Source organism: Arthrobacter sp. EpRS71, assembly GCF_001512285.1.
Classification (GTDB): domain Bacteria; phylum Actinomycetota; class Actinomycetes; order Actinomycetales; family Micrococcaceae; genus Arthrobacter.
Genome location: NZ_LNUV01000006.1, coordinates 1,434,410 through 1,476,260, shown reverse-complemented (window position 1 = coordinate 1,476,260; position 41,851 = coordinate 1,434,410). Strand labels below are relative to the sequence as shown.

General features: G+C 59.0%; 34 protein-coding genes and 1 pseudogene. 15 read left to right on the top strand and 20 right to left on the bottom strand.

Annotated features, from left to right (window positions below):
- The 11 genes and pseudogenes from manB to AR689_RS17060 all read right to left on the bottom strand — a co-directional run.
- Positions 1-442: pseudogene (gene manB / locus AR689_RS23410) on the bottom strand (phosphomannomutase/phosphoglucomutase); the annotation flags it as partial.
- A 215-nt stretch (positions 443-657) separates the two neighbouring features.
- Positions 658-1,683, bottom strand: a complete 1,026-nt coding sequence (locus AR689_RS17105) for a polysaccharide pyruvyl transferase family protein (protein WP_062072053.1) — start codon at positions 1,681-1,683, stop codon at positions 658-660.
- A gap of 147 nt (positions 1,684-1,830) precedes the next feature.
- A complete protein-coding gene (locus tag AR689_RS17100) occupies positions 1,831-3,057 on the bottom strand; it encodes a glycosyltransferase (protein ID WP_156424628.1) in 1,227 nt (408 codons plus the stop codon).
- A complete protein-coding gene (locus tag AR689_RS17095; protein ID WP_062072050.1) occupies positions 3,054-5,000 on the bottom strand; it encodes a glycosyltransferase family 4 protein in 1,947 nt (648 codons plus the stop codon). Before AR689_RS17095 ends, AR689_RS17100 begins: the two co-directional genes overlap by 4 nt.
- A 60-nt stretch (positions 5,001-5,060) precedes the next feature.
- Positions 5,061-6,311 (bottom strand): UDP-N-acetyl-D-mannosamine dehydrogenase, encoded by a 1,251-nt coding sequence (wecC, locus tag AR689_RS17090; RefSeq protein WP_062072048.1) that lies wholly within the window; start codon positions 6,309-6,311, stop codon positions 5,061-5,063.
- A 27-nt stretch (positions 6,312-6,338) separates the two neighbouring features.
- Positions 6,339-8,252 (bottom strand): glycosyltransferase family protein, encoded by a 1,914-nt coding sequence (locus AR689_RS17085; RefSeq protein WP_062072045.1) that lies wholly within the window; start codon positions 8,250-8,252, stop codon positions 6,339-6,341.
- The gene (locus tag AR689_RS17080) at positions 8,249-9,139 is read right to left on the bottom strand and encodes an ABC transporter ATP-binding protein (RefSeq protein ID WP_062072043.1); all 891 of its coding nucleotides are present in this window, start codon (positions 9,137-9,139) and stop codon (positions 8,249-8,251) included. Before AR689_RS17080 ends, AR689_RS17085 begins: the two co-directional genes overlap by 4 nt.
- On the bottom strand, positions 9,126-10,013 hold the full coding sequence (locus AR689_RS17075; protein ID WP_062072041.1) for an ABC transporter permease: 888 nt from the start codon (positions 10,011-10,013) through the stop codon (positions 9,126-9,128). The genes AR689_RS17080 and AR689_RS17075 overlap by 14 nt, the downstream gene beginning before the upstream one ends.
- Positions 10,013-11,737, bottom strand: coding sequence for a glycosyltransferase family 4 protein (locus AR689_RS17070; protein ID WP_231745567.1), 1,725 nt, complete (start codon positions 11,735-11,737; stop codon positions 10,013-10,015). Before AR689_RS17070 ends, AR689_RS17075 begins: the two co-directional genes overlap by 1 nt.
- Positions 11,738-11,747: 10 nt before the next feature.
- The gene (locus tag AR689_RS17065) at positions 11,748-12,977 is read right to left on the bottom strand and encodes a glycosyltransferase family 4 protein (protein ID WP_231745566.1); all 1,230 of its coding nucleotides are present in this window, start codon (positions 12,975-12,977) and stop codon (positions 11,748-11,750) included.
- Positions 12,978-13,040: 63 nt separating this feature from the next.
- A complete protein-coding gene (locus AR689_RS17060; protein ID WP_062072038.1) occupies positions 13,041-13,700 on the bottom strand; it encodes a hypothetical protein in 660 nt (219 codons plus the stop codon).
- A gap of 204 nt (positions 13,701-13,904) precedes the next feature.
- Between AR689_RS17060 and AR689_RS17055 the strand changes: the two genes are divergently transcribed.
- From AR689_RS17055 to AR689_RS17045, 3 genes are all read left to right on the top strand, one after another.
- Positions 13,905-15,602 carry a hypothetical protein gene (locus tag AR689_RS17055; protein ID WP_062072036.1) on the top strand — a complete coding sequence of 566 codons (1,698 nt, stop codon included), beginning with the start codon at positions 13,905-13,907 and terminating at the stop codon, positions 15,600-15,602.
- Positions 15,603-15,639: 37 nt separating this feature from the next.
- Positions 15,640-16,716, top strand: coding sequence for an LCP family protein (locus tag AR689_RS17050; RefSeq protein WP_062072034.1), 1,077 nt, complete (start codon positions 15,640-15,642; stop codon positions 16,714-16,716).
- A gap of 464 nt (positions 16,717-17,180) precedes the next feature.
- Positions 17,181-18,644 carry a sugar transferase gene (locus AR689_RS17045; protein WP_231745565.1) on the top strand — a complete coding sequence of 488 codons (1,464 nt, stop codon included), beginning with the start codon at positions 17,181-17,183 and terminating at the stop codon, positions 18,642-18,644.
- On the opposite strand, the gene AR689_RS17040 is transcribed toward AR689_RS17045, so the two are convergent.
- Together AR689_RS17040 and AR689_RS17035 are read right to left on the bottom strand one after the other, a co-directional pair.
- On the bottom strand, positions 18,641-20,182 hold the full coding sequence (locus AR689_RS17040) for an O-antigen ligase family protein (protein WP_082698023.1): 1,542 nt from the start codon (positions 20,180-20,182) through the stop codon (positions 18,641-18,643). The two genes, AR689_RS17045 and AR689_RS17040, sit on opposite strands and share 4 nt — an antisense overlap.
- Positions 20,106-21,215 carry a nucleotidyltransferase family protein gene (locus tag AR689_RS17035; protein ID WP_062072030.1) on the bottom strand — a complete coding sequence of 370 codons (1,110 nt, stop codon included), beginning with the start codon at positions 21,213-21,215 and terminating at the stop codon, positions 20,106-20,108. The genes AR689_RS17040 and AR689_RS17035 overlap by 77 nt, the downstream gene beginning before the upstream one ends.
- Positions 21,216-21,508: 293 nt before the next feature.
- Between AR689_RS17035 and AR689_RS17030 the strand changes: the two genes are divergently transcribed.
- From AR689_RS17030 to AR689_RS17015, 4 genes are all read left to right on the top strand, one after another.
- On the top strand, positions 21,509-22,570 hold the full coding sequence (locus AR689_RS17030; RefSeq protein ID WP_062072028.1) for a glycosyltransferase family 4 protein: 1,062 nt from the start codon (positions 21,509-21,511) through the stop codon (positions 22,568-22,570).
- 104 nt (positions 22,571-22,674) lie between these two features.
- A complete protein-coding gene (locus AR689_RS17025; protein WP_197412912.1) occupies positions 22,675-23,610 on the top strand; it encodes a glycosyltransferase family 4 protein in 936 nt (311 codons plus the stop codon).
- Positions 23,607-24,665: a polysaccharide pyruvyl transferase family protein gene (locus AR689_RS17020; protein WP_062072024.1), complete on the top strand. Its 1,059-nt coding sequence runs from the start codon at positions 23,607-23,609 to the stop codon at positions 24,663-24,665. The genes AR689_RS17025 and AR689_RS17020 overlap by 4 nt, the downstream gene beginning before the upstream one ends.
- Complete coding sequence (locus tag AR689_RS17015) at positions 24,662-25,813, top strand: hypothetical protein (protein ID WP_062072023.1); 1,152 nt, start codon at positions 24,662-24,664, stop codon at positions 25,811-25,813. Before AR689_RS17020 ends, AR689_RS17015 begins: the two co-directional genes overlap by 4 nt.
- On the opposite strand, the gene lepB is transcribed toward AR689_RS17015, so the two are convergent.
- From lepB to AR689_RS16995, 4 genes are all read right to left on the bottom strand, one after another.
- Positions 25,810-26,520: a signal peptidase I gene (gene lepB, locus AR689_RS17010; protein WP_062072021.1), complete on the bottom strand. Its 711-nt coding sequence runs from the start codon at positions 26,518-26,520 to the stop codon at positions 25,810-25,812. The two genes, AR689_RS17015 and lepB, sit on opposite strands and share 4 nt — an antisense overlap.
- Positions 26,521-26,525: 5 nt before the next feature.
- Complete coding sequence (locus AR689_RS17005; protein ID WP_062072019.1) at positions 26,526-27,653, bottom strand: ATP-binding cassette domain-containing protein; 1,128 nt, start codon at positions 27,651-27,653, stop codon at positions 26,526-26,528.
- 147 nt (positions 27,654-27,800) lie between these two features.
- On the bottom strand, positions 27,801-28,445 hold the full coding sequence (locus AR689_RS17000) for a hypothetical protein (RefSeq protein WP_231745564.1): 645 nt from the start codon (positions 28,443-28,445) through the stop codon (positions 27,801-27,803).
- 192 nt (positions 28,446-28,637) lie between these two features.
- Positions 28,638-29,348 (bottom strand): helix-turn-helix domain-containing protein, encoded by a 711-nt coding sequence (locus tag AR689_RS16995; RefSeq protein WP_197412911.1) that lies wholly within the window; start codon positions 29,346-29,348, stop codon positions 28,638-28,640.
- 286 nt (positions 29,349-29,634) lie between these two features.
- Here AR689_RS16995 and AR689_RS16990 point away from each other — a divergent pair, with 286 nt between their 5' ends.
- The 8 genes from AR689_RS16990 (at position 29,635) to AR689_RS16960 (ending at position 40,154) form a co-directional block, all read left to right on the top strand.
- Entirely contained in the window at positions 29,635-31,167 is a 1,533-nt protein-coding gene (locus tag AR689_RS16990; RefSeq protein ID WP_062072015.1) for a tyrosine-protein kinase domain-containing protein, read from the top strand.
- Positions 31,164-31,799, top strand: a complete 636-nt coding sequence (locus tag AR689_RS16985) for an arsenate reductase/protein-tyrosine-phosphatase family protein (RefSeq protein WP_197412910.1) — start codon at positions 31,164-31,166, stop codon at positions 31,797-31,799. Before AR689_RS16990 ends, AR689_RS16985 begins: the two co-directional genes overlap by 4 nt.
- Before the next feature lie 510 nt (positions 31,800-32,309).
- Positions 32,310-32,408 carry a potassium-transporting ATPase subunit F gene (locus tag AR689_RS22815; RefSeq protein WP_082698017.1) on the top strand — a complete coding sequence of 33 codons (99 nt, stop codon included), beginning with the start codon at positions 32,310-32,312 and terminating at the stop codon, positions 32,406-32,408.
- A gap of 6 nt (positions 32,409-32,414) precedes the next feature.
- A complete protein-coding gene (gene kdpA, locus AR689_RS16980) occupies positions 32,415-34,082 on the top strand; it encodes a potassium-transporting ATPase subunit KdpA (RefSeq protein ID WP_062072012.1) in 1,668 nt (555 codons plus the stop codon).
- Positions 34,079-36,211 (top strand): potassium-transporting ATPase subunit KdpB, encoded by a 2,133-nt coding sequence (kdpB, locus tag AR689_RS16975; RefSeq protein ID WP_062072010.1) that lies wholly within the window; start codon positions 34,079-34,081, stop codon positions 36,209-36,211. The genes kdpA and kdpB overlap by 4 nt, the downstream gene beginning before the upstream one ends.
- A 9-nt stretch (positions 36,212-36,220) precedes the next feature.
- Positions 36,221-36,835: a K(+)-transporting ATPase subunit C gene (gene kdpC / locus AR689_RS16970; protein WP_062072009.1), complete on the top strand. Its 615-nt coding sequence runs from the start codon at positions 36,221-36,223 to the stop codon at positions 36,833-36,835.
- A gap of 29 nt (positions 36,836-36,864) precedes the next feature.
- Positions 36,865-39,480, top strand: coding sequence for a DUF4118 domain-containing protein (locus AR689_RS16965; RefSeq protein ID WP_062072007.1), 2,616 nt, complete (start codon positions 36,865-36,867; stop codon positions 39,478-39,480).
- Positions 39,477-40,154 carry a response regulator gene (locus tag AR689_RS16960; protein ID WP_062072005.1) on the top strand — a complete coding sequence of 226 codons (678 nt, stop codon included), beginning with the start codon at positions 39,477-39,479 and terminating at the stop codon, positions 40,152-40,154. The genes AR689_RS16965 and AR689_RS16960 overlap by 4 nt, the downstream gene beginning before the upstream one ends.
- A 59-nt stretch (positions 40,155-40,213) precedes the next feature.
- On the opposite strand, the gene AR689_RS16955 is transcribed toward AR689_RS16960, so the two are convergent.
- The 3 genes from AR689_RS16955 to AR689_RS16945 all read right to left on the bottom strand — a co-directional run bounded on the left by AR689_RS16955 (position 40,214) and on the right by AR689_RS16945 (position 41,667).
- Positions 40,214-40,831: a hypothetical protein gene (locus AR689_RS16955; protein ID WP_062072003.1), complete on the bottom strand. Its 618-nt coding sequence runs from the start codon at positions 40,829-40,831 to the stop codon at positions 40,214-40,216.
- A 152-nt stretch (positions 40,832-40,983) separates the two neighbouring features.
- Positions 40,984-41,340: a hypothetical protein gene (locus AR689_RS16950; RefSeq protein ID WP_062072001.1), complete on the bottom strand. Its 357-nt coding sequence runs from the start codon at positions 41,338-41,340 to the stop codon at positions 40,984-40,986.
- A gap of 3 nt (positions 41,341-41,343) precedes the next feature.
- On the bottom strand, positions 41,344-41,667 hold the full coding sequence (locus AR689_RS16945) for a prevent-host-death protein (RefSeq protein WP_353611612.1): 324 nt from the start codon (positions 41,665-41,667) through the stop codon (positions 41,344-41,346).
- Positions 41,668-41,851: the final 184 nt, after the last annotated feature.

Here is a 41,851-nt window from a genome sequence, read left to right as displayed (position 1 = left end):
TCATGCCCGTGTTCAGGTACTCCTCGGCGAGGGCCTGGATTTCCTTCAAGCCGCTCTCGGAGGAGATGGGCTGGGCGCCGGCCTTGGACATCTTGATCCCGTTGTAGGCGGCGGGGTTGTGACTGGCGGTGAACGTTGCGCCGGCAGCGTTCAGGGCCCCGCAGGCGTAGTAGAGCTCATCGGTTGAGATAAGGTCCAGCAACTGAACGTTCGCGCCACGTGTGGCTGCGCCGTTGGCAAACGCCTGGCTGAACTCAGGCGAGGAGGGACGCATATCGCCGCCAACCAGTACCGTTTCGCCCTCCAAGCCAAGGACGTCAATGAAGGCAGCACCTACGGCCTCGACGATTTCGGCCGTAATGGTTTCGCCCACGATGCCCCGGACGTCGTACGCCTTGAAGGAAGCCGAGAGGTCGAATGTCTTGTTATGTTCGATAGTCACGGGCTCAATCCTATCGAACTGCGGTTCGTTCGTTTAAGGATTACGAGGCATAGCACAAGAGTGATCCTCCCCGCATTTTCTTCAACACCCCCAGCTTTCCTAGGGTGGAACACGGTCATGTCAAAAAGTCACCCCAGCCCTCTCCTCTAAGAGCTGTCGCTAAACAAACCGGGGCCGCCTTCACTAGAATGAAGACAGCCCCGTTAACTATCAGACTACACTCCCTGCAACTGGTGGTCCGCAGAATTTACTACAGGAAACTCAGCATTTATCTCGCTAACCACGTTATGCACTCCCTCAAAAGCCTCGAGCCGAAGCGCCTTCACCGCATCAGCTGATAGAGGCATCTTGGCCAGACGGATCTTATCCATAAGTGACTCGTCCGTGGCACTTGATAGCAATGGAGTACGACCTAGCCGCTTGTAGATATTCTTTGACTTAGAAGTGGAAGAGAGGACCACCGAAGAGACACCATAAGTTGTGGCTACTACAGTGCCGTGGAATTTATTTGAGATTAGGAGATCCAGTCCACCGATTGTTGAACTGATCGCATCGATGTCTTCACTTTCGAAGATGATTTGGTCTTTTAGGGGGAATGCCTCAGCAACTGCCAAGTCTGCAACACGCGTCTTTCCTGTACCCATAACGACGTTGAGAATATCGTAGCCTTGGTTTTGCAGCTGTTTGCAGGCATCGAGCAATATCGTAGGATCTGAGTCCGCACGGTGGGTTCTAAGTGAAATACCCACCGTTGGGTTCTCAAACTTACGAGCAGGAGGATAGAAGCTCCCGAATGCAAGATCTGCATGATGATAAACAGGTACGGTCGGTCGCAACTTGTGCCTGATCCATTCTGCGCTTTCTATATCCCTAGCCGAGATGTACTTCACATTCGGATGTTGAAAAAAGGACCTCATTCTATCCATGACGTCAGGTGCTTCGAGCTTGACCCAAGTAGGAACGCCGACACCCGATATGTAAACGGGAACATCAAGCCACGCACGATTCCAATATAATGGAGAGATTTTATTAGGAATAACCAAGTCACCACCACCTATTACGATGGCATCGACTTCCTTGACTAGTTCTGCCGCGGGTCTTGAAAAGTATGGCTGCTGGAGGAGATCATGCATCACCTGGGTCTCATGAAAACGACCTATCGACGTTTCCCAAATGCGATGAAAAAGCTCGTCACCATAATTTCCCCAGCCAAAAAAACCGACGAGGCCAACTCGCGCCATTGTTATACATCCTTAACTTTATTTATACTAATTTCGGACTCCGGTGTGCGCAATATAAAACTCAGCATCCGCTAGAGAAGTGCACGCTCAAGGTTTCATTCAGGCGGCCAGAAGTGTTGGCTTAAGCCAGAGTTATGTGTGGAGTTTTCATCGGGCGGCCCTCACTAAACTGCCCTCCTCCCCCAATCTCGAATCAGAAGCGCTTGACAGCCCTAGGCGATTCCTAATCTGCGACGCAAACCTGCTGCTTACAGGCCCAGGTCGTAGTTCTTCGGCAAACCGTACAGCGGCTTTCCTAGCCTCAGAAGACAGGAGCCTGTCTGCATTCCGAATGGCTTCCGCCACGTGTGCTACCTCAGTCCCATCTATAAATTCAGTGAAGCTATTGTCCAAGACCTCAGGAAGAGAGCCAGCTGTGCTTGAGATGACGGGAAGTCCGAACGACGGCCCGAGTAGCGCAGACCCACTGTTGAGTGCTCGGTGATAGGGCACAGCCAAAATGTCGGCTGATCGCATGTACAGTTGCACAAGGTTATAAGGTATCTTCCGCGCATCGATCAGTATGTTCGGGTGCAAGTTACTGCGAGATACTAGCGCAGATATAATATCTGAGCCATCTGGCTCGCCTGCGATTATTAGACGCCTACGAAGGGTAGAGCCAGCACATGCCGCGTCGAAGCCATCAATGAACTCGCCGATGCCTTTATAGGCTTTCAGGGCACCCAATATCACGTAGACGACTTCATCGGGATCCAGGCCAAGGGTAATTCTAGCCTCGTCCCGATTTGTGTAATCTTCGTATGCCCCCAAGTAGCTTGGATGAGGAGATACAAGTAGCTTGGACTCGTCCAGAGTCAGGACATCTTCCACGGCCTTTGAAGTGTGTTCAGACATGGTGTGGATAAGGTCCGAATTATCAGCAATGAACTGCTGGAGATCGATTTCTAGATCAAGGTACTTAGCATCATGCGGCAAAATATTGTGCACAGTCCACATGACCCTGCCCCCTTCGCGCTTAAACGAAAGCAGGCGTTTCTTAAACGAATTCAGGCGCTTCACGGCATCGGCGCGATCGACGGCAGCACTAAGGATGAAAGAATTCCAATGAAGGTGCAGTAGAACACCTTCAACCTGTGAATTGAGTTGAGTCAGCTGATCAAAAAAGAGTGGCTTGATCAACGGAACAGTAGTTATATTATTCGCAGCGAAAGACTTGTATATCAATGCTTGATAAGGGTTCATCCTGGCAACTGGCGTATATGCCATAAGCAATGGCTTTTCACCATTTTTAGCTTCGAGATATCGAACATATCCCAAAGCCTCCCGCAACGGCGAAGCATCCGTGTGGTTATAACCGCTTAGATTGATTTTCAATTACTTTTCACCTTCCAAGCCTGTTGAACGCTATCAAAAATTTCCCGATAGACGAGACCGTTATTTTCCCACTGGCGATCCTTCTCGATCCATTCACGCCCAGCCTTACCGAGGGCTTTCATGCGTTCCGGGTTCCTAGCAAGGACTTGAATTTTGTCTGCCAAGTCCTTTGCGTCTCCAGCGGCGAAGATCTCACCTCGGAGCGGAGGGGCAAGTATCTCACGCAGAGCAGGCAGGTCGCTGCCGATGATGGGTCTTTCTAACGCCATAGCTTCAAAGGGTTTTAGCGGGGTGACGTATTTAGATGCGCGCTCTGTAATTCGAGGAACAACGAATATGTCTATGAGAGAATAGTGGCCGGCGACACTGTTGTGGTCAACGGAGCCAGTGAATACCACGGCCTTTTCAGCGTCATATTTCTTGGCAAAAGCCTTCATCTCTTCGAATCTTAGGCCAGAACCGACCAGCACACAGGTAAAGTCCAAGCCGCGTCCCCTAAGAATGGCTGCAGCGCGAATCAAAGTTTCCTGTGATTCCCGATGATGATCCATATTGGACACATAACCGAAGGTAGGACCCTCGATCCCATATTTCGAAGCAAGCTCTGCTGAGCGTGATTGGGGCTGAAAGTTGCCCAGGTCTACGCCGTTTGGAACGATAGCAATCTTGGCCGCCGGAATTCCACGACCTATGATTTCGTCGCGCATTGCTTCGCCGATAGTCAAGACGAAATCCGCGCGCTCCATGCACATCTGCTCGACGGCCATACGCCGTGCGAAAATCTCGCTCTTATCTTCTTGAGCAGTCTCTCCGGTCCACGTTCCCTCAAAAAATGACCTAACTTCGTATACCAGCGGCAGGTCCGTTTTTTCCTTCAGAGCAAGGCCAACCAATGCTGTTTCATAACCGCGACGACCCGAGCTGACGTGGATGACCGCTGGACGAATCTCGCATAGCTTTTTGTAAGCGGCCCAAGCAAAATCGGTAAGCCATTCATCGAAGGCAGGTATCTTGTACCCCGGCCCTATGTCCAGACGGTGATGCTCGATGCCTTCTACTAGCTCGATCGCGTTGAAGTCGTCGCCAACCACGGAACGCGGGAATCCGAGCTCCGTTACGACAACCGGCTTGAGACCTGCAGCGAGTTCGGACTCGAAGTTCCGTTGACTACGTGAGGTGAATCCGTTCGAGTGAAATGGTCGGCTCTCCTTCACTAGGTGCATGATCGTTATCTGATCCCGAGGCTTTATCGGGGTCTTCGGTCCGGGAATCCTCGGCAGCCATCCGGAAGCTTCGCGAACTCGGCCTTCAACTTGGCGTAAGGCGCCGGGTGATTTTTGCTTTTTGAGTCCCTCAATTTTGTGAGTGAGCTCAAGGACCTCTGAAACATTACCGCGTTTCACGGCCAACTGCCTCGTCAATTCAAGAAAACCGGGGGATCCTCCATGCTTGATGCCAAGCGCCTTAGCCCACACCGAGGCCTTCAGATACTCACTCCCTTTCGTAGCATAACGAACGGGCTTATCCCCCAGATAATTTGAGGTAACTTTGGCCAGTGGAAGGGTCGCTCGTGCCGCCTCCAGGCGCGCCTCTTCTGCATCCAGACGCCCGCCCTTGAGATAGATCCAAGTAAGGACTCGGATAAGAGCCAGAGGCCCGATCTGCCGCTCCCGGAACCTGCGACGTACTTTATCGACTCTCGCTTTTCGAGCGGCTTTGACTTCCCCATCCGAGGGCCTGATGGATGCCAAAACTTCTGTAATCGAAGCAGTCAGGCCGTCGTGCAGTCTTGTGATCCTGGCCAACTCATCATGAACTTTTTGTAGTTCCCTACAGGCTGCGTCGGCCATCTCGGTTGCAGAATAGTCTTCCCAATCAAGTGGGAAAACAAAGCCATTGGCGCCGTACTCCTGTGGCGGGGGTGTGCTGTGGTTGCCCGTCATTAGAAATTTTCCTTAAATTGCAAGGCGGTTGTCCATAAGGGTTCCGCGTGTGGTTGCCAGTTAGTTCAGAGCACCGCGGGTGTCTATAACTGTTTTTCCCGCCAAGAATTCTGGGCCAATTTCCTTGACTGCGTCGTGGTCCACGAGCACTACCACGACGCCAGAACGCTCAATAGACTCCTCCACGCTCATGAGTTCGACGTTTCCGCGGCCGCGAAGCTGCTTGGGCAATTGGTCAACGTGAGGTTCGGCCACGTTGATACGGCGATCCTCCAATTCCTCCGCCAGGTGTGTTGCAATCTCAATAGCCGGGGATTCGCGGAGGTCATCGATGTTCGCTTTGAAAGCCAGGCCCAAAACGGAAATCTCGGTGTCTGCGGGAAGATCCTGGAGGGACGACACAACCTGTTGGAAGACCCACTCAGGCTTCGCGTCGTTGACTTCACGTGCCGTCCTGATCAGTCGGGCTTCCTCCGGCGCAGCGGCAACAATGAACCACGGGTCAACTGCAATGCAGTGCCCACCTACTCCGGGACCTGGCTGAAGGATGTTAACTCGCGGGTGGTGGTTGGCCAGCCGGATGAGTTCCCACACATCAATGCCAAGCCTTTCGCTAATGACGGACAGCTCATTGGCGAATGCGATGTTCACGTCGCGGTAGGAGTTTTCCACGAGCTTTGCCATCTCAGCAGTCACAGCATCTGTTGTGAGGATCTCACCTTGGCAGAACACCGAATAAAGATTCTTGGCGGCTTCAGCGGCCTCAGGCGTAATGCCCCCAACGATTCTGTCGTTAGTGACGAGCTCAATCATGACGCGCCCGGGAAGGACCCGCTCCGGGCAGTGTGCAACCATGATGGCAGGACGCGAATCTGACCCATCGAGGCTAAGGTCCGGCCGCAGGTTGAGAATGTAGTTTGCCATGTGGGCGGTGGCACCAGGGGGGGAGGTCGACTCGAGGATCAGAAGCTCACCGCCCTGCAATTGTGGGGCGATACCGCGGGCGGCTGCTTCAATGTAGCTGAGATCAGCAGAGCGATCTTCTTGGAAGGGCGTAGGCACAGCTACGATGTACGCCTCAGCCTGAGGTGTCGTTGTGCTTGCCTTCAGGTGACCCTGGCTGACTGCGCCTGACACGTGAACGCCCAAGTCCGGCTCCACAAACGGAACCTGCCCGGCGTTTACAGCATCAACGGTACGTTCGCTGACGTCGACGCCGATGACCTCTATGCCGTTGGTGGCAAGGATGGCAGCGGTCGGAAGGCCAATGTACCCGAGGCCGATGACGGCAACGCGATTAATGGTATTCAATGTATTTCCCCGTTTTGTTTGGTTGATCTAGACAGTGATGTGTTCAGTAGGATTGCCCCAGAGCTTAATGTCCCCGGACGCGAGCAATTGATCGTCAGTGGCGGTCCACGTATGCCCAGTGGCTGAACGTTGAACGTAGTAGTTGTATCGGTCGGATGCGTAAATCTTGCCCCCGGCATCGCTGACCGCACGCATGAACGCGGTATCTTCGCCACGTCGCAACTCCTCGAAGGGAAAGCGCTCGAACGTTGACTTCCTTGCCATGATCGTCGCACCGATTACCATGTGGCTGAAGCGATGTTCCATGTGATTGAACCTCAGCAATGTGGCGTTTCGGCTCTCGATATACATGTAATGAGCCAGCTTCCCAACAACGTCGGCCCCAGAGAACATCATGGCGTTCACCTGATCCCGAAGGTAATTGGGACCGTAATAGTCGTCGTCATCCATCTTCGTAAGAATGTCGTTGTTGGCGGCCGTGACACACAAATTCAGGCACGTACCAAGGCTGACGGTCCTGGGCTCATGAAGAAGAGTCACTTTGCGCACACCATATTTCCTCCGCAACCGCCAGATCTTCCACCAGTTGGCTTTGAACCCATGAGTCAGCAAAACCAACTCGACATCCACGCCTTGCTGGGAGCCGACAGTCCTGAAGACATGCTCCAGTTGATGGGGCCGAATAGTAGAGACCAAGGCACTCACCGATTCGGGTTGAACGGGGCGGACCTGCTGAGGAAGGGCCAGTCCTACGACCTTTTCGGCTCTGTGGGCGTAGGTGTGATCAGCCCATATCCGGCGTTGGGCGAGGTGTACTGAACGATCATTAAGTTCAGGACTCCTCATCAACGCCCTCATGATGAAGGCAGCGTCCTCCTTGGTTTCCACACTGTGGATCTCCCCATTGGGGAAAAACCTTGGCAGAGAAGGGCTGGGCGTGGTCACCACTGGTGTCCCGGAAGCAGTAATCTCAAAAATTCGTCGCGCACACATGCTGGGCGAATCGACCACGGAATTGACGTTCAGAAAAACTTTGTAAGCCTTATAAGCCGTGAGCATTTGATCGTACGTCAATGAGCCAACGACGTGGGAGGCGTAGGGTTCAGGGAACTGGTAGTCCGGATTGCCTCCGAGTTGCCGTGAGAAAATTTCCAGGCCATGTTTGACTCGATCCGAGCCAGCAATTGCTCCATCGAGCAGAAGACGCATCTGCTCACGGCGCTCGGGGTATTTGTGTGCGAAGTACATACCCGCAAAGGCCACGTCACGGGAATGCCGGCCTTCTCTGGGTCGGATCGGATTGTGGATAGCCGGCTGCGCTGCGAAAGGCAGTACATCTATGCGGTTGTGCCCTAACTCCTGCCTGTAGTCAGGCAGCTTGTTCTCGTCTGACGTAAACACGACGTCGAACTCGCGTGCCGCGGGCAAGAAATCAAGGAAGTGGGGCGGGTCCTCTTTATTCCAGAAGACCGTGGGCAAATTCTTCTCCCGGCACCAGCGCATCAGGTTCAGGAACTCTTGCTTCGGGCCGCTGGTCCCGGTCAGTTGGTATCTCCACGAGCCTCCGTTCCCTTCCCACGCCGACTCAACGAAAAGGAAGTCGATGCGCTGCTCTTGCAGCTGCTGCAACCAACCGTCCTTGGTCAGAAAAACGAGATTCCACTCAAAGGCAAAAGCTTTGGCGGAGAAATCGTCCAGGATGACAGCAACGGTCAGGTCGTCCCGGCGTGAAGGTACCGCCGGGTAGTCAAAGGCCGGAAAAGTGATATGACGTTTCTCGTTGCTCGCCTTCGGAGTTGTCAGGCGTGCCTGAACGTCTTTATTGGACGTCTTATTGACAGCCAGCGCCCGTTGGCGCTTGTGAAATGCTTGCAGCTGCGCAACCCCGCCAGCCCGAAAGTGCCATGCGGCCTTCCGCAGATTCTCTACGGTATAAATCATGCCCGGCTCCTACGCATCTTACTTCTGCCCAACACTTCTGTCATATGTAAATTGGCTCGTGCTTCATCAAGAATTCTGGCCGCAGTTATGCCATTGCCCTTGGCAAGGTTGCTGGTGAAGTCTTGGTAGGCCTTGACGGTCTCAGACGGTTCACCATCCATAATCATGTGGCCCTTATCCAGCCAAACCACTCGACTGCACATGCTGGTAATGGTGTCCAGCGAGTGACTGACGATGAATACACAACCAGCCTGCTCACGCAGTTGGTCCATGCGGCGCTTACTTCTCTCGTTGAACTGGGCGTCACCGGTATTTAGTGCTTCATCAACCAAAAGGATCTCAGGATCGATACTCGCCGCAATGGCAAAGCGGAGCCTTGAGGCCATACCTGAGGAATAGGACTTCATCGGTAGGTAGATGGAGTCCCTCAGCCCGGATAACTCCACAATGCCGGTGAACTTTGCGGCGACCTCACGACGGCTCATCCCCATGGCAAGACATCCCAGGACGACGTTCTGCTGTCCGGAGAGATCACCGACGAGTGCGGCATTCACTCCCAACATGATCGGTGTACTCGAGGCGAAAATGGCTCCGGAGGACGGTCTTACCTGCCCACAGATGAGTTTCATCAGAGTGCTCTTACCGGAACCGTTGCGTCCGATGATGCCAACAGATTCGCCGCGCTCAACAACCAGGGACAGCTCATGCAGCGCCTGAACGGTGACCGTATTGGGACGCCGAGTAAGGCGGCTCAGCAGGCTGATCTCCTTTCGCTCCTCAGCGACGGCTGTGGCGTCAGACGTCACCACTCGATATTCCATGGCGGCGCGGTCAACCACCACACAGGGGTGCCCCTCGACATCTAACACCTGTTCAGCCGCGACCATAGGACTCCTCCCCCTGCCAGAAAAAGACCATGCCCACTAGAAGTGCCCCAAGCGCCCATACGGCCAGCGTTGCCCACGACTGCCAGGTCGGCGGCTGCGCGTAGAGCACGCAGTTTCGGATGATATCGATGACGTTGAACAGAGGATTGAGCTTCATGGCAGCCACAATTTCTGGGTGAGAAACGAAGCGTTCATACGAGTAAAATATTGCGGAACCGTACATCCAAGCCCGCATTGCAAATGGCAAGAGATGTTTGGCATCGTGTACTCGGGCGATTATACGTGCCAAAATTAGTCCGAGACCCAAGTTGAAGATCCCTTGCAGAACCAAGGCTGGAACTATCAAAAGCCAAAGCCAAGTAATCTTCTCCACCGGTGGAACAATCGTGACTATTAGCAGCATCGCGAGGATCAATGGAACATTTGCAAGCATCTCCCGAATATTCACTCCTATTAGGAGTGTCGCACGAGGGAAATTGAAAGCCTGAACAACGGCCTTATTTCCTTCGATTGATTTTGCCCCGCTTGTGATCGCTCCAGCGGAAGCTTGAAATATGAAGATGCCAATGACCAGATAACCCACATAGTTCTCGATACCACGCCCGGTCTGCAGCAAGAGTCCGAACATGAAGTAGTATGTTAGGCCACTGAAGATGGGGTTAAGCAAGAGCCAAGCGCTACCCAAGCGGTCACGCCGGGTTCCGCTCTGCACTCGTGCGCGGGCATCGTAGAAAATGAACTCCCTGAAGTCCCACAACTGCACGAGGTATTCCAGAAATCCTGGCCTGGCGCCGACACGGGTCAGTCGTCGCATGTCCACAGCCAGCGGCTGCACCAGCGCCGGCTCTGGCAAGACTGCTTTCTCTGCCGGCATCAGCTGGCCTTCCTTACATTGTTGGAAATCAAAGTCTCATAAGCCCGTCCGTACGCGAGTGCGTTGGCTTCCCATGTCCTGGTTGCCAGTACTCCTTGTCTTCCGGCTGCACCGAGTCGCAGGCGCATGCCTTCGTCCTCCAGCAATTCGTGCAACACGTTAGCCAAGTCCTCAGGGTCTCCGGGCGAAGCCAGCCGGCCGTTGATACCGTCGTGCACTATCTCGCTCAAGGCATCCAATCTGCTGGCTACAACAGGCCGCGCGCAGGCCAGTGCTTCGACTGGTTTCAGCGGAGTGACCTGCTGGGTCACGGAGAGATCCTTACGCGGCACTACAAAGACATCCAAAGCTTGATGGTAGAGACGGGCTTTCTCGGCTGATACGCGCCCAGTGAAGATCACTTTATCGCTGACGCACAGCAGCTTCGCCTGGTGCCGAAGCGCCGGCGCGGCAGTGCCGTCGCCCACCACAACCAACCTTAACTTTGACAGTCGCGGGGCAAGCAGGGCAAATGATGTGACGAGGTCGTCAAGGCCCTCGTAATCAACCAAACTACTCACTGTGCCGATGTACAGTGCGTTCACGTCGAGCCCCAGAGCCCGCCGGGCATCGTGATGTTGGATGGGCTCGTCAAGATAGCTTCCACCCACTGCGTTAGGGCTAATAAGTATCCGGTCCTCCGGCACCCCCGCGGCCAGGATGCTCTGCTTCATCGATTCACCGAGCGTAACCACCAGGTCAGCACTGCACATGACCTCCGCTTCCCGTTCCTTGAAGAGGCGGTAGCGTTCGCTGTTCCGTGCGTCCTCCCCGCGAGTGGAAGCCCATGTGTCGGCGAGCTGTCCACGGACCTCGTAAACCCAAGGGACACCAAGGGCGTGAGCAACCTCATGTGCCACCACGCCATTAACAAAGTGTGTCGTCGTGTGAATCACACTGGGCCGAAACTGCTGGGAGACATCCAAGAGTGCCTCCGCCTGCTGTTGCAGACGTCCACCCATGGACTTCGCCATGCTTTTTGGCAGAAGCCGACGGTAAGGAATGCCGTCCACAACGTCTTCGTCCTTAGCGCTGAGAACCCCAATCTGGACTGGGTAACCTAAGCGAGTAACGGCGAGAGGGTCCCAACCCGCTGCCTTTTGGGCAGACAAGATTGAGTGCGATCTCCTGGCGTACCCGCTCCCGGTGTGGGGGACGGAATTGGTCAGAAGGTGCAAGACCCGGGCTTGCCGTACCTCTGCTTTGTTCTCGTTCAGTTCCGGGCGCCAACCCCGGAAAATTTGCAGTTCCGATCTCAGGCGCTCCCGCTGCTTGCGGACGTGGCCGTCCGGTCCCTCCAGAACATCCACGGCCCCGCTCATATCTCCGGAGAACCACTTGCGCCGGGCAATCGTCCCGAGCGCCTTCTTGTCGCTGGCCACACGATCCAGAAACTTGTCAGCCCAAGCGGGCTGCCCGGCAGCGAGCGCAACTTCAGCTGCCCGGATGGACCGAACAGGAGCAACGGGGTTTGTCAGCAGTTTTTCAAAACGCGCCAGAAGGCCGGACTCATCGCCAGCAGCATGGCTCGCCAGCATAAAAACGGGATGCGCTGATTTTGGAGCCACCGCGGCAAGGGATCGTGCCAAAGGCCGGACGATTGACGATGGCAGCCGTCTGAGGACTTGGAGAGCCAAGACGAACGGGGCTTCCGTCAGATGGTCTGCGACCGTATTTGCCGCCAAGTTTAGGTTTCTAGCGCTGGGTATCAACACGGGGCCCCTCCGCACTATCTGATGAGTCCCCGCCGACCAAGCGCGAAATACCAGCGACATACCGCCATCCCAACTGTGCATAATCGGCATGGTTTTTGACCCACTCACGGCCACTCCGCCCGGCGGCCAAACGCTCGCGGTTCCCTGCCAAGTCACGCCACAGCTGGGCCACCGCCTCCGGGGTGGCGGCAACCACGTCTCCGCCCTTGGCCTCCTTAATGATGCGTTCAGCCTCGCCGCGGACTATCGCCGTCACGTGCCGTCCGATGGCGAGCACCTCGTAGGTTTTGGATGGGACTGTCGCCTCAAAAGACTTCCAGTCATCGCGAAGCGACACAACGCAAGTATCGGCCTCGCGGTACTTGTTGAGCACTGCCTGTCCTTGCAGTGAAGGATAGAAGCTGACGGGTGCATCAAGGTCCCTGGCGAGCTTGACCAGCTGCGGGCGGCTGGTTCCGTGTCCCACCAGCGTCAGGTGAAATCCGTCGCCGAGCAGTGCAGCGGCTCTGATCAGGACGTCCAGTCGTTGGCTCTTGCCGTGGTTGCCCAAATAGAGGGCATGGAAGACGTCCCGCTGCAGTGTGGGCGGCTCCAAAAAAGGGACGGCTTTCAGGTCCAGACCGTTGCTGACTGTCATGACATTCTTCAGGCCGCGAGCCCTTAGGATCTCCGCAAAACCTTCAGTGACGGTCACAACCATGTCAGCGCGAAGCTGCAAGAACTCAACCGCGCGTTCCACCAGGCTCTTGACGCTTCCGCGCACCAGCCGCGCATCTCTGGCCAAATCCGGCCAAGCATCTCGCATCTCTACAACAAACGGAACCCGGCGGAACTTGGACAGTACATACCCCGCTGCAAGTGTGGGAAGGCTGGGCGCGGTGGCCACGATCGCATCCGGCCTCTGCACCATCAGCCCGGCCGGAACCGAGAGCACCGCAGAGTACAACTGGTCCACCAAGCGGGCTACAGGAGACTTTCCCAAATGCCGTAGGTAGGGCACCCGCCTGATCTTTTCGCCGTGCGGACCAGTCTGGCTCTTGAACGCATACCCTGCCTGGTGCCGCGGAAGGTCCCTCCTGCCATTCGGATAATGGGCCACGGGGGCAACCACGTCCACATCCCATCCGGCCTTCTGGAATTCGCGGGTCAACGAGGACCACCGCCGTTGTGGAGGACTGTGCTCCGGCCAATAGGAGTGGGTCAGGAGCATGAGACGCCTTGGCGATGCAGGATTTTTGGCAGTCTTACCCCTAAGAAGCGGGTGATTCATGGGCTACTTGCCGCTGAGCCGCGGCTTGGCGGCTCCCTTTGGACGCAGGACCCGGAAGTACGCCACACCCAACAGGACCAGAACCAGCACGGTGATGCCTTGGACCAGCGGACTGTTTTCGGCCACCGGCGCAATGGCTGTCTTCAATGGGCCGGCAATGTCTGCACTGGCAACCGGAGCTGCAGCTTTGCTTGGAATGGGCGTTGGCGTCGATTCCGGCGTGGGCACGGCCGCTGCGCTGGCCTCAGCCTCTGCAGGCACCTCGGCTTCCGGGACATAGACATCGGCTTCCGGCTGGAGGGGAATTGTTTCCACCGGCGCTTCGGGCGCAGGAGCTGCAGGCAACTCAGGCACTACAGCAGGCGGCGCCACTGGCTCCTGAACCACGGGCGGGGCGGGTGCAGGCGCTACGGGCTGTTCCGTGGAGGGCGGCGTCTCGGGTTGCGCTGGCGCTTCCGTGGGCACCGGAGATTGGGTGGGTACCACAACAACCGGAGGCCCAACTGGGATGATCGGCGTCTGGGTTTCACCAGGCTGGGGCGATTCCATGCCGGGACCAGGCTCGGTCTGGGTGGCAAAAGCGGGTTGAGTTCCAACGAATCCGAGTACAGCGAACGTCAAAACCACCAGCACGGTTTGAACACGTTTGATGACGGTGCCCAACTTTCCCCCCGTTGTGTAGATTGCAGAACCTGAGCGTCCTGTAAAGCGCAGCCGCCTGAGACGTGGCGGAGCAGGGCAGCCCACTCTCAGAGGACAACCTGGGTTAGTTTATCGCACGTATCAAACCAGGCTGGGAAGAACCTCGACGCTGCCAACTTGCCGGGCTTGGTAGAGTCGGTTCCGTTGCCCGATCCAGAGGAAGACATGTCACCCGCGAGGCTCTCCCGAACGTCAGGCTCGTCCCGCTCCCGCCGTCGCCCCCTGGTTCTCTGGATCGGCGCCCTTGTAGCAGCCGCTATCCTCGCCGCGACAGGCGTGTCATTGCTGCCTTCGTCCCAGCAGGCCCCGCCCCCTGTTGCGCCCGCTGCACTCCCCCAGTACCCGCTCTCCGGATACTTCATTTACGCCAGTACTTCGGCTACCGCCAACCGGGAGAAGTTGGCTGACATCCGAAGATTGGGCGGCGATACCCTGATCACCTTCGGAACACTGCTGCGGCCGGCCTCAAGGTCGAGCTTGCCCCAAGACTGCCTCATTGACGGAAATAACTGCGCCGACGTGGTGACCGGTTCCTTGAAGGTAAACCGCTACTTCACCTATTCAGACGGTGCACAATGGAGCGGCTCGGCCCTCGGGTGCCCCCGGGACCGCAGCCTTACTTCCAATGGCAAGACCTTTGCGGTGTTGGTGTTTCCCACAGACAGTCAAGGCTGCAACTCCCCCAGCGGCACTTACGACGTCGTGGTGACCGGTGGAACCAAATCAACGGACTCCGACCCGACGCAAACCTTGGCCGCAGCAGCCACGGAGTTGAAGATGGAGTTCTATGCCGGGCTTCCGGCACCGGTGAAGCGCACGGACCTGGAGTACCTGCCGGACCTCTCCTACACGCAGACCTTGAGTCTTTTCACGGAGCGTTTCCTGCGGTTTCAGGCCGAAAAGAATGATGTGCCCGGGTTGGCCGGTTTCTACCACCACGTGGAGATGCCGCTCAGTTCGAGCCCCATCTTCGATCCGATCCTGTCCCTCTATACGTTGCAGAACCAGTCCATTCACAAGCTCCTCCCCTCGCGATCAGCGGTCATCAGCCCGTACATCGAGTCGCGGAAGAGCACCTCGTTCGTTACCCCGGCCGATGCCAGGGTGGCAATCCGCAACATCGCGGAAACGTCCACGGGCCTGAAGTTGAACATCGCCATCCAGGACGGCATGGGCACCGGAAAGGGCGCCGCCTATGTGGACAGTGAAGCCAAGACTCCCGTGGACCCCTACGCGGCCACGATCGTAGGGAACGGGTCTTGGCAGGAGAAGTATGCCGCGCCCAATCAGGACTATTTCCGCGCAGCAGCAGCCGGGATCAAGGGAACCAACGCGGTGCTCTGGGCCAACCTGGAGGGTATGGCGCCGGCAACGGACAAAAACTTCTGCAGCAACAGCCTTCGTGGCCAAACCACCTTGGAACGCATCGAGCGTCAGCTGCAGCAGATGGAACCCGCCTCCAAGGTCATTTCATTCATGTGGGATCCCTACTTCACCTGCAAAGGCACGGGAACACCCCTCATGGAGCAAATGGCCTCCGGATTCAAGACCCCGGTGGTGACCAGTGCCGCCGTCGACCGCTCCTCTGACCGCCTGACAGTAACCGGATTCAACATTGCCGGCGGCCAAACAACGCTGAAATGGACCTCCAAGGATGGACGCCCCCGTGAGTGGACCACCCAGTCGCCGGGCGCTGCACGCAATGACGGTAAAGATCCCGGCGCCAATTCCCCGTTGGAGTCCTTGGAAGTGGATCTGAAGGAAGCAAATTTCGACGCCGGAACCCACCTTAAAGTGGACGTCACGAATCAATGGGGAGCCAGCCTAAAACAAGAGTTCGCCGAAGGGCTAATTGCGCCTTGATAGAATAGTCACTGCTGACGCCGACACCAAGGAACACATGACGCTCCCGACAGATACCGAAACTCCCTCTGCAGAGTCCCGTCCCCGACGTCAAAAAAGCGGAAAAAAAACCACAAGGAACGTACTTCTTGGCTTTGCCGCTGTAGTGCTGATTGCGGGCATCATCGGAGGCGCCTACATCTTCAACCTGGCCCAGACGTTCAACTCCGGCACCACTAAGATCGATGCCGCTTTCCCGGAAGAGTCCACGCGTCCCCAGAAGAGCGAGCCGGTCAACGGCACCGCCCCTATGAACATCCTGGTGATGGGCAGCGACACCCGAGGAACCGCTGAGCTGGACATCGACAACCAGGCCTCGACTGACCAGCGGGCAGACACCCTGATGCTGGTTCACATACCGGCCGACCGTAAGAACGTTTACGCGGTGTCCCTCATGCGCGACCTCTGGGTGGATATCCCGGGCAGGGGTGAATCGAAGATCAACGCGGCCCTGGCCTATGGCGGTGTTCCGTTGATGGTGCAGACCGTGGAGTCGTTGTTTCAGCAGCGAATTGACCATGTGGCCATGGTTGACTTCGAGGGCTTCAAGGGCCTGACCGACGCCCTGGGTGGCGTGGAGGTTGACGTGAAGATCCCGTTTGCCCCCAACTCCGGGCCCATGAAGGGTCACTACTACGCTGCAGGAAAACAAACCTTCAATGGCGATGAAGCGTTGGCGTTTGTGCGCGAACGCAAATCGTTCAGCGATGGTGACTACCAGCGTGTACGCAACCAACAGGCCTACCTGAAATCGATCATCAGCAAGACGATCGCCAAGGAAACCCTGACAAACCCGGTCACCGTGAGCAACATGGTTTCCGCGGTCTCCCCCTTCATCAGCGTGGACAAGGGTTTTGACGCTGGCGCAATCGGCAGCTTGGCCGTGGGAATGAAGGACCTCCGAGCCAACGATACCGTGATGTTCACCCTGCCTACCCTGGGCACAGGGACCTCCGCGGATGGGCAGTCCATTGTGGTCAAGGACCCCACCGCAATCAATGACATCGCCGCTGCACTGTCCAAAGACCAGTTGGGCGCGTACGTCACCGCCCACGCGTTGGAAAAGGGCAACTAGGAAAATCAGTTCTGCCTGGTGAACAGGTAGAAGCACAGAGGGCCCCCGACGCCACGGCTTACGCCGAGGACACCGGGGGCCTTTCTGATTCACCTGAGACCCGCGTACTTGCGCGGAAAGGTTCAATATTTGCACAAATTGGCGTAAATAAGAATACTTTCATTGCGCGGAAATTAGCATTTTCTGCACAAAATGATTCATGGAAGGCTCCTTTATTATTGGGTGCCGATTCCCTTCCCGCTGAGCATTCACCCGTAATTTGAGATGCAGCTCGATCGCACTTAGCATGGAAATTACCGACGTAAAGTCAAGTGCCCAGCGCTGACTTCTGCCGGTAATTTACGTTCGCCCTTTTGGGCGATTGGGGGCTATGGGGGCTGAAATCGTGAGTACACATATCTATGTGCTGGGGCATCCCAGCGAACCTGGGCACAGCGCCTTTTCTACGAGCATTTCGGGTTAGCATGAGCGCCGCTGTATCAGCCGCCCCCACTGCTGTCACGAGCACCGATTCAGCGTGGCTCCGTGCCCAAAGCATCAAGATGCGGTTCCTGGATCTGGCCTGCGTGGTTGTCGCCGTAGCTGGAGCTCATCTGCTGAGGTTCGGAACTGACGACGTCACTGTTGCCGGTGGAGACACGGAGTTGTCCTACACAACCCTCTCCGTGGTTTTGATCATTGCCTGGACGGGCATTCTGGAGTTCGGCGGCACGAGGGACCGGAAGGTCCTGGGAACCGGAACCGACGAGTACAAACGCGTAGCCGTTTCATCACTATGGCTGTTTGGTGGCCTGGCGGTGGTTTCATACGTTTTCCAATTGCAAACAGCCCGCGGATACGTGTCCGTGGCACTCCCGCTGGGTGTGGTCCTCCTTCTGGTAGTCCGCCTTCTCCAGAGAAGGTATCTCCACCTGAGCCGCCTCCAGGGCGAAAACCTTCACCGGGTGCTGTTGATCGGCGCCTCCAACAACGTAGACCATCTCTACGGGCGCCTCACACAGCACATCGTTTCCGGCTACAAGCCGGTGGCAGCCCTGCTGACCGACTCGAGCAAGACGCCCCGCGAGGATCTCCGCGTCCTGGGCACCACGCCAGACGTTGATATGGTTCTGGACTCAATCGCCGAATCGGGTGCCGACACCGTGGCAGTGTGTGGGGGCGCCCAGCTGGACCCTGCCTTCCTTCGAAGGCTCGGCTGGGAGCTGGCAGCGCGCGACGTCGGAATGATCGTAGCCCCCGCCCTCACCGATGTTTCCGGACCCAGAATCCACATGCAGCCGGTGGCGGGGCTGCCGCTGATTCACGTGACCACTCCCAAACTCAGCGGCGTAAAAGCCTTCGCGAAACGTGCCCTGGATATTGGCTTGTCTCTGATTCTGCTGGCGATGCTGGCCATCCCCATGGCGATCGTGGCCATCATGGTCAAGCTGGACAGTCCTGGCTCGGCGTTCTACTTTCAGGAGCGGATTGGTAAGGGCGGCAAGTCCTTCAAAATGATCAAGTTCCGCTCCATGAGAAATGATGCCGAAACGCTCCTGGAGGCCTTTCAGGCTCAAAGCCAGGACAGCGTCATCTTCTTCAAAATGAAGGACGACCCGCGCGTCACCCGCTTGGGCGCCTGGATCCGCCGTTACTCAATCGACGAACTCCCCCAGCTCCTCAATGTTCTCAACGGCACCATGAGCTTGGTTGGTCCCCGCCCCCAGGTTGCACGCGAAGTGGAGATGTATGACTTCGCATCCGTCCGTCGACTGCTGGTCAAGCCGGGCATGACGGGCTTGTGGCAAGTGAGTGGCCGGAATGACCTTTCGCTGGAAGAGTCCATCCGGCTGGACCTCTACTACGTGGAGAACTGGTCACTCGCCCAAGACATTGTCATCTTGTTCAGGACTGCCAAAGCCGTTGTTGCCAAAGACGGGGCCTACTAGCCAAGGGCGGGGGCCGCTGGAGAACCTGGTTCAGGTTCCTTCTCCCTGTCATCTGCGGCGAGCAGGCCAAACACCGACCAGATGGGCAGAAACGTCCATGACGATTGGGTGGCCACACCAAGAGCCACAAAAATGGCGACCATCACCAAGACGGGCGAGGTCCTCCGGTTGCGCCAGATCAAACAGAGAATCAGCAAGCAGAAGGCGATCAAGGCACAGTAGCCCAACTCGGCTGCAACATGCGCATAGGCATTCTCGGCAATCGGCCGGGTTTGATCCGTTGAGTAGATCCAGGGCAGTTGGCGACCATTAACGTACTGGTCGAAAAAGGCACCATACCGCCCTGGACCAACCCCAAAAAGAGGGTTGTCCCTACTCATGTCGAAAGATATTTCCGTCTTGACGCCGCGCTGGTTGAGGGACGATGTTGCAAACTGATAGTCGGGCGCGAATTCCGTGAAGCCTATCTTGGCCAGTTGCCTGCCGAGTGTATTTCTGAGTGAGTCGGAGAAAAGAAGCACCAGTACCCCGACCAATGCAGCAACAATCAGAGGTACAACCACCTTGGAGAACTTCAGAACCACAATGAGTGCAACACCTGCAGCAATACCGGCATAAGCAGTGGTTGACTGTGAAAAGAGGATGCAGAGGGCGGCTATCACAGCAGCGGGATAGCTCCGGTTGTACAAAGCAACAAGGATTGCCGCACCTGCAAAGAACCCCAAGTGCTGGCCTTCCAGAAAAGGACCGGAACGCAATGTCTCAACGGTCCCATCCACTCCCAAAGTGCGGAACCCCAAAAGGCCGATAATGAACGTATTTCCGGTGATGGAAGAGGCCCATTGAAGGAGAACAGCGACGCCGCAAAGCCATATGGAAAGCACAGTTGCGCGCACAATCTTGTGGCGTTCAACCCTACGCAAAACGGCCCAGAAAGACAGGGCGAGGAAGGCGTAACCGCTATACAGGAGCAGGTCAGTCTGGAAGCCGCGCTCATATCCAACCGCCCTCAGCCCGGATTCGGTTGGAGTGAGATTGACGATTGCCGACAGAACGGTAGCCACCGCCAGGAAGAGGGCGGCGCCCGCGGCAACATCCATTCGACGGGGTTTGGACCGCCGCCCAAGCACATAAGTTCCGATGCCCAGGACCGCCAATATCTCGCTGATCTTGAGAGGGAAACCCACTGAGAGGGTCAGCGCGTACTGGAAGGGCATGAACACGACGCTTAACAACATGAAGCGCTGAAACCAAGGACCCGTGAAAACCAGTTGCCGGACGGAGGCCTTGGCCGCCCGGCCGTCGATTGATGGCCAGGTTTCCTCAGCAACTTTTTCTGTGACGTCCGGTACTGAATCGAGCACTCCGGTGCTGCTGATCCCCATATTCAAGTTCCTCACTTGCGTGCCCCCATTACCAAGCTTCTTTTGTCCTGCGGCCGTGCATGATTCCAGGAATCCATTACCACCGCAGGAGTTTGCGCAATCTTCGCAGCCGCGCCCCGGCGAGCCCCACGGCGGATCTCCCGGCCCGGGCATCCGACGCTGCCAGAACTTCCCGCTGCGGCCAGATCGCCCGCTGCACAAAGAGCCGGCGATCGCTGGGCGTAAGTGAGGTAAAGATCATCCAGTAGGCACGCCACCACCCCTTGCTTTCGCGCCATTTCCAGTTCAAAGGAATCTTGTGATCAACCACGAACGAACGGTGCGGATAGGCCAGACGGAGGGAGGGTTCCAACACGGCCAATGCCTTGATCTCCCGGGCGAAGTTGAAAGAGTCCGGGCCACCAACCTTGAGCTTCTCAGCAACCTCCTCCGGCTGGGCGGGCGGCTTCCCATGCCGGGCTTCCGGCCGCAATTCGTGCAGTGCAAGCAGGACTGCATGGGCCGGTACGTCCGGTGTCAGTACGGTGACGCCCGCAAATGACGTGCTGGTAGTGCTCCGCATGAGTGAGGCGAACACAGCGTCGTCGCTCTCGGAGCAGCCAGGAATGTGGCGGTGGACGTCAATCTCGCAACCCCACTCTCCAGGTTCCAAAGCCGTGGAGTGGTTGAAGGAAAGCCCAGACCACTGATCAGCCTGGCCGTTCCAGCCCCACTGCTCAAGGGCCTTGCAGATAACCTCCACATGGTCCGGGTGCACCCAGATATCCACATCCCCGGAATGCTCCCTGTCCCGCAGGCCTTGGCGGTGGAGGGTTGGCCCTTTGATGGCCACCACCCCAACGTGGATGTCCCGGGCAACACTGGCCACCAGGGCATAGACCATTTCGTGCAGGGGCGAACTGAGCCAAGGCTTCTCCAGACGCCTGACCCGGGCCGGATGTCCTTCGTCATCTGAGGCAATCCCCGCCGATGCAAACTCCCGAACCAGCACCCGCTCTTCGGAAGTCAGCACAGTATCTGTCACCGGACCTGCCATCAATCGCCGCCAGAGAGAAGCCGGAGCACCGATCAGCCCTATTGGTTCCGAAGGCACTGCGCCCAACAGCATTACCTCAACGCCGGCGTGGTTTTCATGCCATCCCTGGAGGTCCAAAGCCCCGTAGGCAATGGCTACCCACCTCGTCATTCGCGGTCCTCCCCTTGGACGCCTGGGCAACGGGCGCGGATCAACTGATGATTCCCACGCACGCGGGCCGGCAATTACCAGTTAAATCTACCGCAATTCGAAACTCAGAATTGAACAGCAGGCTGACCGTAGGCTCTTCGCAGTAATCTGAAATATAGCGCGGATCCGGTACCCTTGAACCTGGACTTGAATCGCAACGCTCCCCCAACCAAAACTTCCGTGTATTCGCATGCAGCGGGGGCCGCAGTTGGCACGGGACTGCGTCTCACTTGCTAATTATTTGGGGGAGCACGATGGTCATTCGAGGTGCGTCTGGGAAGATACTTCACGTAGTTGACCGCATCGACGGCGGGGTGCCGAAAGCGGTTCGCGGCTATATCGAGAACAGCCCTCCGGAATTTCACCACGCTGTTCTCTCACCGTTCATAAATGGCAGTCCTGCACCGGTCTGGAACGGCTTGGGTATTACCCACCATGATCTTGGCCAAGGGCTGCTGGGGCGAATTGCTGCAGTGAAAACCACGGTGGGCATTGTTTCCCCCAGCGTGGTTCACGCCCATTCGAGTTTTTCGGGGGTCTACACGCGCGCCAAGCGCTTGGGTTCACCGGTTGTCTACGAGCCGCACTGCTTTAAGCATGACGATCCCCACACGCCTGCATTACAGCGGTTGTTGTACCAGCGGGTGGAAAAGTTCCTGGCCCGCCGGACGTGGAAGTTTGGAACGCTGACATCGCACGAGACGCGACTTGTCCGTGAACTCAAACCTGAGGCCACTTGCGTTCGAATTCCCAATCTGCCAAGCATTCCCCGGACGGACACCCCCGGAACAAGCACCGCGGACGTTGAATCCCCTGTCATCACCATGGTGGGACGCATCAGCCGGCAGAAGGACCCTGCGTTCTTCCAGCTTGTCTCCTCCGCCGTACGCCGTGAAATACCCGGAGCGCGCTTTCAATGGATTGGTGATGGAGACCCCACACTGCGCGGGCAATTGGAAAAAGGCGGCATAGAGGTCACCGGGTGGCTTCCGCCCGCCGAGGTGGCGACGGCGCTGGCTGCGTGTTCGGTTTACGTCCACAGCGCAGCCTATGAAGGTTTTCCCCTGAGCGTCCTGGACGCCGCAGCACAAGGCATCCCGGTGGCAGCAAGGGCCATTCCGGCTTTCGAAGGGTCCGGGTTGATGCAGGCCCCGGATCCCGACGGAGTGGCTGAACTTGTCCGCACGATTCTTCGCGACCCTCAAGCACATGCCCGGGCGCAGGCAGCCAATCAGGAACTCCTTGACCGGATGAACAGCCAAACCCTGCAGACCGCGCTTCGTGACCTCTATGCCCTGAAAGGCAGCGACCTGTGAACCAGCTTCAGCGAGTAGCATTCCCCTCCAGGATCCTTTCTCGGCACGTAGGCGGCAACACCACTTACGCGAGGGAAATTGCCAAAGGGCTTAAAGTGCGCGGTGTGGAAATCACTGAGCTCGCCTCCACGCGACGTGCCGCGCTGACGGCCTTGGGTGAAACGTGGCAGGGACTAACGTTGCCGCCATCGCCGGGTTTCGTGATTCACTACAGCGCGGACACAGGTCCGTTGTTACCCACCCGTGCACCCTCCGTGGTGACCGTCCATGGCGTGGCCAGCCGCTGGATCACCACCGCCCGCTCACCGCGTCAGGAGAAAATCTGGCGCACAAGGGTGCAACGCGCCATCCAGTCCACTGATGCGGTCATCACCGTTTCAGATTCCAGCGCTGACGATGTGTCTCACGTGTTTGGAGTGGACCCCGCACGCATCACCACCATTCCCCACGGTATTGATACTGAGCACTTCGCCAAGCAGCGTCCCCTGAGCAACCGGCTTCAGCACTTGCTGTCCACTCCCTTTGTGCTTTACCTGGGCAATATTGAGCCGAGGAAGAACATCATTGAACTGGTCCGTGCTTTCTCCATGCCTCCTCTGAAGGAACTCGGTGTCAAGCTGGTGATAGCCGGCAAGCCTGCTTGGAACGCCGACGAGTCAATGGCGGCAATCAACGCCTCGGATGTCCTGAACCTTGGGTTTGTGGATGACGACGAAAGGGTGGCCCTGATGCAGCACGCTGAACTTTTCGCCTTCCCCAGCCTGTATGAAGGATTTGGTTTCCCGGTCCTCGAGGCTCTGGCTGCCGGCACGCCGGTTATTTGTTCAGACAGGGGTTCCCTCAAGGAGGTTGCGGGACCCTCCTTGATTTTCGAAGGGACCGACGCCGGCTCACTGGCACAGGGCATTGCCGGCGCACTTACCGATCCGGTGGCATTGGAGAGCGTCCGGGCAGCGGGGCCGGCCTGGGCACAACGTTTTAGTTGGAACAGCAGCGTGGAGGCGCACACCGCTGTGTATGAAAGGGTTCTTCAGCGATGAGAGTACTAATCCTGCACGCGTACAGTGCCAACAATATTGGCGATGGCATGCTGGTGACTGAGGCGATCGAACTCATCACGGAGGCGTTTCCTGCAGAGGATGTCCAACTCACCGTCTTGGCCTCGGATCCCGACAGCTTCAACCTTCCGGGAGTAACGCTGCGCGGCAGCAAGCCCACGCTGCGTGGCTACAATCGCGAATACCTCCGCACCCTGAAGGACCTGAAAACCTTTGACTTGGTTGTTGGGGTTGGCGGAGGCTACCTGCGCGGAGGCAATTGCGTGGAGCTCGCCAAAGCATTGCTTGTCCACGGCGTTCAGCTGCGGGCCGCCAGCCGTCACGGGTCAAAGGTGGTCTACCTGCCGCAAAGCATTGGCCCTTTGCGGCTTCGAAGCGCCCCGTGGTTCCGGAAACATCTGGGCAAGCTGAGCAAGGTCTGGGCGAGGGATGACCGCACCGTTGATGAACTCGGGTTGCCCTCTGTTGTGGAGAGATCTCCGGACATGGCCGTACTGCGCGTGCAATCGCGTACCACCCACCCCGTAGAGGCCACACCGGTGTACTCCGTACGCAATCTCCGTGGTGGCCTGCCTGAACCCATCACTGAGCTGGCGTCACTGATTGGTTCCTTTGACGGCTACGTGCAAAGCCAGACGGGTGGAAACCAAGACCTGTCCCCCATGCAAAGCCTGCACCCTCAGAAAATCCTTAGGCGTCACGATTTCCTCAACAACGCCACGGCCAAACGCGTTGTGGTTGCCGTGCGGCTCCACGCAGCCCTCATGGCTCTCCAGGCAGGCCACTACGTGATTCATCTGTCCTACGAGCGCAAAGGCTTTGCGGCCTTTGAGGATCTGGGGCTACGGGAGTTCGTTCACAACGCATTTTCCTTCGACCCGCACGCCGTGAGCAGCCAGCTCACACGGCTTCTGCAGGATGAGAATGCCCGCGCTGACTACGACGCTGCGATCAACCGGGCCGTAGCAAACAGTCACGCTACCCTCGAGTCCCTGAGCGACAGCCTCAAGTCCGCAGCCCGGACTGTGAGCGTATGACCACTGATACCGCCACCGGCCGTGGTGCTTTTCAGTCACTCGTCATGGTTGCCTCTGGAGCTGTGACAGCCATTGTGCCGGCCGCCGTCCAGGGCGTTGCTGCCCGCCTCTTCGCTCTCGACGACCAAGCCCACATAGCACTGTTCCTCAGCATCGGTTCCTTCATTGCCGGAGTCCTGGCAGCTGGTCTGCTGGAACCACGCATGGCCGATACGTCGTTGATGGAGAAGACCTATATCCCCGTATGGGCAACGGCTTTGGGCGTGGCAGGCACTCTGGGGATGGTCATCTTCCCCGGCTCTGTCGCGGCCATGGCCGTGGGATTGCCCTGCGCAATGCTGGCGCTGCAAATAGGCCGGATGCACGCAGCCTTCACGGCTGGATGGAAGATGGAGGCGCTCACTGCTTCCGCGCTGGTACTGGGTGCAGGCGGTGCACTGGTGCTGGCTGGCCAGAAGTCACCCTGGGCGGTCTCTGTCCTGGGGCTGGCCATGATCGCGGCCATCCTGGTCCGTGCCGTCAAGGCTCCCTACAAGGCTTCCGGCCGTCCGCGACTGGCCCCTACTGCCTGGATCACCCTCGAGACAACCATGGTGGCGTTGGTCCCGCTGGGGATTGTGGCCACGGTTTACCTGCTTCAGCGCAATGACGAGGCTGTGGCCCTCAAGGCGACCATCACAGTCCTGGGAGCCCTCCAACCCATTCTTGGGTACATGCGGACCAGGCTCTTGGGTGCCCATTCCAAGAATCTGGTTCTGGGAATGTCCGGCCTGAGCGTCCTGGCCATCGCCGCGATTCTGCTCCTTCAAACCTTGGGCGTGTTCACCGCGCTCTTCGGACCTGCCTGGAACGTGGTCACCCTGGGCGCGCTGTCCCTGGCATGCCTCTGGAAACTCATCACCATCCCCAGCACGCTGCCCTTCACCTACCTGCGCCGGGCCGGGTTGGTTGGACAGGTCTTCTGGATCCGGGTTGCTTCATCCCTGCTGTACCTGGCCGTCAGCGTGGCGCTCCTGACCCTCAGCGACTCACTTGCTGTACTTTTCCTGGGCCTCGCTGTGGTGGAAACACTGACGGGGCTGCTGCTCTACGCAAAATACCGTTCCGTGTCCAAAGCCCAACAGGTCCTGGAACCAAACCCGGCCTAGGACACACCGGACAGGTTTGCGTTGCTCCCCCACTTGTTGAATGGATAGATAAACCAGTCAACCTTCCCCACTAAGTCCGACGCCGAAACCGTTCTAAGGCAATCCGCTGTGGCCGCAGGGACCCGGCACCCTGCCACGGAGTCCTCTGAATTGGATCTGTGATCACCCATGAACAGGTACTCGTCTGCGCCAAGGTGCATCGGGAGGAAGCAGCGAGGTGACTTGACCGCCGTCGTGCAATCAAGTGAGCCGGCCGTAAACGGCAGATCCTGAAAGATGTAAGGCTCGTCCAAGGCCGCACCGTTAACCGAAACCTTCCCGTTCATGCCACAACATTCCACGGTGTCTCCGGGCAGCCCGATGACCCGTTTGACCAGATATTCGGTATTGCCGGGTCCAATTCCGGTCACCTCGCCAAACCATCCGACGGCGGTCCTGAAAAAGCCGCGTTCCGGCGCCTTCCCCCACGTGGCTGGTTTGCGGAACACGACCACGTCCCCGTGTTGGGGTGTTCCCAGAGCGTATCCAACGCGATTGACCAGCACACGGTCCCCAACGTTCAGCGTCTGCTCCATGGAACCGGAGGGAACCTGATAGACCTTCACCAGAAAACCCTGGATCAAGGCAACAAGAACCAAGGCCATGAGTGCGTGGACCCATGGCGATCGCAGGAGGCGCCGGCGCCGTACGGACTCATTCGTTGCCATGGGCGTCAATGCTGGGCAGCGGGTACGCGGCGCGCCAGGCCGGCTTCCGCCAGCGCTTCCAGAACCTCCACGACGGCATGATCCAGTTCTTGGTGGGGTGGAGCGCCGAACCGGGCCTCCACTTGACTGGTTAGCGCTGAGAAGTCGAGGCCGTAACACAGACCCCGCCACACTAAGGGAGCCACCCCATCAATGACCGTTACCATCCGGCTGGCGTCAAGGATCGCTGTCTGGCCAGCGGCTTCCACGGCATCGAGAACGGGTGCCGGAACGTAGCGCGTACCTGACAAGGCGCACTCGGTGCCGGAACCGGATTCCAGAGGCAGGACAGGCTCCCAAGCTTCGGGTTCTTCCCGGCTGAACAAAGTCTCGACCAACGGCACAAGGTCTGAGGCCTCACCGTAAATGACTTCCTTGATGGCGCCGCAGCGATCGACATGCCTGGCCAGGGTCTGCAAGGGCTGGTCCATGTCAGGAAGATAACTGACCTCCGGGACCAAAGCGGCAAGGGCAGCACACAGGCCCACGGCAGTTATCCGGGGCTCCCCGGGATGGTTCTCTGTGCGGGATACCAGCACCAAGGCCCCCAAATGCAGTGGTCCCTCCGGGAGTTTCCTCAGTCCCAGCGCGGAGGGAGCAATTTGCTCCTTGTAGGCCTCCCCTGCACGAATAACGGAGAGGGGCTTCCGGTACGGGTGGATGGCGCCGTTGGCATCGATACCCACCGTTTCATCGGTGACATAGCCAAGCCCGGCGCCCAGGGTCTGCGCCAGCGTGGTTTTCCCGCGTCCGGACGGCCCAATCAGTACCAGTACCTGCCCGTCGTGATGAGAAACTCCGGCGGCGTGAAGCATCAGCAGCCGTCCACGCTGTGCCTCTATTGCAGCCAGCGTAGTGTGGGTGGACAGTTCAGCCACGGATCCGGGAAGGCCGCTGCTGTCCGGAAAGGGCCACAAGACGTCAATTGCGGATTCTTCAGCGGAAATTCCAACCCCGGCCCGTGGAACAACTGCATCGCTCCAAGGACTGGTCAGTCTTCTGAATACATCAGGGTCATATCCATGATCAGAATAGTCAAAACGGACGCGCACCAGCCCACCTAGTGCATTCACCAGGATGTCATTCGTCCGCATGTTCCTACCTTTGTTCAGATGGACGCCATGCCGAAAAGGGCACCCTGCTGCCAGTCCGTATCAAACACTAATTCAGGAATCCAGACATGCGAAAACGCGCCGACCACAAGGACCAACGCGCTTCCGCTGAATACTGAACAGTAAAAACTAAAGAATGCCTGCACCTACGGGTACCGAAATGCTGGTGTTAGCCGTCAGGGTGCGGCCTCCGATAACCACCGTAATAGTCACAGGGAAGCTGGACAATGCGCTGATTGTCACACCGGTGCTTGTACCGGCAAGACCGAAAACGATCGGCAGATTCAGGCTGCCGTTGCTTGCAACGGAGACAGGGACGTTGGTGCCGGTCCATGTCGTGGCCGGGAAGCCATACTGGCCGATGATCGGGGCGCTCTGGTAGATCGCCGTGCGCTCACCAGACGTTGTGGGTACTCCGTTGAAGGAGTACACACCGAAGCCGCGCGCACGCCCAACAGGAATATTGATACCAGCGGGACGGGCAACGGACACAGTCACCGTTGCGTTCTCGGAGACGGCGCCAGGACCGTTGGTGAGAGTCACCGTGGTGGGCACCGTGACCAGCGCCTGTGCAGTAAGGACGCCACCCCCGTCAAGGAGGTTCAGGGAAAGGAGCGCCGTCTGCGAAGCCGTGAAGGCGAGGCCCAAGGTGTTGACTGAGGCAACAGCTGCCGGTGCAGCTACAGCGGCCGCAATCACGGGCACGGACCATGCGGCACCCTTGACTACCGCGCGGCGGGAGTGCGGCCTGGAAACGTTAATTTCGTCGCTCATGTTCTTCTTTCGACTCGGGTTGAATGCCATCGGTTGGAATCCAGCACATGCCGAGTTCCCCCATCACGGATAGACACTACCCATGCATTTTGGGGCAAAAGTCCAGATCAGGCCCAGAACGCCGAGTTTGTCGCTGAATGATTCAAGGTCTGCACGATTTGACCGCTTACCAGCAGAACTGCGCAACATCCATTACTTGGCGCGTTGCTCACGGAGGTCCTTGGGACCACATCCATACAACTCATCCAAGGCCCTGCGGAGCGCCGCGGTTGTCCCAAATCCTGTCTGCTCCGCGATCTGTTGCACGCTCAGAACGTCGTAACGGGCATCCGTAAGGAGGTTTTTGGCGAGTCGCCCGCGCTGCCTGCGAATTTCAGCGGCGATGGAGTTTCCCACCTCAGCGAAGGCCGCCTGGACCCGTCGCAAGGAAGACTTCACGGCCCTGGCTACAGCCTCAGGATTCAGCTCCCTGTCAGCGCAACGCTGGGCAATCACTGCCATTGCCTCATCCCGCAAAACGGAGGTCAGGGTGTTGGAATTCCATGAGATCCCGCAGTGATCCAGCAGGAGGCTCCCGGTCAGCTCCAGAAGAATCTGCTCAGTGGCATAGGACTCGATCGCGGAACCTTCACGGGCAGGCTGACCCATGATGGCAGCCACAAAAGCAACCGCTGCAGAATCCAACCGGGAGGGAATCAGGCTCACCGTCAGGCTGTCCAGAGCATGGGGAACAAATGTCTCTGCTGTAGCCCTCTGGATGCGGATTCGGAGGGCAGTACCTTCTCCGACGAAAGGCATGGGCAGGCCTTGCCCGCCAGGGACCACCACCACAGATTCTGCGGCCGGAACCAGCGCACCGGACGGATCACGAAGAAACCCTGAGTTCACAAAATAAATGTCCACGCTCTCCTGTGGACCCACGGCGTCTAAAACCGCCAACTCACCGGCAAGCCTGCTCAATGAAACCGCACCAATTAGGCAGTCTGTTTGTTCCTCCACCAAGGCCGAAACGCTTGACGAATTCTCTTGGATCGACCTGAGATGGTCAGTGTCCTGCATTGTCATATTTCCCCCCATCCCACCTCACGGTGGGTAGCCCCTTTAGAACAGCACGTTACGATAATAAGGACGCAGTGCAACAGCTGCGTTCTTTTGTGTCGACGCAACACAGCAGCAGGGGGACAATTTCATGGAGCTTACGGACTATTGGAAAGTCCTCCGCGCACATTGGGTTTCGGTCATCGCCATAACCCTGGTGGGCGGCATAGCTGCCTTCGGCTGGACGCTGACGCAAACCAAGGTTTACAGCGCCGATGCCTCCGGCATCATCTCCGTGGGTGTCAACAAGGACCTGGGTACGGCCATGGCCGGCGAAAGCTACTCCAAGTCCCGGGCCAAGTCCTACCTTGATGTAGCGAAATCGCGTTCTGTGGCTGAGACCGTCATTGATGACCTTAAGCTCCAGGGCACCACCCCCGAGCAATTGATCTCTCGGATATCCGCGCAGAACCCGCAGGACACCGCCACCTTGAAATTCACCGCGCAGGCCAGCACCCCGGAGTCCGCGCGGGACCTGGCCGAAGCATGGGTGCGGGCAGTAGGCCAACAGGTGGACCAGCTCGAACGAGGGGGTGCCAAAGCAGGCGAGACGTCGATTGTCAGCTTCGTTTCCCTCGACGCGGCCCAGCTGCCGACGTCCCCGACGTCCCCCAACACCAGGCTTGCTCTGATGATCGGCGTCGTGGCCGGCTTGTTGGTTGCGATCGGCTACGCACTGCTCCGCAACATCTTCGACCGCCGCGTCCGCTCCGCAGCCCAGCTCGAGTCCGAGACCGGCGTGGCCGTGATCGGCACCGTGCCATTCCACACCAACTTCGACGGCGTCAATCGCCTGGTGCTTTCGCGTGGCGGTAATGATCTTGAGAACAAGAACCACCAGGACTACGCCGTAGCGGAAGCCATCCGTGAGCTCAGGACCAACCTCCAGTTCATGGACGTGGATGCCCCTCCCCGCATCATTGTGGTCACTTCCGCGCTCCCCGGCGAAGGCAAGACCACGGTGGTGGCCAACCTGGCCCAGACCATTGCGGCGTCCGGGCAAAGGGTTGTTGTGGTGGATGGGGATCTCCGCAGGCCCACCGTGGCCAAGACGTTCGGTTTGCTGACCAACGTGGGCCTCACAGACGTCCTTATTGGCAGGGCCACCCTCAACGATGTCCTCCAGCCGTGGGGTGAGAGTGGTGATTTGTTTGTCTTGGGTGCCGGCTCGGTACCTCCGAACCCCAGCGAGCTCTTGGGATCCAACGCCATGCATTCCATGCTGGAAGACATCGCCAAGCATGCAATCGTGCTGGTGGACGCGCCTCCGCTGCTTCCTGTGACGGATGCCGCCATTTTGACGGCACGCACAGACGGCGCGCTGGTGGTCAGCCGCGCCGGCAAAACCACGTACGACCAGCTGAAGCGGGCCTTGCAGAACCTGGAACGCGTCCGGGGCCGCCCGCTGGGCCTGATCATCAATGGGGTGTCCCGCAAGTCCACCAAGGGCGAGGATTACGGCTACCAGTACTACACGTACTACAACCGGAAAGACTCGGGCGAGGAAAGCGCACGCGCAACCCACGTTCCAGTCGACGAATCCAGGCCGGTGGAGGCCACGGCATTGGAGCCGCTGGGCGAGCAACGCCGCGGCCGCCGTCGCGAACGCACCCACGCGCTGTGACGTCGCAGAGCCACCGAGACGAGCAGCCGCCGTCGTCGTCTATTCTGACCGTGTGCACCGGCAACATTTGCCGGTCCCCGCTGGCGGAACAAATCATCCGGCACCGTTTGCAACAGTCCGAGGTGGCCGGTTTTACGGTTGCCAGCGCAGGCCTGCACGCTGCAGTCAACGCCCCCATGGAGCCACTGCCGGCAACGCTGTCCCGGGAACTGGGCGGCGACCCCACGGGTTCCCACGGCAAGCAGATAACCCAAGAAGCAGTGGACTCAGCCCAGCTGGTGTTGACCATGACGTTGAAGCAGCGGGACGAACTGGTCAAGAAGTTTCCCGGTGCCGCCCAACGGACCTTCACCATGGCCGAATTCGCCCGGGCGGGTCAGCGCCTCCCTGTGGTTGAGGCGGCAGCAGTGACCGCAGCAACCAGCTGGGCTGCCGTCACCGGAACAGCAACGGACAGTCCGGTGGCTGAGCTTGTACGGCGCACGGCCGCACTCCGCTCAACAGCTGAGTTGACGTCCACGGACGACATTCCGGACCCCATCAACGCCGACGAATCCGTTCACCGTGACGTGGCCCGGCGGATCGATGACTACTGCCGGGACGTCGTGTCCGTTTTGAGCCACCACCTCTAAGGGCTCGGCGGTTAGACCGCGGGGCCGGACAACTGTATTTGGGTACCTTGTCCGGCCCCGGCCCGCGGTTCGTACAACCGCCAACTATTGGGGGTTTATTGGTGGTGGTTCGTGAGCCGCTGTGATTAGTAAAGACCCTTGGGCGCTGCCTGGGCACGAGTAGTCGGTACTCGTCTTTCAGCCTGATCCGAGAGCTGGCTACTTGCTGCCTCGCCCCATTTCCCGCGTGTTTTCGCGGTTGGAAGCCCCGTGTGGCTCTGAAAAGACCACGGTGCCGTTAAGAGCGCGTCAAGATTCGCAGCGTCCGCATTAAGGATTCGTAAGGAACGCCTTTTCGCCACTTTTGCAGGAGTTGACTGGCATCAGCCCCGCAAAGGGGCTCTGATGAAAGGACGTTCCAGTGGCCGACGTGGCTGTTGTGGTGATTCTTGTGGTGAGCATGGGAATCGTGATGTGGGTGGCCCACCTTTTGGGCAAGATGGTTGACGGCGACGGCCCGGTGAGCGGGCAATGAACGTGGATGCCATCATGTGGGTGGGCTTGTTCGTCCTTGGCTTGGCTGTTGCGGGGTACCTGCTTGCAGTGCTGCTCAACCCGGAAAAGTGGTGACGGCAGGTGGTCTTCAGTACTGCATCCTTCATCACCCAGATAGCCGTGCTGGTGCTTGTCCTGGCCCTGCTGCACAAGCCTTTGGGTTTGTATATGGCGCGGGTCTTCTCAAGTACCAAACACGCCAAAGCCGAAAGGGCCCTCTACCGCCTGGCGGGGGTGGATTCCGGGACTGAACAGAGCTGGTCTGTATATCTGCGCAGCGTTCTGCTCTTCTCCCTGATATCCATCCTGGTGATCTTCGCTCTTCAGCGCCTGCAGGCCATATTGCCCGGCAGCAATTCCCTACCCGGCGTGGACCCGTGGGTAGCCATGAACACGGCCATCTCCTTTGTCACCAACACCAACTGGCAAACATATGCACCTGAGGCCACTGTGGGCATCTTCGTCCAGATGTGCCTGCTGGCCGTGCAGAACTTCCTGTCCGCCGCCGTCGGAATCGTGGTGGTGGTGGCCCTGATCAGGGGCATGGTGCGGACCACGACTGATCGTTTGGGCAACTTCTGGGTGGACCTCGCCCGTGCCTCGTTCCGTATCCTGTTGCCCATCGCCACGGTGGCGGCAATCGCCTTGGTGATTGGCGGCGTCGTGCAGAACTTCTGGTCCACAGAGGTGACCAACACGGCAACCGGTGCCAGTCAGGTGATTCCCGGCGGTCCGGTCGCCTCGCAGGAGGCGATCAAGGTCCTGGGGACCAATGGTGGCGGATACTTCAACGCCAACTCTGCCCACCCATTCGAAAACCCGAGCGTCTTCACCAGTTTGTTCCAAGTGTTCCTCATCCTCCTGATCCCCTCGGCCCTGCCCTACATGTACGGGCGGATGGTGGGTGACCAACGCCAGGGCTACACGGTGGCTGCAGTGATGGGAGCGCTGTGGCTGACGTCCACTGCGCTGATGGCTTGGGCAGTGTCTTCCGGACAGGGAAGCGCAACGGCAGCAGCCGGAGGCTTGGGAGAAGGGTTCGAACAACGGCTGGGGCCGGCAGCGAGCTCCATCTTCGCCGCTTCCACAACACTGACGTCCACCGGTGCCGTCAACGTCGCCCACGATTCCCTGCCTCCCTTGGCCGGCGGCATCGCGATGCTGAACATGATGCTCGGCGAAGTAGCTCCGGGCGGAACCGGATCCGGACTCTACGGAATGCTGGTCCTGGCCATCATTGCGGTGTTCATTGCCGGGCTGATGGTGGGGCGCACCCCGGAATTCCTGGGGAAGAAGATTGGCCCACGCGAAATGAAAATTGCGGCCCTCTACATCCTGGTCACCCCCACGTTGGTGCTGGTGCTCGCCGGAATCTCAGCCCTCCTCCCGGAGGTGATGGTAAACGCTCCGGCATCTGGACCGCATCAATTCAGCGAACTGCTCTACGCGTTCACCTCCGGTGCCAACAACAACGGCTCAGCCTTTGGTGGCATCACCAGCTCCGGCCCCTACCTCTCCACCATGTTGGGTTTGGCCATGCTGCTGGGCCGGTTCCTGCCCATCGCGTTGGTCCTTGGATTAGCCGGCTCGCTGGCGCGGCAAAGAAAAATCCCAGCCTCATCCGGAACGGTCCCAACCCATGGACCGCTCTTCGGCTCGTTGCTGCTGGGCGTGACCGTGATCCTGACCGCTCTGAGCTACTTCCCCGCCCTGGCACTGGGCCCCCTCGCAGAAGGACTTATCAAATGACCAGCTCCAGGACGGCCCCGGCCGCGGAGACCCCATCAGCCCTCACCACCAGCGGCACTCCCGCCACGGGTGAGCCCGGCCACCACAGCAAGGCGCCAGCCAAACTCAATGCCTCAACGCTTCTGGCAGCGCTTCCTGTGGCATTCAAAAAGTTGGATCCGCGGCAAATGATCCATTCCCCCGTGATGTTCGTGGTGCTGGTGGGTGCTGCGGCCTGCACGGCCATCTGCTTCCTGAAGCCGGACGTTTTTGGCATCGCGGTGACGGTATGGCTGTGGCTCACGGTGCTGTTCGGCACCCTTTCCGAGGCCATCGCCGAAGGACGAGGGAAGGCGCAGGCGGACAGCCTCCGCGCGAGCCGCCAAGGCGTCATGGCCCGGCTCCGGTTGGACGACGGAACCACTAAAGACGTTCCCGGCACAGATCTGAAACTGAACGACGTGGTTATCTGTGAGGCCGGGGATGTGATCCCTTCCGACGGAGAGATCATCGAGGGCCTGGCCAGTGTGGACGAGTCCACCATCACCGGCGAATCTGCGCCCGTGATCAGGGAATCCGGCGGAGACCGATCGTCCGTGACCGGCGGCACCAAGGTCCTCTCTGACAGGATCGTGGTGCGCATTACAGCTGAACCCGGGGCAACCTTCATCGACAGGATGATCAAACTGGTGGAGGGTGCCGTCCGGCAAAAGACCCCCAACGAGATCGCCCTGCACGTCCTCCTCGTTTCGCTGAGCATCGTGTTCCTGGTGGTCACCATGGCCCTGGCGCCTTTCGCGTCCCTGGCGGATGCGACGCCCTCGCCGATCGTCCTGGTGGCGCTGCTGGTCTGCCTGATTCCCACCACCATCGGCGCTTTGGTCCCGGCAATCGGCATAGCTGGCATGGATCGGCTGGTGCAGCACAACGTCCTGGCCACCTCGGGACGGGCGGTGGAAACAGCCGGCGACATCACCACCCTGTTATTGGATAAGACGGGAACCATCACGTACGGCAACCGCCGGGCCGTCAATTTCTTCCCGGCCAACGACGTCGAGCTGAACAAACTCATCAGCGCTGCCCGGCTGTCCAGCCTCGCGGACGAAACACCGGAAGGCCGTTCCATTGTGGAGCTCGCCGACGCCAAAGGCACAGACGGCCCCGACCTTGCCGGTCTCCGCAACGCCTACTCCGACATCGCCATAGTGGAGTTCACGGCCAGCACCCGCATGAGCGGTTTGGATCTGGACGGGCGCCTCATCCGCAAAGGTGCGGCGTCCGCCGTCGGGAACTTCGTCACCGACGCCGGCGGCCGTCTTCCAGCGGAAGTCCAGCGGCGCGTGCAGGAAATTTCCGCCCAAGGTGGCACGCCGCTGCTGGTTGCCGAAACCACGCACGACGGCGGCGCCCGGGTTTTGGGAACCGTGCACCTGGCTGATGTGGTCAAGCCCGGGATGAAGGACCGTTTCGCCGAGCTGCGCAAAATGGGTATCCGCACGGTGATGATCACCGGTGACAACCCGGTGACGGCCAAAGCGATAGCAGCCGAGGCCGGCGTCGACGACTTCGTGGCCGAAGCCACGCCCGAGGACAAACTGGACGTCATCCGCCGTGAACAAGGTGAAGGACGTTTGGTGGCCATGACAGGTGACGGCACCAATGATGCCCCGGCCTTGGCGGCAGCGGACGTGGGGGTGGCCATGAATTCAGGGACACCGGCCGCGAAGGAAGCCGCCAACATGGTGGACCTCGACTCGGACCCCACCAAGCTGATCAACATCGTGGGCATCGGTAAACAGTTGCTCATTACACGTGGGGCTCTGACCACGTTCTCCGTCGCCAACGATGTAGCCAAGTACTTCGCCATAGTTCCGGCACTGTTTACCGCCGCTTTTCCTGGCCTTGGGCTGCTGAACATCATGGGGTTGGCCAGTCCGGCGTCGGCCATTCTGTCTGCGGTGATCTTCAACGCCCTCATCATCATCGCCCTGGTTCCCTTGGCGCTGCGCGGCGTGAAGTACCGGGCAGTTTCCGCCAACCAGGCATTGGGCAGGAACCTGCTGCTCTACGGACTGGGCGGGCTGGTAGCCCCGTTCCTCGGCATCAAACTCATAGACCTGGTCATCTCCCTGATCCCAGGCATCGGCTAGGAGCTACTCATGAACATCATTTCCGGATACCTCCGCCAAGCGGGCACGGCCATCAGGTTCCTGCTGCTGGCAACAATCGTGTTGGGGTTGCTTTACCCCCTCGCAGTCTTCGGCGCAGGACAGCTTGCCGCACCGTTCCAAGCCAACGGGTCCATCGTGAAGGACTCCTCCGGGCAGGCTGCGGCGTCCGCGCTCATCGCTCAAGCCGCGGCGGATGACGCTGGAACGCAGGACCCGCAGTGGTTTCACCTCAGGCCCTCCGCAGTGGGTTGGGACCCGGCAACCTCCTCGGCCAGCAACCTTGGACCCAACGATGCCAAGCTCCTGGAGACCGTAACCACTAACCGCGCAGCAGTTGCGGCGTCCGAGGGCGTCAGCCCTGAGGAGGTCCCAGCCGATGCCGTGACCTCCAGCGGGTCCGGACTGGACCCGCACATCTCCAAGGACTACGCCACCATCCAAGTACCGAGGGTTGCCCGGGCCCACGGGTTGGAACCACAGGACGTCCAAGAGCTGATAAACAAGCAAACCACCAGCGGCTTTGAGGCTTTCCTCAGCCAGCCATCAGTCAACGTGACGTTGCTGAATCTGGAGATCGCCAACCTGGCCGCAAGCCGGAACTAGTTAGCTTTTCACAGTGGAAGAATGAGGACATGGCGCGGGCAACACTGAGGATTTTTCTGGGGGCCGCACCGGGTGTCGGCAAAACCTACGCCATGCTCGAAGAAGCCCACAGGTTGCTGGGCAGGGGCGAGGACGTGGTGGTGGCTTTCGCCATGCACCACGGCCGCGCCGACACCCTGGCTCTCACCCATGGACTGGAAACCCTGCCCCCGCAGGTCATCGAGTACCGGGGCAGCGCGTTTGAGGAAATGGACTTGGACGCGGTCCTGGCCCGGCGCCCCCACACAGCGATCGTGGATGAATACGCCCACACCAACATTCCCGGCAGCCGCAACGAAAAACGCTGGCAGGACATAGAGGAGCTGTTGGAGGCAGGCATCAACGTCCTGTCCACCGTGAACGTGCAGCACCTGGCTTCCTTGGGCGACGTTGTCAGCGCGATAACCGAAGTAAAGCAGGCCGAAACAGTACCCGACGAGGTGGTGCGCCTCGCGGACCAGATCCATCTGGTGGACATTTCACCGGAACTGCTCCGGCAAAGGCTCGGCGACGGCAAGATCTACGCATCCGACAAGATCGACGCCGCCCTGTCCAACTACTTCCGGGTGGGCAATCTGACGGCATTGCGCGAGCTGGCGTTGCTCTGGCTCGCAGACCGGGTGGATGAAGGACTGACGCGGTACCGGGCCGAGAACCACATCGAGGAGAGCTGGCCCGCCCGGGAACGCATCGTCATAGGCCTCACCGGCGGCGCTGAGGGCGAAGTGCTCATCAGACGGGCAGCCCGGATCCTCAAGAGGGTCAACGGCGGCGACCTTCTGGCCGTCCACGTCCGCGCTGCCGATGGCGTGGCTGCCGAATCCCCCCACGATCTGGAAGCCCAGCGAACCTTGATCAAGGACCTCGGCGGAAGCTACCACACAGTGTCCGGCGAGGACCCCGCCAAAGCGTTGCTTGACTTCGCCCGCAGTGTGAACGCCACCCAGATTGTGGTGGGAGTCTCACGCCACAAGCTCGTCTCCGGTTTTCTCAAGGGTGGCGTAGGAAGCCGGGTGGTCAAGGGCTCCGGTGATATTGATGTGCACATGGTTTCGCACCCGCTGGGAGGCCGCGGCATAGAACGCACCCGGAAACGCGACCTTGGCCGTGCGCGCGTAGTAGTGGGATTCGCCATGGCCCTCGTGGTGCCGGTGCTGCTGCAACTACTGCTGGCTGTGGCACCGTCCCACAACATAGCCACGGCGGTGCTCGTACAGCTCACAGGGTCCGTTGCCGTCGCCCTGATCGGTGGACTTTGGCCCGCCCTGTTGGGGGCACTCTGGAGCAGCTTCCTGGTGAACTACTTCTCCATCCCGCCGCTGGGCACGTTGACTATCAGCGACCCCCAAAACCTTCTGGCCCTCATGGTATTTGCCGGGGTCTCCTCCGCTGTGGCCCTGGTGGTGGACCTCTCCGCCCGGCGATCGAAAGAAGCCGCACGGGCCCGTTCCGAAGCGGCCACCCTCGGGGATCTCACCCGCGGAGCGTCCACCGCGGAAGACCCCGTCCAAGGTCTCTTGGAACAGGCATTGGACGTTTTCCAGGTCCGCACCGCAGCTTTGTACATTGCTGCGGCATCCGCCTCCGCATCCTCCTCTACATCCGGTTCTTCGTCCGCCTCGTGGCAGCTGGTGGCATCGGCGGGCAGCCCAGAGACTGACCCGGACGATACCGAGAACATCGAGCAGGTTGACGGCAACACCCGGCTTGTCCTCACCGGCAGAGTCCTGCCCGCCAGTGACCTCCGGCTCCTGGGTGCCTTCGGGGCACACCTGGCGGCGCTGCTTGAGCGCCGACAACTCGCAGCCACCCGACGTGAAATGATGCGCCTGGCCGAGAGCAACACCATGCGGACATCCATCCTGCGAGCCGTGTCCCATGATCTGCGAACTCCGCTGGCCGGCATCAAACTCGCAGTGGGAGGCCTCCGCCAACCAGGTGTGAAGTACACCGAACAGGAAGAAGAGGAACTGCTGGCCACCATCGATGAATGCTCGGACCGATTGGACGGGCTGGTCGGGAATCTGCTGGACATGTCCCGCATCACCTCAGACTCCGTGAACGCCCTCATCAAACCCCTCCGCTGGTACGACGTCATTCCCGCTGCCCTGCACGGCATCACGCCCGGCAGGGTCCGGGTGGACCTGCCACCGAACATGCCCGCGGTGGACGCCGACGCCGGCATGTTGGAACGAGTCATCGCCAACATCGTGGAAAACGCGGTGAAGTACGCCCCAGACTCCGACGTTGTGATAGTGGGTGCCGCCGGTGGTCTCAGCACCACCACCTTGGCCGGCAGGCCAGCCAGCGAACTCCGGATCATCGATCACGGCCAAGGAGTACCCGCGGCCAATGTGCTCAAAATGTTTCAGCCCTTCCAAAGGCTCGACGACGTTCCTGCAGCCACCGGCGTAGGTTTAGGACTCGCCGTGGCACAGGGCTTCACTGAAGCCATGGGCGGGACCCTCACCGCGGAAGAAACGCCTGGCGGCGGGCTGACTATGCTGATCAGGCTGCCCCTTTCAACCGGCCCAACCCCTGATGCGCCGCAACGCTTCACAGCCCCTGGAATTCCTGCCCTGCCTGCCCCGAAAGGCCTCGAGTGAACACCATCCTGGTAGTGGACGATGACCCCCACATTGTGCGGGCGCTCGCCATCACGTTGAAGGGCCAGGGGTACACGGTTGTTACGGCAACCGACGGGCAATCGGCACTCCATTCAGCCGCTCAACGGCCCGTCTCGGTGATGATCCTGGACCTGGGGCTCCCGGATATGGATGGCACAGCCGTCATTTCTGCCCTGCGGGAATGGAGCACCGTACCCATTCTGGTCTTGTCAGCCAGACATGGGTCCAGCGACAAAGTGGAGGCCTTGGACGCTGGAGCTGACGACTACATCACCAAACCCTTCGGGCTGGATGAACTCCTGGCCCGACTCCGGGCGTTGCTGCGCCGCAGAAACGACTCCAGCGAAGAAGTCACCATGGTGACAACCAGCTCGTTCACCGCAAATCTGGACAAGAGACAAGTCACCAAATCAGGCCAGGACGTTCGTATGACCCCCACGGAGTGGAACATTCTGGACATCCTGCTCAGGAATCCGGACAAACTCATTACCCAGCAGCAACTCCTCACAGAGGTGTGGGGACCCGCCTACGCAAAGGAAGCAAACTACCTTCGCGTCTATATGGCACAGCTCAGGCGCAAGCTCGAGACAGAGCCCGGTAACCCCCGGCACCTGATCACCGAGCCGGGCATGGGCTACAGGTTTGTTCCGTAGCCGCCACCGTCCGTCCCGGGGGCGGCGGCAGCAACGCCGTCGTACGCGTTTTTCGTGAGCTACTGCCAGAGGTTCTGTGCGCGGGCCGCAGCAGAACTGAAGTTACTTCCGTCAATCGCAACGGAACACTCCTCAATGCCGAGCGCCTTCCACTGCGCCAGCAACCGCAGTTCACCGTCGGCCGGCAGTGGCCACAACCACAGGTTGCCTGAGGCCGAGACTTCGTCGTCGTTGCTGCTGCCCCCGCCACCGCGGAACGTCAGTGCCGGAGCTTCGGGCTGCTTGTCGAGATCCACCGGTCTACCCCAGCCATAGATGCCCGTCCTTGCGCTGGTTCCATCCGGTAGCTGGACGCCCAACAGCAATTGCAGGTCCGCGCTGGTGGGCCCCATCCCAGGACCGTGCTGGAAAACCGACGCGTGAAGAGCGGTCCACTCTTCCTCGCTCTCCTCACCCCTACGAATGATCCACGCCAGCTGGACCGAACAACCAGTGGTGTAAACATCCGCGCTCTTGACCATCAGAACCCGTGTGGGACTGCGATATAGGAACTGCCCTACGTGCAAGACCGCAGGGAGCTCGTCCTGCGGCGGCCCAACCCACGGAGGGGGTACGAACTTCGCGTTCTTGGCACGTTCCATGGGATCGGGCTTGGGAAAGTCATCGAAGAAGTTCATACAGTGTCCTCAATCCGCTGCTGCGACCGACCAGCGGAACGGCGACAACAACTCGCACGGGATCCCCTAATCCGTCCTGACCCGCACGGTCTAGCCCCGTTAAGTCCGGGACATTTCTGAGTGAATCGCAGCATCCACCGCGGCCTCAGCAATCAAGCTTTGGTCTGGTTGGGATGACTCGTGTGGACCTGCTCTAGAAAGACCGTTCGATCCACAACGTAAAACCAAATTCGAGCATTGCCTTTCAGCGTTGGCTTGTGCTGCCATCTCTCATGGGTGACCCCGTTGCGGCTAACTAGGCCAAGTTCACCGCGTAGGCGATAGTTAGTGGGGGTCACCTGCTCAGGTGTCTGGGTCAGAAAATCCCACACATCGGCTAGGGGGTTTCTTATCGTTGCTTTGAGGTCTGTCCAACCCCGTTGCGCCTGCACCGAGGCAAAACGCAACTCGTATTCGCTCTTTTTTGTTGGTCGTTCGACCTTGTCGCTCTTCTTTTCGTTGTTCACCATTTTCTACGGTCGCTCTACTGCGCCCGGGTCCTTGAGCCACTCAAGGGATTCACGACCAAGTCCTGCGGCGATGGCAGTGGCGGTCTCCCGCCACGAGCTCAGCTCCGATATGGCCAAGTGGGGCTGATTTGTGGCAAAGGATGCCCTCGCAGCTGCCAGAACATCAGCTGCACACGCCTCTTGGTCGGCCGGGCTCAGTGCCAGCATCCAGGGGAAGCGGTCACTCATCCGTGCAGCAAGCGTACCCTCAGCACTGGTTGAGACGGCAACGAGCTGAGCAGCCAGTTCCAATAGAGAACGACGTGCCGCGTCTGCGCTTTCCGACATCAACACCAAGGACTCCCCGTCACGGCGGGTGACCTGAACAGGATGGTCGGCAGCTGCCGCGAATACCTCCGCGGACGAGCGGCTAAGTTCAGAAGACTGGAAAGAAGTGCGTGTTTTGACCGACCCGGAAGTTTCCGAGCTTTCGGTAGCACGAGACGTTCTGTGTGATTTTGTTGCAGCGCTC

Excerpts from the sequence above, each read along its gene's own strand:
- kdpB (WP_062072010.1), top strand. The coding sequence starts at position 34,079 with ATGACCAGCTCCAGGACGGCCCCGGCCGCGGAGACCCCATCAGCCCTC.
- AR689_RS17040 (WP_082698023.1), bottom strand. The coding sequence starts at position 20,182 with ATGCCCGGGCCGGGAGATCCGCCGTGGGGCTCGCCGGGGCGCGGCTGC.
- kdpC (WP_062072009.1), top strand. The coding sequence starts at position 36,221 with ATGAACATCATTTCCGGATACCTCCGCCAAGCGGGCACGGCCATCAGG.
- AR689_RS17095 (WP_062072050.1), bottom strand. The coding sequence starts at position 5,000 with ATGACGGGCAACCACAGCACACCCCCGCCACAGGAGTACGGCGCCAAT.
- AR689_RS16965 (WP_062072007.1), top strand. The coding sequence starts at position 36,865 with ATGGCGCGGGCAACACTGAGGATTTTTCTGGGGGCCGCACCGGGTGTC.
- AR689_RS17080 (WP_062072043.1), bottom strand. The coding sequence starts at position 9,139 with ATGGTCGCGGCTGAACAGGTGTTAGATGTCGAGGGGCACCCCTGTGTG.
- AR689_RS17005 (WP_062072019.1), bottom strand. The coding sequence starts at position 27,653 with ATGCGGACGAATGACATCCTGGTGAATGCACTAGGTGGGCTGGTGCGC.
- AR689_RS16945 (WP_353611612.1), bottom strand. The coding sequence starts at position 41,667 with ATGTCGGAAAGCGCAGACGCGGCACGTCGTTCTCTATTGGAACTGGCT.
- AR689_RS16990 (WP_062072015.1), top strand. The coding sequence starts at position 29,635 with ATGGAGCTTACGGACTATTGGAAAGTCCTCCGCGCACATTGGGTTTCG.
- AR689_RS17065 (WP_231745566.1), bottom strand. The coding sequence starts at position 12,977 with ATGCTCCTGACCCACTCCTATTGGCCGGAGCACAGTCCTCCACAACGG.
- AR689_RS17085 (WP_062072045.1), bottom strand. The coding sequence starts at position 8,252 with ATGATTTATACCGTAGAGAATCTGCGGAAGGCCGCATGGCACTTTCGG.
- AR689_RS17030 (WP_062072028.1), top strand. The coding sequence starts at position 21,509 with ATGGTCATTCGAGGTGCGTCTGGGAAGATACTTCACGTAGTTGACCGC.
- AR689_RS17000 (WP_231745564.1), bottom strand. The coding sequence starts at position 28,445 with ATGAGCGACGAAATTAACGTTTCCAGGCCGCACTCCCGCCGCGCGGTA.
- AR689_RS22815 (WP_082698017.1), top strand. The coding sequence starts at position 32,310 with ATGAACGTGGATGCCATCATGTGGGTGGGCTTGTTCGTCCTTGGCTTG.
- AR689_RS17020 (WP_062072024.1), top strand. The coding sequence starts at position 23,607 with ATGAGAGTACTAATCCTGCACGCGTACAGTGCCAACAATATTGGCGAT.
- lepB (WP_062072021.1), bottom strand. The coding sequence starts at position 26,520 with ATGGCAACGAATGAGTCCGTACGGCGCCGGCGCCTCCTGCGATCGCCA.
- AR689_RS17045 (WP_231745565.1), top strand. The coding sequence starts at position 17,181 with ATGAGCGCCGCTGTATCAGCCGCCCCCACTGCTGTCACGAGCACCGAT.
- AR689_RS16955 (WP_062072003.1), bottom strand. The coding sequence starts at position 40,831 with ATGAACTTCTTCGATGACTTTCCCAAGCCCGATCCCATGGAACGTGCC.
- AR689_RS17050 (WP_062072034.1), top strand. The coding sequence starts at position 15,640 with ATGACGCTCCCGACAGATACCGAAACTCCCTCTGCAGAGTCCCGTCCC.
- AR689_RS17105 (WP_062072053.1), bottom strand. The coding sequence starts at position 1,683 with ATGGCGCGAGTTGGCCTCGTCGGTTTTTTTGGCTGGGGAAATTATGGT.
- AR689_RS17035 (WP_062072030.1), bottom strand. The coding sequence starts at position 21,215 with ATGACGAGGTGGGTAGCCATTGCCTACGGGGCTTTGGACCTCCAGGGA.
- AR689_RS17075 (WP_062072041.1), bottom strand. The coding sequence starts at position 10,013 with ATGCCGGCAGAGAAAGCAGTCTTGCCAGAGCCGGCGCTGGTGCAGCCG.
- AR689_RS16950 (WP_062072001.1), bottom strand. The coding sequence starts at position 41,340 with ATGGTGAACAACGAAAAGAAGAGCGACAAGGTCGAACGACCAACAAAA.
- AR689_RS17055 (WP_062072036.1), top strand. The coding sequence starts at position 13,905 with ATGTCACCCGCGAGGCTCTCCCGAACGTCAGGCTCGTCCCGCTCCCGC.
- AR689_RS17015 (WP_062072023.1), top strand. The coding sequence starts at position 24,662 with ATGACCACTGATACCGCCACCGGCCGTGGTGCTTTTCAGTCACTCGTC.